The sequence below is a fragment of the Antrihabitans stalactiti genome (assembly GCF_012932915.1).
GTDB lineage: Bacteria > Actinomycetota > Actinomycetes > Mycobacteriales > Mycobacteriaceae > Antrihabitans > Antrihabitans stalactiti.
In genome coordinates this window covers 171,403-227,853 of record NZ_VCQU01000001.1, presented here as the reverse complement: position 1 = coordinate 227,853, position 56,451 = coordinate 171,403, and the positions used below count along the sequence as shown (strand labels likewise).

General features: G+C 64.5%; 57 protein-coding genes (2 of these 57 cut by a window edge). 31 read left to right on the top strand and 26 right to left on the bottom strand.

Features of this window, described 5'->3' with window-relative positions:
* The 3 genes in view from FGL95_RS01115 to FGL95_RS01105 are tightly spaced (at most 55 nt apart) and all read left to right on the top strand, a layout consistent with a single transcriptional unit that may run on beyond the window.
* Window positions 1-990, top strand: the 3' portion of a protein-coding gene (locus FGL95_RS01115) for an ABC transporter substrate-binding protein (protein WP_169584338.1). The gene continues 720 nt to the left of window position 1, outside the view; only the last 990 of its 1,710 coding nucleotides appear in the window; its start codon lies beyond the left edge, outside the window; it ends in the stop codon at window positions 988-990.
* The gene (locus FGL95_RS01110) at window positions 987-1,541 is read left to right on the top strand and encodes an adenine phosphoribosyltransferase (protein WP_169584337.1); all 555 of its coding nucleotides are present in this window, start codon (window positions 987-989) and stop codon (window positions 1,539-1,541) included. Before FGL95_RS01115 ends, FGL95_RS01110 begins: the two co-directional genes overlap by 4 nt.
* A gap of 55 nt (window positions 1,542-1,596) precedes the next feature.
* A complete protein-coding gene (locus tag FGL95_RS01105) occupies window positions 1,597-3,963 on the top strand; it encodes a RelA/SpoT family protein (RefSeq protein WP_169584336.1) in 2,367 nt (788 codons plus the stop codon).
* On the opposite strand, the gene FGL95_RS01100 is transcribed toward FGL95_RS01105, so the two are convergent.
* On the bottom strand, window positions 3,960-4,694 hold the full coding sequence (locus tag FGL95_RS01100; RefSeq protein WP_169584335.1) for a peptidylprolyl isomerase: 735 nt from the start codon (window positions 4,692-4,694) through the stop codon (window positions 3,960-3,962). The genes FGL95_RS01105 and FGL95_RS01100 overlap by 4 nt on opposite strands.
* On the bottom strand, window positions 4,694-5,479 hold the full coding sequence (locus FGL95_RS01095; protein WP_169584334.1) for a peptidylprolyl isomerase: 786 nt from the start codon (window positions 5,477-5,479) through the stop codon (window positions 4,694-4,696). Before FGL95_RS01095 ends, FGL95_RS01100 begins: the two co-directional genes overlap by 1 nt.
* 102 nt (window positions 5,480-5,581) lie before the next feature.
* Here FGL95_RS01095 and hisS point away from each other — a divergent pair, with 102 nt between their 5' ends.
* From hisS to FGL95_RS01065, 6 genes are all read left to right on the top strand, one after another.
* Window positions 5,582-6,856: a histidine--tRNA ligase gene (hisS, locus tag FGL95_RS01090; RefSeq protein ID WP_169584333.1), complete on the top strand. Its 1,275-nt coding sequence runs from the start codon at window positions 5,582-5,584 to the stop codon at window positions 6,854-6,856.
* The gene (locus FGL95_RS01085) at window positions 6,843-7,469 is read left to right on the top strand and encodes a hypothetical protein (protein WP_169584332.1); all 627 of its coding nucleotides are present in this window, start codon (window positions 6,843-6,845) and stop codon (window positions 7,467-7,469) included. The genes hisS and FGL95_RS01085 overlap by 14 nt, the downstream gene beginning before the upstream one ends.
* Window positions 7,470-7,554: 85 nt before the next feature.
* Entirely contained in the window at window positions 7,555-8,676 is a 1,122-nt protein-coding gene (gene sfnG, locus FGL95_RS01080; protein ID WP_169584331.1) for a dimethylsulfone monooxygenase SfnG, read from the top strand.
* Window positions 8,673-9,893 (top strand): SfnB family sulfur acquisition oxidoreductase, encoded by a 1,221-nt coding sequence (locus FGL95_RS01075; protein ID WP_169584330.1) that lies wholly within the window; start codon window positions 8,673-8,675, stop codon window positions 9,891-9,893. The genes sfnG and FGL95_RS01075 overlap by 4 nt, the downstream gene beginning before the upstream one ends.
* Window positions 9,894-9,937: 44 nt before the next feature.
* Window positions 9,938-11,086 carry an LLM class flavin-dependent oxidoreductase gene (locus FGL95_RS01070; protein WP_169584329.1) on the top strand — a complete coding sequence of 383 codons (1,149 nt, stop codon included), beginning with the start codon at window positions 9,938-9,940 and terminating at the stop codon, window positions 11,084-11,086.
* A gap of 86 nt (window positions 11,087-11,172) precedes the next feature.
* Window positions 11,173-12,171, top strand: a complete 999-nt coding sequence (locus FGL95_RS01065) for a malate dehydrogenase (protein ID WP_169584328.1) — start codon at window positions 11,173-11,175, stop codon at window positions 12,169-12,171.
* On the opposite strand, the gene FGL95_RS01060 is transcribed toward FGL95_RS01065, so the two are convergent.
* Both FGL95_RS01060 and FGL95_RS01055 read right to left on the bottom strand, forming a co-directional pair.
* Window positions 12,158-13,393: a hypothetical protein gene (locus tag FGL95_RS01060; RefSeq protein ID WP_169584327.1), complete on the bottom strand. Its 1,236-nt coding sequence runs from the start codon at window positions 13,391-13,393 to the stop codon at window positions 12,158-12,160. The two genes, FGL95_RS01065 and FGL95_RS01060, sit on opposite strands and share 14 nt — an antisense overlap.
* The gene (locus FGL95_RS01055; RefSeq protein WP_169584326.1) at window positions 13,390-13,716 is read right to left on the bottom strand and encodes a type VII secretion target; all 327 of its coding nucleotides are present in this window, start codon (window positions 13,714-13,716) and stop codon (window positions 13,390-13,392) included. Before FGL95_RS01055 ends, FGL95_RS01060 begins: the two co-directional genes overlap by 4 nt.
* 172 nt (window positions 13,717-13,888) lie before the next feature.
* Between FGL95_RS01055 and FGL95_RS01050 the strand changes: the two genes are divergently transcribed.
* The 3 genes from FGL95_RS01050 to FGL95_RS01040 all read left to right on the top strand — a co-directional run bounded on the left by FGL95_RS01050 (window position 13,889) and on the right by FGL95_RS01040 (window position 17,975).
* Window positions 13,889-14,905: an Rv2578c family radical SAM protein gene (locus FGL95_RS01050; RefSeq protein WP_169584325.1), complete on the top strand. Its 1,017-nt coding sequence runs from the start codon at window positions 13,889-13,891 to the stop codon at window positions 14,903-14,905.
* 86 nt (window positions 14,906-14,991) lie between these two features.
* Window positions 14,992-16,917 (top strand): 2-oxoacid:acceptor oxidoreductase subunit alpha, encoded by a 1,926-nt coding sequence (locus FGL95_RS01045; RefSeq protein WP_169584324.1) that lies wholly within the window; start codon window positions 14,992-14,994, stop codon window positions 16,915-16,917.
* Window positions 16,914-17,975, top strand: coding sequence for a 2-oxoacid:ferredoxin oxidoreductase subunit beta (locus FGL95_RS01040; RefSeq protein WP_169584323.1), 1,062 nt, complete (start codon window positions 16,914-16,916; stop codon window positions 17,973-17,975). The genes FGL95_RS01045 and FGL95_RS01040 overlap by 4 nt, the downstream gene beginning before the upstream one ends.
* A gap of 2 nt (window positions 17,976-17,977) precedes the next feature.
* Here FGL95_RS01040 and ypfJ read toward each other — a convergent pair whose 3' ends face one another.
* Complete coding sequence (ypfJ, locus tag FGL95_RS01035) at window positions 17,978-18,877, bottom strand: KPN_02809 family neutral zinc metallopeptidase (protein ID WP_169584322.1); 900 nt, start codon at window positions 18,875-18,877, stop codon at window positions 17,978-17,980.
* A gap of 170 nt (window positions 18,878-19,047) precedes the next feature.
* Here ypfJ and aspS point away from each other — a divergent pair, with 170 nt between their 5' ends.
* From aspS to FGL95_RS01020, 3 genes are all read left to right on the top strand, one after another.
* Complete coding sequence (gene aspS / locus FGL95_RS01030; protein ID WP_169584321.1) at window positions 19,048-20,817, top strand: aspartate--tRNA ligase; 1,770 nt, start codon at window positions 19,048-19,050, stop codon at window positions 20,815-20,817.
* Window positions 20,818-20,832: 15 nt separating this feature from the next.
* Window positions 20,833-21,783: a DUF389 domain-containing protein gene (locus FGL95_RS01025; RefSeq protein ID WP_169584320.1), complete on the top strand. Its 951-nt coding sequence runs from the start codon at window positions 20,833-20,835 to the stop codon at window positions 21,781-21,783.
* Between the two features lie 100 nt (window positions 21,784-21,883).
* A complete protein-coding gene (locus tag FGL95_RS01020; RefSeq protein WP_169584319.1) occupies window positions 21,884-22,948 on the top strand; it encodes a diaminopimelate decarboxylase in 1,065 nt (354 codons plus the stop codon).
* On the opposite strand, the gene FGL95_RS01015 is transcribed toward FGL95_RS01020, so the two are convergent.
* Window positions 22,945-24,885, bottom strand: a complete 1,941-nt coding sequence (locus tag FGL95_RS01015; protein WP_169584318.1) for a potassium transporter Kup — start codon at window positions 24,883-24,885, stop codon at window positions 22,945-22,947. The two genes, FGL95_RS01020 and FGL95_RS01015, sit on opposite strands and share 4 nt — an antisense overlap.
* A gap of 59 nt (window positions 24,886-24,944) precedes the next feature.
* Window positions 24,945-25,637 (bottom strand): DUF7847 domain-containing protein, encoded by a 693-nt coding sequence (locus FGL95_RS01010; RefSeq protein ID WP_169584317.1) that lies wholly within the window; start codon window positions 25,635-25,637, stop codon window positions 24,945-24,947.
* 160 nt (window positions 25,638-25,797) lie between these two features.
* Between FGL95_RS01010 and FGL95_RS01005 the strand changes: the two genes are divergently transcribed.
* Entirely contained in the window at window positions 25,798-26,970 is a 1,173-nt protein-coding gene (locus tag FGL95_RS01005; RefSeq protein WP_169584316.1) for a phosphotransferase family protein, read from the top strand.
* On the opposite strand, the gene FGL95_RS01000 is transcribed toward FGL95_RS01005, so the two are convergent.
* From FGL95_RS01000 to FGL95_RS00990, 3 genes are all read right to left on the bottom strand, one after another.
* Complete coding sequence (locus FGL95_RS01000; RefSeq protein WP_338079669.1) at window positions 26,959-28,212, bottom strand: RNA polymerase sigma factor; 1,254 nt, start codon at window positions 28,210-28,212, stop codon at window positions 26,959-26,961. The genes FGL95_RS01005 and FGL95_RS01000 overlap by 12 nt on opposite strands.
* Before the next feature lie 10 nt (window positions 28,213-28,222).
* The gene (locus FGL95_RS00995; protein ID WP_169584314.1) at window positions 28,223-28,570 is read right to left on the bottom strand and encodes a YciI family protein; all 348 of its coding nucleotides are present in this window, start codon (window positions 28,568-28,570) and stop codon (window positions 28,223-28,225) included.
* A gap of 135 nt (window positions 28,571-28,705) precedes the next feature.
* The gene (locus FGL95_RS00990) at window positions 28,706-29,593 is read right to left on the bottom strand and encodes a LysR family transcriptional regulator (protein ID WP_169584313.1); all 888 of its coding nucleotides are present in this window, start codon (window positions 29,591-29,593) and stop codon (window positions 28,706-28,708) included.
* Window positions 29,594-29,664: 71 nt separating this feature from the next.
* Here FGL95_RS00990 and FGL95_RS00985 point away from each other — a divergent pair, with 71 nt between their 5' ends.
* Window positions 29,665-30,558, top strand: coding sequence for a 4-hydroxy-tetrahydrodipicolinate synthase family protein (locus FGL95_RS00985; RefSeq protein ID WP_169584312.1), 894 nt, complete (start codon window positions 29,665-29,667; stop codon window positions 30,556-30,558).
* On the opposite strand, the gene FGL95_RS00980 is transcribed toward FGL95_RS00985, so the two are convergent.
* The gene (locus FGL95_RS00980) at window positions 30,520-31,785 is read right to left on the bottom strand and encodes a sigma-70 family RNA polymerase sigma factor (protein ID WP_169584311.1); all 1,266 of its coding nucleotides are present in this window, start codon (window positions 31,783-31,785) and stop codon (window positions 30,520-30,522) included. The two genes, FGL95_RS00985 and FGL95_RS00980, sit on opposite strands and share 39 nt — an antisense overlap.
* Before the next feature lie 10 nt (window positions 31,786-31,795).
* Window positions 31,796-32,152: a YciI family protein gene (locus tag FGL95_RS00975; RefSeq protein ID WP_169584310.1), complete on the bottom strand. Its 357-nt coding sequence runs from the start codon at window positions 32,150-32,152 to the stop codon at window positions 31,796-31,798.
* Between the two features lie 105 nt (window positions 32,153-32,257).
* On the opposite strand from FGL95_RS00975, the gene FGL95_RS00970 reads away from it, so the two are divergent.
* The gene (locus FGL95_RS00970; protein ID WP_169584309.1) at window positions 32,258-33,589 is read left to right on the top strand and encodes a replication-associated recombination protein A; all 1,332 of its coding nucleotides are present in this window, start codon (window positions 32,258-32,260) and stop codon (window positions 33,587-33,589) included.
* Window positions 33,590-33,646: 57 nt separating this feature from the next.
* On the opposite strand, the gene FGL95_RS00965 is transcribed toward FGL95_RS00970, so the two are convergent.
* The 4 genes from FGL95_RS00965 to FGL95_RS00950 all read right to left on the bottom strand — a co-directional run bounded on the left by FGL95_RS00965 (window position 33,647) and on the right by FGL95_RS00950 (window position 37,055).
* The gene (locus tag FGL95_RS00965; protein WP_169584308.1) at window positions 33,647-34,447 is read right to left on the bottom strand and encodes an alpha/beta fold hydrolase; all 801 of its coding nucleotides are present in this window, start codon (window positions 34,445-34,447) and stop codon (window positions 33,647-33,649) included.
* A 72-nt stretch (window positions 34,448-34,519) separates the two neighbouring features.
* Complete coding sequence (locus FGL95_RS00960; protein ID WP_169584307.1) at window positions 34,520-35,269, bottom strand: SDR family oxidoreductase; 750 nt, start codon at window positions 35,267-35,269, stop codon at window positions 34,520-34,522.
* Between the two features lie 32 nt (window positions 35,270-35,301).
* Window positions 35,302-36,471 (bottom strand): NADH:flavin oxidoreductase, encoded by a 1,170-nt coding sequence (locus FGL95_RS00955; RefSeq protein WP_169584306.1) that lies wholly within the window; start codon window positions 36,469-36,471, stop codon window positions 35,302-35,304.
* Window positions 36,468-37,055, bottom strand: coding sequence for a TetR/AcrR family transcriptional regulator (locus FGL95_RS00950; RefSeq protein WP_338079668.1), 588 nt, complete (start codon window positions 37,053-37,055; stop codon window positions 36,468-36,470). The genes FGL95_RS00955 and FGL95_RS00950 overlap by 4 nt, the downstream gene beginning before the upstream one ends.
* A gap of 77 nt (window positions 37,056-37,132) precedes the next feature.
* Between FGL95_RS00950 and alaS the strand changes: the two genes are divergently transcribed.
* From alaS to FGL95_RS00925, 5 genes are all read left to right on the top strand, one after another.
* Window positions 37,133-39,802 (top strand): alanine--tRNA ligase, encoded by a 2,670-nt coding sequence (gene alaS / locus FGL95_RS00945; protein WP_169584304.1) that lies wholly within the window; start codon window positions 37,133-37,135, stop codon window positions 39,800-39,802.
* Entirely contained in the window at window positions 39,799-40,302 is a 504-nt protein-coding gene (gene ruvX, locus FGL95_RS00940; RefSeq protein ID WP_169584303.1) for a Holliday junction resolvase RuvX, read from the top strand. The genes alaS and ruvX overlap by 4 nt, the downstream gene beginning before the upstream one ends.
* Window positions 40,299-41,525 (top strand): endolytic transglycosylase MltG, encoded by a 1,227-nt coding sequence (gene mltG, locus FGL95_RS00935; protein ID WP_420838002.1) that lies wholly within the window; start codon window positions 40,299-40,301, stop codon window positions 41,523-41,525. The genes ruvX and mltG overlap by 4 nt, the downstream gene beginning before the upstream one ends.
* On the top strand, window positions 41,497-42,342 hold the full coding sequence (locus FGL95_RS00930) for a shikimate dehydrogenase (protein WP_169585177.1): 846 nt from the start codon (window positions 41,497-41,499) through the stop codon (window positions 42,340-42,342). Before mltG ends, FGL95_RS00930 begins: the two co-directional genes overlap by 29 nt.
* Window positions 42,343-42,412: 70 nt before the next feature.
* On the top strand, window positions 42,413-42,847 hold the full coding sequence (locus FGL95_RS00925) for a prepilin peptidase (RefSeq protein ID WP_169584301.1): 435 nt from the start codon (window positions 42,413-42,415) through the stop codon (window positions 42,845-42,847).
* Here FGL95_RS00925 and FGL95_RS00920 read toward each other — a convergent pair.
* Both FGL95_RS00920 and FGL95_RS00915 read right to left on the bottom strand, forming a co-directional pair.
* Window positions 42,807-43,160: an SCO6045 C-terminal-like domain-containing protein gene (locus FGL95_RS00920; RefSeq protein WP_169584300.1), complete on the bottom strand. Its 354-nt coding sequence runs from the start codon at window positions 43,158-43,160 to the stop codon at window positions 42,807-42,809. The genes FGL95_RS00925 and FGL95_RS00920 overlap by 41 nt on opposite strands.
* Window positions 43,157-43,960, bottom strand: coding sequence for an MbnB/TglH/ChrH family RiPP precursor modification enzyme (locus tag FGL95_RS00915; protein ID WP_169584299.1), 804 nt, complete (start codon window positions 43,958-43,960; stop codon window positions 43,157-43,159). Before FGL95_RS00915 ends, FGL95_RS00920 begins: the two co-directional genes overlap by 4 nt.
* A gap of 79 nt (window positions 43,961-44,039) precedes the next feature.
* On the opposite strand from FGL95_RS00915, the gene aroC reads away from it, so the two are divergent.
* The 3 genes from aroC to aroB are packed head-to-tail and all read left to right on the top strand — an operon-like array spanning window position 44,040 to window position 46,929.
* Entirely contained in the window at window positions 44,040-45,227 is a 1,188-nt protein-coding gene (aroC, locus tag FGL95_RS00910) for a chorismate synthase (protein ID WP_169584298.1), read from the top strand.
* An 11-nt stretch (window positions 45,228-45,238) separates the two neighbouring features.
* Complete coding sequence (locus tag FGL95_RS00905) at window positions 45,239-45,823, top strand: shikimate kinase (protein ID WP_169585176.1); 585 nt, start codon at window positions 45,239-45,241, stop codon at window positions 45,821-45,823.
* Window positions 45,820-46,929, top strand: coding sequence for a 3-dehydroquinate synthase (aroB, locus tag FGL95_RS00900; RefSeq protein ID WP_169584297.1), 1,110 nt, complete (start codon window positions 45,820-45,822; stop codon window positions 46,927-46,929). The genes FGL95_RS00905 and aroB overlap by 4 nt, the downstream gene beginning before the upstream one ends.
* Here the strand turns inward: aroB and FGL95_RS00895 are convergent, their stop codons facing one another.
* From FGL95_RS00895 to FGL95_RS00880, 4 genes are all read right to left on the bottom strand, one after another.
* Window positions 46,930-47,202, bottom strand: coding sequence for a hypothetical protein (locus tag FGL95_RS00895; RefSeq protein ID WP_169584296.1), 273 nt, complete (start codon window positions 47,200-47,202; stop codon window positions 46,930-46,932).
* Window positions 47,203-47,468: 266 nt separating this feature from the next.
* Window positions 47,469-48,251, bottom strand: a complete 783-nt coding sequence (locus FGL95_RS00890; RefSeq protein ID WP_169584295.1) for a hypothetical protein — start codon at window positions 48,249-48,251, stop codon at window positions 47,469-47,471.
* A 13-nt stretch (window positions 48,252-48,264) separates the two neighbouring features.
* Window positions 48,265-48,585: a type VII secretion target gene (locus FGL95_RS00885; RefSeq protein WP_169584294.1), complete on the bottom strand. Its 321-nt coding sequence runs from the start codon at window positions 48,583-48,585 to the stop codon at window positions 48,265-48,267.
* Complete coding sequence (locus FGL95_RS00880) at window positions 48,582-49,130, bottom strand: hypothetical protein (RefSeq protein WP_169584293.1); 549 nt, start codon at window positions 49,128-49,130, stop codon at window positions 48,582-48,584. Before FGL95_RS00880 ends, FGL95_RS00885 begins: the two co-directional genes overlap by 4 nt.
* A 157-nt stretch (window positions 49,131-49,287) precedes the next feature.
* On the opposite strand from FGL95_RS00880, the gene FGL95_RS00875 reads away from it, so the two are divergent.
* Window positions 49,288-50,067, top strand: a complete 780-nt coding sequence (locus tag FGL95_RS00875) for a DUF1353 domain-containing protein (RefSeq protein ID WP_169584292.1) — start codon at window positions 49,288-49,290, stop codon at window positions 50,065-50,067.
* A gap of 8 nt (window positions 50,068-50,075) precedes the next feature.
* Here the strand turns inward: FGL95_RS00875 and FGL95_RS00870 are convergent, their stop codons facing one another.
* The gene (locus FGL95_RS00870; protein ID WP_169584291.1) at window positions 50,076-50,555 is read right to left on the bottom strand and encodes a B-4DMT family transporter; all 480 of its coding nucleotides are present in this window, start codon (window positions 50,553-50,555) and stop codon (window positions 50,076-50,078) included.
* A gap of 49 nt (window positions 50,556-50,604) precedes the next feature.
* Here FGL95_RS00870 and FGL95_RS00865 point away from each other — a divergent pair, with 49 nt between their 5' ends.
* Genes FGL95_RS00865 through nusB form a run of 3 tightly spaced genes read left to right on the top strand, consistent with a single transcriptional unit; the run spans window position 50,605 to window position 52,757 of the window.
* On the top strand, window positions 50,605-51,693 hold the full coding sequence (locus FGL95_RS00865; RefSeq protein WP_169584290.1) for a M24 family metallopeptidase: 1,089 nt from the start codon (window positions 50,605-50,607) through the stop codon (window positions 51,691-51,693).
* Between the two features lie 11 nt (window positions 51,694-51,704).
* Window positions 51,705-52,268 carry an elongation factor P gene (efp, locus tag FGL95_RS00860; protein ID WP_169584289.1) on the top strand — a complete coding sequence of 188 codons (564 nt, stop codon included), beginning with the start codon at window positions 51,705-51,707 and terminating at the stop codon, window positions 52,266-52,268.
* Entirely contained in the window at window positions 52,269-52,757 is a 489-nt protein-coding gene (gene nusB, locus FGL95_RS00855; protein WP_169584288.1) for a transcription antitermination factor NusB, read from the top strand.
* Between the two features lie 126 nt (window positions 52,758-52,883).
* Here the strand turns inward: nusB and FGL95_RS00850 are convergent, their stop codons facing one another.
* From FGL95_RS00850 to FGL95_RS00840, 3 genes are read right to left on the bottom strand one after another with little or no spacing between them, the layout of a single operon-like run.
* Window positions 52,884-53,963 (bottom strand): serpin family protein, encoded by a 1,080-nt coding sequence (locus tag FGL95_RS00850; protein ID WP_169584287.1) that lies wholly within the window; start codon window positions 53,961-53,963, stop codon window positions 52,884-52,886.
* A complete protein-coding gene (locus tag FGL95_RS00845) occupies window positions 53,960-55,429 on the bottom strand; it encodes a flotillin family protein (protein WP_169584286.1) in 1,470 nt (489 codons plus the stop codon). The genes FGL95_RS00850 and FGL95_RS00845 overlap by 4 nt, the downstream gene beginning before the upstream one ends.
* A gap of 20 nt (window positions 55,430-55,449) precedes the next feature.
* Window positions 55,450-55,983, bottom strand: coding sequence for a hypothetical protein (locus tag FGL95_RS00840; protein ID WP_169584285.1), 534 nt, complete (start codon window positions 55,981-55,983; stop codon window positions 55,450-55,452).
* A gap of 164 nt (window positions 55,984-56,147) precedes the next feature.
* Between FGL95_RS00840 and pyrR the strand changes: the two genes are divergently transcribed.
* Window positions 56,148-56,451, top strand: the beginning of a protein-coding gene (gene pyrR, locus FGL95_RS00835) for a bifunctional pyr operon transcriptional regulator/uracil phosphoribosyltransferase PyrR (protein ID WP_169584284.1). 365 nt of this gene lie beyond the right edge of the window; 304 of the gene's 669 nt are visible here — the first part of the coding sequence; its start codon is at window positions 56,148-56,150; its stop codon lies off the right edge, out of view.

Below are 56,451 nucleotides of genomic sequence, written 5' to 3'. Positions count from 1 at the left end.
ATCGAATCCTTCAGCGAGGACGACGGTTTGGTGTTGGTCGCCAACGAACGGTGGTGGGGCGAAAAGCCTGCGACGCCGCGGATTGCGATCTTCGGCAAGCGCGCCGACATGAAGGACAAGATCGATTCCGGTGCGGTCGAGGTGGTCGATCTGGGCGCCAAGTCGGTGCAGGACCTGCAGTTGTCGGGATTCACCGCCGTCAACGATCCGTCCCGCAGTGTCGAGCAACTGGTGCTCTCGACCCAGGGCGTTTTCGCATCCGTCGACGCCCGGCGAGCATTCGCGTCGTGCGTGCCACGGCAGAAGCTGTTCGACGAGGTCGGGCATCCGGATTACAACCGCTCGCAGGGTCCAGGGTCCGGGGTGTCGAACTCGCGCATCGTCCAGTCCGACACGCTGATCTACCCGACGGTCGCTGCGACCGAGGCGGGCAAGTACCCGGGCGGCGACGTCCCAGCCGCGCAGGCAGCACTGACCGCGTCCGGCGTGACCGCGCCGACGATTCGGATCGGCTACATCGCTCCCGACGAGCGAAGGGCGCAGACCGTGCGGCTGATCACCGAGGCGTGCGCGCCCGCTGGGATCACGGTGCAGGACGTCTCGTCGCCGGACTTCAATGCAACGGCGTTGCGGGACGATCAGGTCGACGCAGTTCTCGCAGGCATCGGTTCTGTGAGCGGTCCGGCGGGGTCGGCGCTCAACACCGACGCACTGATCGCGTTGCGCGGCGGTTCCGGCACGAACTACGGCCGGTTCGACAATCCGCGCTTCAACCAGATCGTGGACAACCTGCTGTCCGACGGCAACGACAACACTCAGTTGCGGCTGTCGGTCGACGGGGAGTCGTTGCTGTGGAGTGAAATGCCATCGATCCCGCTCTTCGATCAGCCTCGCACGACCGCCTTCGCCGACGGTCTGGGTGGGGGCATCAAGAATCTCTCGAAGGCTGGGGCGGGCTGGAACATGGACCGTTGGGTCCTGCGGAAATGACGGAATCGCCTGCAGCGTCGGCCGCCGCGGCTGCGGTGAGCCGCCTTACTCGGTGGGCTGACGACTTCCCGGTTGCCGGGGTCAGATTCGCCGACCTCACTCCGGTTTTCGCCGAAGCAACAGGGTTCGCCGCGGTTGTCGATGCCCTCGCCGAAATCGGTCCCGATGCCGACGTTATTGCCGGAATCGACGCCAGAGGCTTTCTGTTGGGCGGGGGAGTGGCGAACGCACGAGGTTGCGGGCTGCTTGCTGTACGTAAGGGCGGCAAATTGCCGCCGCCGGTCCTGTCGCGCGAATACGATCTCGAATACGGCACCGCGCGCCTCGAACTCCCTGCAGACGGTCTGGATCTTCGCGGCCGACGGGTGCTGATAATCGACGACGTTCTGGCGACCGGTGGCACCCTCGCTGCCGCTGCCGAGCTCGTGATTGCCGCAGGCGCCACCGTCGTCGCCACGGCGGTCGTGCTGGAGCTGAGCTTCCTCGGCGGGCGCGGCAAAGTTGCAGAGGCGTCCGGAATGGCACCGCTGACGGCGCTGTTGCAACTCTGAGGATTAGAGTTGAACAAACGGTGTCTACACCGTGGTGGATGAGGAGGTGACTTCCGTGACTCAGCATCTCGACAATGCGCAAGTCGAAGGCTCGAAACTCGAGGCGGACGCCGCTGCCGCGCCAGTTCCCGCCGCCGAGCCGGTCGCGCCTGCGCCCGTTCCTACTTCGGCGTCGCGACGGGTTCGTGCTCGTCTCGCGCGTCGCATCACCGCGCAGCGGCACACCGCGGTCACCCCGGAGCTCGAACCGCTCGTCGCCGTCCACAAGGAGCTGTACCCGAAGGCGAATCTTTCGCTGTTGCAGCGTGCCTACGATGTTGCTGCTGAACGGCACGCGGACCAGATGCGCAAGTCCGGCGATCCGTACATCACGCACCCGCTCGCTGTGGCGTCCATCCTGGCCGAGCTCGGTATGGATACGACCACGTTGGTCGCAGCGTTGCTGCACGACACGGTCGAAGACACCGGATACTCGCTCGCCCAGCTGACAGACGATTTCGGCGACGAGGTCGCCCATCTGGTCGACGGTGTCACCAAGCTGGACAAGGTCAACCTGGGCAACGCGGCCGAGGCCGAGACGATTCGCAAGATGATCATCGCAATGGCGCGTGATCCTCGAGTGCTCGTCATCAAGGTTGCCGACCGGTTGCACAATATGCGAACCATGCGGTTCCTCTCGCCCGAGAAGCAGGCAAAGAAGGCGAAGGAAACCCTCGAAGTCATTGCGCCGCTTGCCCATCGGCTCGGAATGGCGACCGTCAAGTGGGAGCTCGAGGATCTGTCGTTCGCGATCCTGCACCCCAAGAAGTACGAAGAGATCGTGCGCCTCGTCGCCGACCGCGCACCGTCGCGCGACATCTACCTCGCGGCCGTTCGCACCGAGATCAACGCAACGCTCGCCGCGTCGCGGATCAATGCGGTGGTGGAGGGCAGGCCCAAGCACTACTGGTCGATCTATCAGAAGATGATCGTCAAAGGCCGCGACTTCGACGACATACATGACCTGGTCGGCGTGCGGATCCTGTGCGACGAGATCCGCGACTGCTATGCGGCCGTCGGCGTCGTGCACTCGCTGTGGCAGCCGATGGCGCAGCGGTTCAAGGATTACATTGCGCAGCCTCGCTACGGCGTCTACCAGTCGTTGCACACCACGGTCGTCGGGCCCGAGGGTAAGCCGCTCGAGGTCCAGATCCGGACCACCGACATGCACCGGACCGCCGAGTTCGGCATCGCCGCGCACTGGCGGTACAAGGAGCTGCGTGGCAAGGATGCTGCCAAGCACGCTGATATCGCCGAAGTCGACGACATGGCGTGGATGCGGCAGCTGCTCGACTGGCAGCGGGAGGCCGCCGATCCGGGTGAGTTCCTCGAGTCGTTGCGCTACGACCTCGCGGTCAAGGAAATCTTCGTGTTCACCCCGAAGGGCGATGTCATCACGCTGCCCGCGGGGTCGACGCCCGTCGATTTCGCCTACGCGGTCCACACCGAGGTGGGGCACCGATGTATCGGTGCCCGGGTGAACGGTCGATTGGTCGCACTCGAACGTGAGCTGGAGAACGGCGAAGCAGTCGAGGTGTTCACCTCGAAGGCAGCCAATGCAGGCCCGAGCCGGGACTGGCAGACGTTCGTCGTCTCGCCGCGGGCAAAGGCCAAGATTCGGCAGTGGTTCGCGAAGGAACGCCGCGAAGAAGCACTCGAGGCAGGCAAGGATGCGATCGGCAAGGAGGTCCGCCGCGTCGGACTTCCGCTGCAGCGCTTGATGAATGCCGAATCCATGGCTGCCATCGCGCACGAACTTCGCTATGCCGACGTCTCGGCTCTCTACACCGCGATCGGCGAGCGCAACGTCTCCGCCCAGCATGTTGTCCAGCGGCTCGTCGCCCAGCTCGGCGGCGAGGGTGACGTCGAGGAAGAGCTTGCCGAGCGGTCGACGCCGTCGAATCCGCCTGTTCGTTCACGTCCCACCGGTGACGCGGGCATCCTGATCCCCGGAGCGCCTGGCACAGTCGCGAAACTCGCGAAGTGTTGTACGCCCGTCCCCGGCGACGAAATTCTCGGCTTCGTCACTCGCGGCGGCGCGGTCAGCGTGCACCGCACAGACTGTACGAACGCGGGCTCGCTTCGTGAACAGGAAGAACGGATCATCGAGGTCGAGTGGGCGCCGTCGCCGTCCTCGGTATTCCTCGTTGCCATCCAGATCGAAGCGCTCGATCGGCATAGGTTGCTGTCCGACGTCACCAAGGTCCTCGCCGACGAGCGCGTCAACATCCTGTCGGCGTCGGTGACGACGTCAGGTGATCGAGTCGCCATCTCCAAGTTCACCTTCGAGATGGGCGACCCGAAACACCTCGGTCACGTGCTGAACGTCGTCCGCAACGTCGAAGGCGTCTACGACGTCTACCGCGTGACCTCCGCTGCTTAGGCGATCGTTACGGTCTTGATCTCGACGCCTGACTTGGGCTTGCCGTCGGTCGGACCGCGCTGGCCGGCAACGATTCCTTCAGCCGCGATCTTGTCGAGCGTTTGCAGGCCTTCGTCGTCGATGGTGCCGAAGATCGTGTAGTCCGGCGGCAACGTCGAATTGGCGTACACGAGGAAGAACTGGCTTCCGTTGGTGTCGGGTCCGGCGTTGGCCATCGCCAGGGTGCCGCGCTTGTAGTTGGCGGTGACGGTTGCCGTCGGGTCCTTCGGGATCGGGTATTCGTCGCCGAACGAGTAGCCCGGACCGCCGCTACCGGTGCCCGACGGATCGCCGCACTGCAGGACCGAGAGAGACTCGGCCGCGGTTAGGCGGTGGCACGGCGTCGAGTTGTAGTAGCCCTGTTTTGCGAGGCTGATGAAGCTGTGGACCGTGCAAGGCGCCTTGGCAGCGTCGAAGGTGAGGCCGATGTTGCCTTGGCTCGTCTCGATCGTCGCGGTCGCGGTCTTTTCGCTCGCATCAGGGTTGGCCGACGGCGGTTGCACCGGCTTCGACGCCTTTTCGGAATCTGCCGGGTACTCGCATTCGCCCTTTTCAGCGGCGGCGCTGGTGGTGGCGCTCGTCGGGGCCTTCGTGGACGTCTTGTCGGCGACGCTGGACGACTTGTCGTCGTCGCCGCAGGCCGCGGTGGCGAGCACGCCGAGACACGCCAGTGCAATCACAAGTTTGCGCATCAGTTCTTCACCACGGTCTTCACGTCCACCGGCAGCACAGGCTTGCCGTCTTCTGGTCCACGGTCACCGGGAGTGATGCCGCCTGCTGCGATCTTGTCCAAGGTCTGCAAGCCCGCTTCGTCGATGGTGCCGAATTTCGTGTAGTCCGGCGGCAGATCGGTATCGCCGAAGACGAGGAAGAACTGGCTCCCATTCGTGTCGGGACCGGCGTTCGCCATCGCGAGGGTGCCGCGCTTGTAGTCACCGACAACCATCGCGGTCGGATCCTTCGAGATCGGGTATTCGTCCGCGAAGCTGTAGCCGGGGCCGCCTGCGCCGGTGCCGCTCGGATCGCCGCATTGCAGGACCTTCAATTGCGCGGAGTTGGTCAGGCGGTGGCACGTCGTGCCGTCGAAGTAGTTCTGCTTCACCAAGCTGAGGAAGCTGTTCACCGTGCAGGGCGACTTGGAGTTGTCCAGGACGAGGCCGATGGGCCCTTGACTGGTATCCATCGTCACGTCATAGGTGTCGTCACTCTTCTTCACACCATCGGTGCTGGGCGGGTCGACCTTCTTCGCGGCGGGCTGGCTGGGCGGGCTCGCGGGGTATTCACACTTGACCGCGACACTGCCATCGCTCTTGGTCAACACGTACACGAGGGCGCCACCGGCTACGACAGCGACGACCGCCAGAATCGAACCTGCAATCGTGAGCTGCTTCCGCTTACGCGCTCGTTGGGCGCGTCGCGTGAGCTGGCGCTCCAACTTGCGCTTCGCCGCTTCACGTCGCTGTTCATTCGTGGGCACTCTTGTTGTCCTCCAATGCGCAGAATATGTCCAGACCGAGGTTAGAGTCTGCCATCCGTACCTGAGACGAGGCTTACTGGCTGCTCGCCGTACCCTGTCAACGTGAACAAGCCGAGCACCTTTGCGGCCCCGAAGGGGGTACCCGACTACGTGCCACCGGCGTCGGCGGAGTTCGTCGCAGTCCGGGACGGCCTGACGAAGGCCGCGCGGCTCGCCGGTTACTCGCACATCGAACTGCCCGTCTTCGAGGACACATCGCTGTTCGCGCGCGGCGTCGGCGAATCGACGGACGTGGTCAGCAAGGAGATGTACACCTTCGCCGACCGTGGCGATCGCAGCGTCACGTTGCGCCCCGAAGGCACCGCCGGTGTGATGCGCGCGGTCATCGAGCACGGTCTCGACCGCGGTCAGCTTCCGGTGAAGTTGAGCTACTCGGGTCCGTTCTTTCGCTACGAGCGGCCGCAGGCCGGGCGTTACCGGCAGTTGCAGCAGGTGGGTGTCGAGGCCATCGGCGTCGACGATCCGGCGCTGGACGCCGAGGTCATCGCGGTGGCCGACGCCGGATTTCGCGGGCTCGGACTCGACGGATTCCGGCTGGAAATCACCTCCCTCGGCGACGACACGTGTCGTCCGCAGTATCGGGAGTTGTTGCAGGAGTTTCTGTTCGGACTGCCGTTGGACGACGAAACGAGGCGCCGCGCGGAGATCAATCCGTTGCGTGTTCTCGACGACAAGCGTCCCGAGGTCAAGGCGCTGACCGCCGATGCGCCGCTGATGATCGACCACCTGTCCGAGTCGGCGAAGGCGCACTTCGACGAGGTACTCGGGCACCTGGACGCGCTTGGCGTCGCCTACACGGTCAATCCTCGGATGGTCCGTGGCCTCGACTACTACACGAAGACCACGTTCGAATTCGTCCACGACGGTCTGGGTGCACAGTCGGGAATCGGCGGCGGCGGCCGCTACGACGGTCTGATGGCTCAGCTTGGCGGGCAGCCCCTTTCGGGCATCGGGTTCGGCCTCGGCATCGACCGAACGATTCTGGCGCTGACCGCGGAAGGCAAGACAGCCGGGGAAGTTGCCCGGTGCGAGGTATTCGGTGTGCCGTTGGGCGATCAGGCGAAGGCCAAGCTCTTCGTCGTCATTTCGCAATTGCGCGCCAAGGGAATTCGAGCCGACATTTCCTACGGCGGTCGCGGGGTGAAGGGTGCGATGAAGGCTGCCGATCGCTCGGGCGCGCGGATCGCGTTGGTGCTCGGCGAACGCGACCTCGCCGACGGCACGATCGGGCTGAAAGATCTCGGCACCGGAGAGCAGCAACAAGTTTCGCTGGACACGATCGTCGAGACCGTAGGAGCCCTCGTTGGCAAGCGCTGACACGATCCCGCTGAATCTGCTTTCACCAGCTCAAATAGCGCCGCGGCTGCTCCGGACCGCGGCGCTGTTCGCGCTCGGTGGTGTCGTTGCCGGATTCGTGGCGTATCTGTTCGTACCGGCAATGATCGCGATCATCATCGGTCTGGTGGTCGGCCTGCCCGTCGTCATCGTGATCCTGCTCACGCTGCGTGCTCGAATAATGTTGTCCGGAACTGTGATTCATGAGCGCCGGGCCTTCTTCTCGCACAAGGTCGACGTCGCCGAGGCCGTCACCGTCGAACTGTCGGTCCGTGCGGCACGAGTGAATCTGGTCATTCTCCGGATCGGTGACGGTCGCAACTTCGTGACGATCCCGCTCGCCATGTATCTCGACGACGCGGGTCGCGAGCTGCCGGTTCGGGCGCTGCGCGGCGTGGCCGACGCGCTCGATGCCAGCGAACTGGTCCCTGCCGCGGCGATGGCTTCCGTTCTGGTGCAACAGCTTCGTGCCGAGGCTCGGGACGCGGTACTGGGGGAGCGTCCGCTCTATCGCGCCATGCGTCTCGCCCTCGACGCCGCCCGCAGCTCTGAGACGACGCTCACCGACGCCGAGGTTGCCGGGCTGGTCGACTGACTCGACCGTCTGTGCTGTCAAGGGTTTCACTCGTGCAACGCGCATGGGTTGGGTGATTCGCTTCCGGTCGCGAGACTCGTCGACTATGAGTACCGAACGCATCGCAGACGAGATCAAGTTCGCCTACTGGGTGCCGAATGTCAGTGGCGGCCTCGTCACGTCGACCATCGAGCAGCGCACCAGCTGGGATTACGAATACAACAAGAAGCTCGCGCAGACGGCCGAGAACAACGGCTTCGAGTACGCGCTGAGCCAGGTCCGCTACGAGGCGAGCTACGGCGCCGAGTACCAGCACGAATCGACGAGCTTCAGCCTTGCTCTGCTGCTCGCGACAGAGCGGCTCAAGGTCATCGCCGCCGTACACCCCGGCCTGTGGCAGCCGGCCGTCCTCGCGAAGCTCGGTGCGACCGCAGATCACCTGTCCAACGGGCGATTTGCCGTGAACGTCGTCAGCGGCTGGTTCAAGGACGAGTTCACCCACCTCGGCGAGCCGTGGCTCGAGCACGACGAGCGCTACCGGCGCAGCGCCGAGTTCTTGCAGGTCCTGCGCAAGATCTGGACCGAGGACGAGGTCGACTTCCGTGGCGATTTCTACCGAATCCACGACTTCACCTTGAAGCCGAAGCCGCTCAACACACCTGAGCGACCGAATCCGGAACTGTTCCAGGGCGGCAACTCTGCGGCCGCCCGCCAGAATGCGGGCAAGTACTCGGACTGGTACTTCAGCAACGGCAAGGACTTCGACGGCGTCACCGAGCAACTCATCGACGTGCGGGATGTCGCTCGCGCGCACAAGCGTGAAGTGAAATTCGGGCTCAACGGCTTCATCATCGCTCGCGACACCGAGGCCGAGGCGCGTGACACGTTGCGCGAGATCATCGAGAAGGCGAACAAGCCTGCGGTGGAGGGCTTCCGCGGAGCCGTGCAGCAAGCAGGCGCATCGACGGCCGACAAGAAGGGGATGTGGGCCGACTCCACGTTCGAAGATCTCGTCCAATACAACGACGGATTCCGTAGTCAGCTCATCGGCACGCCCGAGCAGATCGCCGAGCGCATCGTCGAATACCGCCGTCGTGGCGTCGACCTGATCCTCGGCGGGTTCCTGCACTTCCAGGAGGAGATCGAGTACTTCGGTGCGCGAGTGCTGCCGTTGGTTCGTGAACTGGAAGCCGACCAAGAGCGCGAGCTGGAGCCGTTGCTCGCATGACCGCATTCCTCGACGCCGCACTGGTTTCCAGTGCGGCAGAGGCGGTCTCGGTTGCGCGGACGCTTGCGCAACGGTTCGCGATAGACGCTGCGGACCGGGATCGAGAGCGTCGACTGCCTGCGGCCGAGATCGACGAACTGTCACGGTCCGGGATTTACGGCGCCACCGTGCCTGCCGAGTTCGGCGGCGCGGATATTTCGCCGTCGGCGCTTGCCGAGGTGCTGCGGACTCTGGCGACGGCAGACCCGAACATTGCGCAGATCCCGCAGAGTCACTTCGTGTACGTCCAGCTGTTGAAGGTCGCGGCGACCACGGAACAGCAGCGTTTCTTCTTTGCGGAAGTTCTGCGCGGCAGGCGGTTTGCCAATGCGCAATCCGAGCGTGGCGGCAAGACGCTCACCGACATCGCCACGACGTTCACGCCGGACGGGTCGGGCGGATTTCGGCTCGATGGCGAGAAGTATTACTGCACTGGAACGCTGTTCGCGCATTGGATTCCGGTGTTGGCGCGGTTGCACGATCCGCGACGCCTCTCTGCTCTACCGGCAGGGGACTACATCCTCTACGTCCCGGCAGACGCTGCCGGCCTCACCGTGGTCGACGACTGGAACGGGCTCGGTCAGCGACTGACCGGCAGCGGGACGGTGACGTTGAACGATGTTGCGGTGCAACCGGAATGGGTCGTTCGACGCTCGCCGGCATTCGACGGTCCGACAAGTTACGGTGCGTTCGCTCAATTGCTGCACACGGCAATCGATGTCGGCATCGCGCGCGCAGCGCTCGACGACGCCGCCGAGTTTGCGCGGACGAAAAGCCGACCGTGGTTCGAGGCGAAAGTCGATCGGGCCATCGAGGACCCACTGCTGGTCCAGCGATTCGGCGAATTGGCCGTCGCAGTTGCCAGCGCGGAGGCGACACTCGAGACCGCCGGTCGCGCGGTCGATCTCGCGTTCGCTGAACCGGACGAGCAGCACGCCTCAGCTGCGTCGGTCGCTGTGGCAGTGGCGAAGATCGTCGCCGAGAAGAGCGCCATGGTGGTGTCGGCGGCGTTGTTCGAGGTCTCCGGTACCCGTTCGGCCGCGGCGGATCTCGATCTGGATCGGCACTGGCGCAATGCCCGCACGCACACCTTGCACGACCCGGTGCGCTGGAAGTACCAGCACATCGGCCGGGTCGTGCTCCACAACGAGCCGCCGCCTCGGCACGGCTTGATCTGACAGGACTGAACAGACATGTGTTGTACCAACATTGGAGTGCTCCGATGACCCTGAAGTTTCACTGGTTCCTGCCGACCTACGGCGATTCACGCAACCTCGTTGCCGGCGGGCACGGGACGTCGATGTCGGGCGACCGAATTGCGGACCTGCGTTACCTGAACCAAATCGGTTCTGCCGCAGAAGACAACGGTTTCGAGGCCGTGCTGACGCCTACCGGCGCATGGTGCGAAGACGCGTGGCTCACCACGGCGATGATGGTCGAGACGACCGAGACGCTGAAGTTTCTCGTAGCATTCCGGCCTGGTTTGCTCAGTCCGACGCTGGCCGCGCAGATGGCGACGACCTTCCAGTGGCAGTCACGCGGGCGGTTGCTGCTCAACGTCGTCACCGGCGGCGAGAAGCACGAGCAGGAGGCCTACGGCGACTTCCTGAGCAAGGACGAGCGCTACGAACGTTGCGGCGAGTTCCTCGATGTCGTGCGCCAGTTGTGGACATCGCCGACACCGGTCACGTTCAAGGGCAACCACATCCACATCGAGCAAGCCGCACTCGGCAGGCAACCCGATCCGGTGCCGCCGGTGTTCTTCGGTGGGTCCTCGGGGCCGGCAGGTCCGGTCGCGGCGCGCTACGCCGACACCTACCTGACGTGGGGCGAACCGCCCGCCGCGGTGGCGAAGAAACTCGAATGGATTCGCGGGCTCGCCGTCGACCACGGTCGAATGCTGGACTACGGCTTGCGAATTCATGTGATCAGCCGCGATACGTCCGAGCAGGCGTGGGCCGAGGCGGACCGACTGCTTGCCGCGATCGACCCCGCAGCAGTCGAACGGGTGCAAGCAAGTCTCGCTCGGAGCGAATCCGAGGGTCAGCGGCGGATGCGCGAGTTGCACGGCGGCAGCACGGACCGGCTCGAGATCGGCCCGAACCTCTGGGCAGGCGTCGGACTGGTCCGCGGTGGCGCGGGAACGGCGTTGGTCGGCTCGCACGAGGAGGTTGCGGACCGCCTCGCCGAGTACGCGAGCCTCGGCATCTCACATTTCATCCTGTCCGGGTACCCGCACCTGGAGGAGGCGTACTGGTTCGGCGAGGGAGTGCTCCCGATTCTCGAGCGACGCGGCCTGTGGCGGCACCCGACTCGACCGGCGCAGGTCTCCCACTCGTCGGTCCCGTTTGCGGCGGCGTCGACGAGCTGAGAGCACTCTCACAGGCAATCTGGCTGCCAGACTGGTCGGCCGACTTAATACAGTTGGGGGAGTCGGCTAGCAGGGAGGGCATCGCTGTGGGTACTACGCCAGTCACCGTGACCGTTACCGGAGCATCCGGTCAGATTGCGTACGGGCTCCTGTTTCGGATCGCGGGTGGGGCGATGCTCGGTCGGGATGCACCGATTCGGCTGCGGCTCCTCGAGATTCCGGCTGCCGTCGCGTCGCTCGAAGGTGTGGCCATGGAGCTCGAAGACGGGGCGTATCCACTACTTTCGTCGATCGACATCACCGACGACCCCAAGGTTGCCTTCGAAGGCGCGAACATCGCGCTCCTCGTTGGCGCACGTCCGCGAACGAAGGGCATGGAGCGGTCGGACCTGCTTGCGGCGAACGGTGCCATCTTCACCGACCACGGTTCGGCGATCAACGCGGTCTCCGACGACGACGTCAAGGTTCTCGTCGTCGGCAACCCCGCCAACACGAACGCGCTCATCGCGATGAACAACGCTCCCGATGTGCCACGGTCCAGGTTCACTGCGCTCACTCGGCTCGACCACAACCGTGCGATCGCGCAGCTGGCGAAGAAGACCGGCGCCGCAGCGGCCGACATCGAACGGGTCGCGATCTGGGGCAACCACTCGAACACCCAGTACCCGGACCTGTTTCACGCCACGGTCGCTGGGCGGCCGGCGTTGGAGGTCGTGGACGACCCGGACTGGCTCGAGCACGATTTCATCCCGACCGTGCAGGAACGTGGCACCGCGATCATCAAGGCCCGCGGTGCGTCGTCCGCCGCAAGTGCGGCCAACGGCGCGATCAATCACGTCCGTGATTGGGTCCGGGGAACGGACGGCTCAAACTGGGTGTCGATGGCTGTCTGCTCCGACGGTTCCTACTCGGTGCCGGAGGGCTTGATCTCGTCGTTCCCTGTGACGTGTACCGACGGCGAATACACGATCGTTCCGGGCCTCGACATCGCTGAGTTCTCCCAACAACGCATCTCCGCGTCGGTCGCCGAACTCGAACACGAGCGGGCGGCAGTCGAAGAGTTGGGCTTCGTCAAGCCTCGGTGACGCCGTTGTTCTCCTCGGAGATGTCGGCTCCGATGACGGGGGAGACGACCGTGCCGAGATCACCGACCACGTCGGTCCGGTTGACGGCGTCGACGAAATAGCTCTGGTTCGATCGGTGCTCGTCGTTGCCTGCGCGCGCGCCGGCCATCGGCATCATGCCTGCGCCGGTGCCGAGTCCAGTCGAGCTGACGTTCGGCGCGGCCGCCGTGGAGGCATGCGTGTTGGCAACCGACGCGGCGTGCGTTTCCGTGGTTCCCGGCTGACTGATCGTTCCCGGCTGCAGATTTTTCTGCGTAGTGGCTGACGGGTCGGATGATTTTAGGCTCGACGAGTTCTGGGTCGGACTGACACCGGCTTGAACCGTCGTCGCCAGCTGAGGGGCGGTGGTGGTCGCCTTGGACAGGTCGGCCGTCGCCTTGGACGGGTCCGTAGTGGTGGATTTGTTCGCCCCCGGGACGAAATCGAGCACCACCTTGGAACCGGCATTCGCAGTCGTGATCAGTGGCTTTCCGACGTTCGTCAGAATCGACTTGACCAGCGTGAAGGGCGTTCTGGTCGATGACGCCGCGTTCGTGGGCGTTCCGTTGGTCGCGACCGGCGCTGGAGTCTCGACCTTTTGACCGGCTTCTGTCATCTGCGCTGTCTGTGTCGTCATGCTGGCACGAGTGCCCTGCACGACTTCCAGTGCTGCGGAGATGTGTTCGGCCGCGGCGGCCATGATCATCGCCTGGCCGGGAGGAGTCCAGATCACCGGCGCGGCGGCGGCCGCAGTCGCGACGAACGACTCGGCGATGGTTGCGAGATTGGCATTGCCCGCGGCAACGGTCGCCGTCGCATTCGTCGTCAATCCCGAGATCTGGGTGGCCTGCGCGTTCACCTTGTCGCCTGACGCGACCGCCGTCTTCGAGGTTTCTGTCGCGTTGGTCCCCGCATTGCTCGACCATTCGGAATCGAGCACGGTTGTTGCGCCGGTTGCCAATTCGAGCGCGGCGTTCATGAATGCGGTCGAGTCGGTCAGAATCGTGGACGGATTCAGGTTCGCGAGATACCCGGTGCCGAAGCTGCTCCACGCGTCGTTTATCGGCTTCAACAGCTGATCGACAGTAGGGATTGTCGGCAACGGGAAGCCCAGGAGATTCTCGAGCTGCTGCTGAGGAGTCAGCGCCGGCGTGGTTGGAGCTGTGACAGTGGATGCCGTCGATGCATTGCCCTGGGTGCTCATGCCGTCACCGTGCCCTGCGCAGCAGAGTTGAGTGCAGCCGTCGTGGCATCGTCGGTGCCTTGGTAATTCGCGGCCGTCTCGTACGCCGCTACCGCGGTAGAGCTGAAGTGGGTCGCGAGCTCGGCTACCGACTGGGCGTGATTGGTCTGGGCTTGGGCGAAGGCGGCCAGAAAGTCGGCGCCTATCAGTCCGAGTGCGGGCGTCAAGGCCGCAACGTTGGCGGCCAGGTCGTACGCACCCGCGGTAGCGACCTGGGCGGCTGCCTTCGCCGCCGAGTCGCCGAATTGCTGAATACCGGCTAGGTGCACGGTCAGATCTGTCATTTGTGTTGCCCCCCAATTTTCGTCAGCGCGACGACAATCCGCCCCGCATATGTGCTTGACGCCCCCGCGCCCCCTCGGGTCAATATAGCGGACGGCGCAGTGATGATGGTGATGAACTGCACTTCGGCGGCGTCGCCTTGACACAGGATAGAACGCATGTTCGACTTTAGCCATGCGGTGGCAAGGCCAGCTCTTGGGTGCGGACGAGGGTGCGTTGCCCGGTCTGGAGCGGTCCGGCCTCGTCCGTAGTGTGCAAACGCCAGAGTTCGAGGGGATCACGTTTCATGAGGTGCTGTGCAAGAGCGCCCTCAACAAGATGCCCGTCGAGTCGGAGCTGCCGTTCGGTTGGACGATAAATCCGATGCGAGGCTGCTCGCACGCGTGCCGGTACTGCTTTGCCAGACCGACGCACGAGTATTTGGAGCTCGATTCCGGTCGCGATTTCGATACACAGCTAGTGGTGAAGACCAACATCGCGGCGGTGCTTCGCCGCGAACTCGCCCGCCGATCCTGGCGTCAGGAAACGGTCGCGCTCGGTACGAACACCGATCCGTACCAACGCGCCGAGGGGCGATATCGGTTGATGCCGGGCATCATTCGTGCGCTCACTGAATCGCGGACGCCCTTCTCGATCCTCACCAAAGGCACCTTGTTGCGGCGCGACCTGCCGCTGCTCACGTTGGCGGCGCAGCATGTCGACGTACGTATCGGCGTCTCGTTGGCCATTCACGACCACGCGTTGCAGAAGGAGATAGAGCCGGGTACGCCGTCGCCGAAGGCACGGCTGGAGCTCATCCGGTCGGTGACCGACGCGGGGTTCGCTGTCAACGTCATGGTCGCACCGGTAATTCCGTACCTGACCGACTCGACAAGTCACCTCGACGGATTGCTCGCCGCGATCGCCGATTCGGGCGCGGTCCGCGTGACGGCATTTCCGATGCACCTGCGCGGCAGCACGCGCGGATGGTTCATGTCATGGCTGGGTGCCGAGCACCCTGCTTTGGTGCGAAAGTACCGCCAGCTCTACGACCGTGGCGCGTACGTCACACCCGAATACCGGACGTGGCTGGCCGCTCGCCTCGAACCGCTGTTACGCAAACACGGTCTCGCCGAACGGTCTTCGAGTGCCTCGATGCCTGCGCCCGACATCGTCGTTGCGAAGCCCGACCCGGCCTTGACCCTGTTCTGAGTGTTCGGCGGTGTTGCTTGGCAGCGTGTGTCGACCGTCACGTAGCGTGGATTCAAGTGGGTTGATTCCCGAAAGGCGGAAAGCCGATGACCCTGGAGGTCGGCGCTACGAAGCTGGAGCGGGTCGTCATCAGGTTCGCAGGCGACTCGGGCGATGGCATGCAGCTCACGGGCGACCGTTTCACGCACGAAGCTGCCGCATTCGGCAACGACCTGGCGACGCAGCCGAACTTTCCGGCCGAGATCCGCGCACCGCAAGGGACGTTGCCGGGTGTCTCGTCGTTCCAGATCCAGATCGCCGACTACGACATCCTGACCGCGGGCGACCGCCCCGATGTTCTTGTCGCCATGAATCCGGCGGCGCTGAAAGCCAACATCGGTGATCTGCCTCGCGGAGCGACGATCGTCGTCAACATCGACGAGTTCACCAAGCGGAATCTCACCAAGGTCGGCTATGGGACGAATCCCCTCGACGACGGATCGCTGGACGAGTACGTGCTGCACAAGGTCTCGATGACCACTCTCACCCTCGGCGCCGTCGAGGCTGCGGGCTTGAGCAAGAAAGACGGGCAGCGCGCGAAGAACATGTTTGCGCTCGGTCTGCTCTCGTGGATGTATCACCGTCCGATCGGTGGGACCGAGCGGTTCATGCGCGAGAAATTCGCCTCGAAGCCCGACATCGCCGAAGGCAACATCCTCGCTTTCAAAGCCGGCTGGAACTACGGCGAGACCACCGAGAGCTTTGCCACCACATACGAAATCGCTCCCGCGGCATTGCCGACCGGCACCTACCGGCAGGTCACAGGCAACACTGCGCTGGCGTACGGAGTCATCACCGCCGGCCAGCTCTCCGGGCTGCCGGTTTTCGTCGGCACCTACCCGATCACTCCCGCGTCGGACATCCTGCACGAACTGAGCAAGCACAAGAACTTCGATGTCACGACGTTTCAGGCCGAGGACGAGATCGCGGGAATCGGTGCGGCACTGGGTGCTTCGCTCGGCGGCGCGCTCGGTGTGACGAGCACGTCCGGTCCGGGGTTAGCGCTGAAGAGCGAGACGATCGGCCTCGCGGTGATGACGGAGCTGCCGCTGCTGATCATCGATGTGCAGCGCGGCGGACCGTCGACGGGCCTCCCGACGAAGACCGAACAGGCGGACCTGCTGCAAGCGCTGTTCGGGCGCAACGGCGAGTCACCGGTCGCTGTTCTGGCCCCGCGGTCGCCGGCGGACTGCTTCGACGTCGCTGTAGAAGCCGCGCGAATCGCGCTGGTCTACCGCACACCGGTGCTCCTGTTGTCCGATGGTGCGATTGCAAACGGCTCCGAGCCGTGGGCAATCCCGTCGACCGCTGACCTGGCACCGATCGACCCCGGGTTCGAGCCGGCCCCGGATGCAGACTCGGCGCCGTTCGAGCCCTACGCACGCGATCCCGAGACCTTGGCTCGGCCGCTCGCGGTGCCGGGGACGAAGGGTCTGGAGCATCGGATCGGTGGATTGGAGAAGGCGGACGGCAGCGGCAACATCTCCTACGATCCAGCGAACCACGAGCTCATGACGCGCCTGCGGCAAGCGAAGGTCGACGGGATTGCGGTGCCGGACGTGGTTGTCGACGATCCGAACGCTGACGCAGACCTGCTCGTCGTCGGGTGGGGGAGCAGCTACGGACCGATCGGCGAAGCATGTAGGCGGATCCGACGTACGGGCCGTTCGGTCGCACATGTGCACCTGCGGCACCTCAACCCGTTCCCGGCGAACCTCGGCGAGGTACTCCGCAACTACCCGAAAGTGATTGCGCCCGAGATGAACTTGGGCCAACTCACCTTGTTGTTGCGAGCGCGCTACCTCGTCGACGTGCAACCGTGGACGAAGGTGGCCGGCCTGGCGTTCTCGGCAGAAGAGCTGACCGAAGTGATCGACGCAGCGCTCGACGGGTCGCTGGGCGATCTCGAGGCCGCCAAGTCCAGGTCCACGCGAGCGCACGCGACCTATCGCAATGGAGCTGCACAGGGATGACGACGAGTGATCTGGAGCTGACGTCCTACACCGGAGTACCGACGACGGACCTTCCGCTCAAGGCGAAAGACTTCACGTCCGACCAGGAGGTCCGTTGGTGCCCGGGCTGCGGCGACTACGTCATCCTGGCGACGGTCCGTAGTTTCCTGCCCGAACTCGGCTTGCGCCGCGAGAACCTGATGTTCGTCTCCGGGATCGGGTGCGCGGCCCGCTTCCCGTATTACCTCGACGCCTACGGCCTCCACTCGATTCACGGTCGCGCACCGGCCATCGCGACCGGACTTGCGGTGACGCGCCCGGACCTGTCGGTCTGGGTGGTGACCGGCGACGGCGATGCGTTGTCGATCGGCGGCAACCACCTGATCCACGCTCTGCGGCGCAACATCAACGTGACGATCCTGCTGTTCAACAACCGCATCTACGGCCTGACGAAAGGTCAATATTCCCCGACGTCGGAGGTCGGCAAGGTCACCAAGTCGACGCCGATGGGCTCAGTGGACCACCCGTTCAACACGCTGTCGCTCGCGTTGGGTGCCGAGGCGACGTTCGCCGCCCGAGCATTGGACTCCGATCGCAAGGGCCTGACCGAGGTGCTGCGCGCGGCAGCGGCACACCGCGGTGCATCGTTCGTCGAGATTCTGCAGGACTGCCCTATCTTCAACGACGGCTCGTTCGACTTATTGCGCAAAGAAGGTGCGGAGCAGCGGCTGATCCACCTGGTCCACGGTCAGCCCATCATTTTCGGCAATGATGGCCAATTCTGTGTTGTGCGAAAAGGTTTCGGGCTCGCGATCGCCGCGACAGCCGACGTCGCGGCGGACGACATCGTGGTCCACGACGCCTACACCGACGATCCCGAATACGCCTACGCGCTCTCGCGGTTGTCGGATCAGGACCTCAACCACGTCGTCAGCGGCATCTTCCGCAGCGTCAACCGCACCACCTACGACGATGCGGTCCGCGCCCAACTTGACCTCGCCCGCGAACGCAAACCCGTTGGGCCGGATTCGTTGCAGCAGTTGCTCAACGGCCGCGAAACCTGGACCGTCGGGCCCTGACCCTAGGGGTTGTTCAGATCCCGTGCGTCGTAGGTGTTGCAGGCGGCGACGTCACCAGTTTTGTAGCCCGAGAGGAACCACGCTTGGCGCTGGTTCGATGCGCCGTGCGTCCATTTCTCCGGATTGACTCGACCGGTAGCGGCCTTCTGAATGCGGTCGTCACCGACCGCGGAGGCGGCGGAGAGTGCGGCGTTGATGTCCTCGTTCGTGAGCTTCTTCAAGAACGGCTTGTCCTTGCCCGGCGCGTTCATCGTATCGGCGAAATGTGCCCAGATGCCGGCATAGCAGTCGGCCTGCAGTTCCGTGCGGACCGCGCCGGACTGTGGACCCCGGGGGTCGTCCTGGGCGCGGCCGATGTCACCGAGCAGGTTCTGGATGTGGTGGCCGATCTCGTGCGCGAGCACGTACTCCTGTGCGAGCGGACCGCCGCTGGAACCGAACTGTGTAACCAGCACGTCGAAGAAGCTCGTGTCGATATACGCGACCGAGTCGGCCGGGCAATAGAACGGGCCGACCTCGCTGGTCGCCTGGCCGCAACCGGTGTTGACCGCGCCGGAAAACAGCTCGACCTGCGGCTTCACATATTTCGTCCCAGTTTGCTTCGGCAATTCGACTGCCCAGATTGCATTCAGGCTGTCGCGTGTGAACAGCATGCGGCAGCCGACGTCGCGGTTGGCGTCGGCGCCGGTCTGGCACGTGGGGTCACTGGTCGAGCCGTTGTCGCTCGAGCTACTGGAATCGGTGCCGAGCAGCGCTCCTGGATCGCCGCCCAGAAGGAGCGTCACCACAAGGATCAGCAGGCCGCCGACACCACCGCCCAACGCGATCTTCGGGCCCCGTCCACGGCCTCCTGTGGAGTTCGACTGACTCGAGTCGATCTGCATGTCCTCGTTGAAGGTCATCGTCTTTACTCCCTGCAAACAGCCCGGTCTGTGAGCGTAGCGAGCCATGTCATCGTCGCTGCCGCGCTACAGCTTTGCATGTCCGGACCGATATCGGTTTCGGGTCGGGGCAATTGGCTCCGTAGGATCTTCTTCGCCGAAGAGAATCCCTGGCCGTCGGAAGGAAGATCGTGCTGCGCACCCACCTGGCAGGCTCGCTACGCACCGAGCACGCAGGACAGACCGTCACCCTCACTGGTTGGGTGGCCCGTCGGCGCGACCACGGCGGCGTGATCTTCATCGATCTCCGCGACGCGTCCGGCGTTTCGCAGGCAGTGTTCCGTGAGGGCGAGCCTGCGACGCAGGCCCATCGCCTGCGCGCCGAGTACTGCGTCCGCGTGACCGGCGTCGTCGAAAACCGTCCGGCAGGCAACGAGAACACCGAGATCCCGACCGGCGCGATCGAGGTCAACGTGACCGAGCTCGAAGTACTCAACGAGAGCGCGCCGTTGCCGTTCCAGTTGGACGAGCACCCAGGCGACGAGGCTCGGCTCAAATACCGCTACCTGGACCTGCGCCGCGAAGGACCAGGCAGCGCGATCCGACTGCGGTCGAAGGTGAACGCGGCCGCGCGGTCGGTGTTGGCCGAACACGAGTTCGTCGAGGTCGAGACGCCGACGCTGACGCGGTCCACGCCGGAAGGCGCACGCGACTTCCTGGTGCCCGCGCGTTTGCAGCCTGGCACGTTCTACGCGTTGCCGCAGAGCCCGCAGCTGTTCAAGCAGCTGCTGATGGTCGGCGGGATCGAGCGGTACTACCAGATCGCCCGGTGCTACCGCGACGAAGACTTCCGCGCCGACCGTCAGCCCGAGTTCACTCAGCTCGACATCGAGATGAGCTTCGTGACCGAGGACGACGTCATCCTCCTCGCCGAGGAGATTCTCGCTGCGCTGTGGAAGCTCGTCGGCCACACGATCGACACTCCGATCGCCCGCATGACGTATGCGGAGGCCATGCGGCGCTTCGGCAGCGACAAGCCGGACCTACGTTTCGGCGTCGAAATCGTCGAGTGCACGGACTATTTCAAAGACACCCCGTTCCGCGTGTTCCAGGCGCCGTACGTCGGCGCGGTCGTCATGCCGGGCGGCGCGAGCCAGCCGCGGCGCCAGCTCGATGCCTGGCAGGAGTGGGCAAAGCAACGTGGCGCGCGTGGTCTGGCGTACGTGCTGGTTGCCGAGGACGGGACCCTCGGCGGACCCGTGGCGAAGAACCTGTCCGATGCCGAACGTGACGGCCTCGCCGAGCACGTCGGCGCACAGCCCGGCGACTGCGTCTTCTTCGCAGCCGGACCGGTCAAGGCGCAGCGGGCGTTGCTCGGCGCGGCGCGCGGCGAGATTGCACGCAAGCAGGGACTGATCGACGAAAAGGCGTGGTCGTTCGTCTGGATCGTCGATGCGCCGATGTTCGAGCCCACGTCGGAGGCGGTCGCCGGTGGCGACGTCGCACTCGGACACAGCGCCTGGACCGCCGTGCACCACGCTTTCACCTCGCCGAAGCCGGACTCGTTGGAGACGTTCGACACCGATCCTGGTTCGGCACTGGCGTACGCGTACGACATCGTCTGCAACGGCAACGAGATCGGCGGCGGCAGCATTCGTATCCATCGTCGTGACATTCAGGAACGCGTCTTCAAGGTCATGGGGATCAGCCACGACGAGGCGCAGGAAAAGTTCGGCTTCCTGCTCGACGCGTTCGCCTACGGCGCACCACCGCACGGCGGCATCGCGTTCGGCTGGGACCGCGTCACGGCGCTGCTGGCAGGGGTGGAGTCGATCCGCGAGGTCATCGCGTTCCCGAAATCCGGCGGCGGCGTCGACCCACTGACCGATGCGCCCGCAGCGATCACCCCGCAGCAGCGCAAGGAATCCGGCATCGATTTCAAGCCCGAGCCGCGCACCTGAGCTGCGGAGATCGCCATGCTGCACTTGCGAGTTATAACTCCGACCCGGCACACGGATGCGGTACTGAAGATCCTGCTGGACCACTGCGGCGTCACGCATGTCGTGATCTCTCGCGGGGCGGCACTCGAACCCGAGGGCGATTCGGTGACCGCCGATGTGGCGCGAGAATCCGCCAACGAGATCCTGGACCAGATCGAAGCGATCGGCATCAAAGAGTTCGGCGGAATCACCTTGCATCCGCTTGAAACGGTGCTGTCCGACGCTGCCTTTCGCGCCGAGGAAGAGGCTCCAGGGGATCCGGGCGACGCTGTCGTGTGGGAGGAGTTGCTCTCGCGAACGCGCCAGGACTCCACGCTGACGCTGACGTTTCTCGCGTTCCTGACGATTGCGTGTCTGCTTGCCGCGGTCGGCGTTGTGACCGACTCGCCCGTCACGGTCGTCGGCGCGATGGTGGTCGGTCCCGAGTTCGGACCGCTCGCCGCGTTGGCCGTCGCACTGTTTCGTCGCAAGTTCAGCTTGGCGAGGCGATCGTTGATCGCTTTGCTCGTCGCTTTTCCTGTTGCGATGGCAGTCACGGCCGCAGGCGCATGGATCTGCGAATGGATCGGCTGGATAACGTTGGATTCCATCAAGAACGTCCAGCAGGTCGATTTCATTTACGACGTCGGCCCGTTTTCGTTCGTGGTGGCATTGTTGGCCGGTGCAGCGGGAATGCTATCGGTGGTCACGTCGAAATCTGCTGCACTGGTCGGCGTATTCATCTCTGTGACAACAGTTCCCGCAGCGGGATTTGCGGTCGTAGCTGCGACGGTGGGTGAGTGGCGCCTCGCCGCTGAGTCGTCGTTTCAGCTCGCCGTCAATCTCGTGGGCATCGTGATCGCCGGCGTGTTCGTCCTCATGCTGCGACCCGCGCAGGGCGACGAAGAACCCGTGTATCGCAGACTGTTTCGCCACCCGCTGAAGTAGCGACACGCGCCCGTTAGGGGGCAGTCAATTTGCTGCGCGAGAAGGTCAGGATTGCGTCAAGGAACCGGCCGGCGGCATCCGGGCGTTCGAGACTGGCCATGTGACACTTCTCGAAATTCTTCCTTCGCTGCGCGGGGCAACGACGCCGCGGCTCGATCCGGCCGTATGGCCGGCGACGACGCATTGTCGGCACGGACGCATCACCGTCGGCGGCATTTCGCTGGACGAAATCGCGGATCGTTTCGGTTCGCCGACCTACGTCATCGACGAATGGAGCCTGCGCGCCGCGCGAACACTGCGTGGCGGCCCTCGCGACGCAGAGGTCCTCCGTAGCACCAGTTCGCTGCTGTCGACCACCGCCGCGCGCTTGGTGGCACGGCACGGACTGTCGCTCGTGGTGCACTCGGCGCACGAATCCGCGGTCGCACGCAGAGCAGGCGTGGACCCCGCCCGACTGGTCCTCGTTGCCGATTCCGCGGACTGTGTATCCGCCGGACCGGTCGGCCGCATTGTCGTGGAAGCCACCATGTCGCTGGAAGCCATCGCTGTAGTCGCAACGACGCTCGATGTAGTCGGGGTGCGCTGCGATGCCTGGCCGGTTCCGGACGACATCTACGAACAGGTGCTGACGGCGGTCGCAGTGATGTGCGACGCGCAACGCGAACACCAGGTCCAGATGGCGGAACTACATGTCGGCATCGCTACCCGGGGAGTTCCGCCCGGCGCCGACCTCGGGATTGCGCTGGAGAACGCGATCGATGATGCGTGTATTCGCAACCGCATTGGGCGACCACACATTTCGGTGGATTTCGGCGAATCGATGACGGCACGAGCCGCGGTCACGGTGAGTCGTGTGCACTCCGTCGGCCGCGGCATCGACGGTCGCCCGGCGGTCGTCCTCGCGGGCAGTGCTGAGATGCTGCCCCGACCCGTAAGAGGTGAGTTGGCGGCTGCGGCAGTCGTCAATCGGCACCCGCTCGGCATGACCGATACCTTCTCGATCATCGGTGTCAACGGCGCAACTGAGTTCTCCGAAGTCGCTCTGCCGCAGAATATTCGGCCTGGTGATGTGCTCGCGCTGGTCAGCCGCGACGGAAGCGACCTACTTGCATCGTCGAACGCGGTCGCCGTCAACGGCGGTGACGTGCGGCGAATGCATCGTTAGACGTCGATTTGCGATCCCATGATCACGGTGCGTTCGCGTGGCAGGCCGAAGTACTCGGCGGCGTCCGCCGTGATGTAGGACGTGGCGATGAACAGATGCTTGCGCCATGCCGCCATCGTCGGTTCCGGCCCCATCTTCAGTTCGATCTTCGACAGGAAGTACGAGGCATCGTCGATCGAGATCGCGCCTTCGGTTTGGGCGGGGTCGAGTAGTCGCAGCGCGGCGGGGATGTTCGGAGTCTCCATGTAGCCGTACCTCGCCGCCACATGGATGATCCCGTCGTGCACATAGCCGAGGCTGTCGACGTTGGTTCGGTCCGCGTCGAGAACACGAGGCACCGGCTGCGTCTCGATCGACAGGATCACGACGTGTTCGTGCCTGACGCGGTTGTGCTCGACATTGGCCCGCATTGCCAGTGGCGCTGTTTGATCCCCACGGTTGAGGAACACCGCAGTGCCCGGGATTCGCAACAGCGGCGGCTCGTACGAGTTGACGTCGTCGATGAATTCGCGCAGCGATCCCTCGGCGTTCTCCCGTGCGCGAGTGACGATGTCGCGACCACGACGCCACGTCGTCATCACCGTGAACGCGGTGAGACCGATCAGCAGCGGCAGCCATGCCCCGTGAACCAGCTTCGTCATGTTCGCGGCGAGGAACATCAAGTCGACGGTCAGCAAGAAGCCGCCGCCGATGACGATCAGCCACAGCGATGTGTGCCACTTGGTTCGAGCGAAGTAGAGAAACAGCAGTGTTGTGATGGTGATCGTGCCGGTCACGGCCATACCGAACGCGAACGCCAAGGCCGCCGAGCTGCGGAACGCGAAAACCAGGGTCAGCACCGACACCATGAGCACCCAGTTGATCCACGGCACGTAGATCTGGCCGATCGTAGATTCCGACGTGTGTGCGATCCGCAGCCTCGGCAGATAGCCGAGTTGAGCAGCCTGCGACGCAACCGAGAATGCGCCCGTGATGACGGCCTGTGAGGCGATGACGGTGGCAGCGGTCGCCAGCAGAACCATCGGCCAGCGTGCCCACTCCGGGGTGAGCAGGAAGAACGGCGCGCTCACTTTGCTTTCATCGCCGAGCACGAGCGCCCCTTGACCGAGGTAGCTCAATACGCACGCGGGCAGAACCAACCCCAGCCAGCCATAGGTGATCGCCTTACGACCGAAATGGCCCATGTCGGCATACAGCGCCTCGGCGCCGGTCACCGACAATACGATCGCCGCCAGCGCGAAGAAGGCGATGCCCAGGTGCCCGAACATGAAGGTCAGCGCGTAGGTCGGGGAGAGTGCTTTCAGGATTTCCGGGTGATCGACGATGCCGCGAACCCCGCACGCGCCGATGGCAAGGAACCAGGTAATCATCACAGGTCCGAACAGGCGACCGACCGCTGCAGTACCGCGCCGCTGGACCGTGAAGAGCACCACGATGATGACGACGGTGATCGGGATGATCAGCTCTTCCAGCCCAGGCTCGACCACCTTCAGCCCTTCGACCGCGGACAGCACGGAAATAGCGGGCGTGATCATGCTGTCGCCGAAAAACAATGCGGCGCCAAAGATTCCGAGGCCGGCCAAAAAGGCTGTCGCGCGCCGCCCACGTGTTCCACCGAGCCGTCGTAGCAGCGTGATCAGAGCCATGATCCCGCCCTCGCCGTCGTTGTCGGCGCGCATCACCAGCGACACATAGGTGAACGTGACGATCGTCATCACCGACCAGAAGATCAGTGACACGACGCCGTATACGTTGTCGGCGTTGATCGGCACCGGGTGCGGGTCGGAGGGGCTGAACACCGTCTGGATCGTGTAGATCGGGCTGGTACCGATGTCGCCGAAGACGACGCCGAGCGCGCCGACAACGACCGCGGCACGTACCGCTTCTCGTCTACCGCCTGCTTCCACTATGGCTCCTTGTTCGGGGTCGCGAACCATCGTGCCGCGCCATCGACTGCGTCGACGGTTCTTTACGCGATCCTTATGGGTGCTGCTTGTCAGGCCGGCGATACCGGCCCACGCACGAGCACGCGGTAGGCGTACGTGGAAGCAATCAGCGTGACCGGCGCGGTCACGAGCAAGCCGAGGAGACACGGGATTGCGGCCAGAAGGTTGATCCCGATGCAGGTCAGTGCGAGCAGCAGCAGCTGGCCGACGTTGCGCGACGTGAGCTGGTAGCTCGATTTGATTGCGGTGACCGCATCTTGGTCACGGTCGATGACGAACTGCAGCGTGAAGTAGGTGAGAAAACTGATGACGATCCCCGGGATGATGCACAGCACGAGGCCGATGACGATCACGACACCGACGATGATGGCGGCGAGCACGACGATCCCGAGGTTGCGGACCATCAGGAACGAGGCGAAATCGGGTTTGCGGCCGTCGACCTCGTTGATCGAGCCCTGCACGAACGCTGCCTGAAGCAAGACCCCGAGCAGGAAGCTGACCAGGGTGGTCACCGCGCTGAGTAACAGCGATGGCCTTGTCGGTCCCACCGAGGCGTCGACGAAGTCGAGGTAGGGGTTCAATCCGCCGGTCGGGAGTTGAATCGCGATGTTGACGATGATCGCGCCGAGTGTCACCGCAATCCAGAGGCCGGCATTGTTCTTGAACTTGTTCCAGCCGTACCTGAGAGCATCACCAACAGCGAAGGTCGGCGCCGGCGCTACGTATCCGCTGTAGTCGGACATGCAGGTCCTTAACACTCGGGATCGGTTGCGCCGATCGTTCGTAACTCACATCGGCGGCCGATGTCGTTCGTTAACGTTGCGCCTGCTCTGGCGGAATTCGACTTGAAGGGTGTTCTCTGCGAACGGCCATAGTGAACCGGTGCAGGTAGGTTGGACGGTGATGAGCGCACTAGTGGCAGATCGCGTCGCAGCGGTCGTAGCGGCAGCGCAGACCTTGCTTGCCAAAAGAATGGGCGGCCGGGTCAAGCTGGTCGATCCCGTGGAATTGGGCGGCAGCGGGCGCACCACCGTCTTACGGGTTCGCGTTGCAGACAATTCGTACTCGCTGCCTCGCACACTGATCGTCAAGCAATCGCGGATATCGGCAGGTGAACAGTCCGCCGCCGGTTCCGAGCCAGGTGTAGCCAGCATCGATTCCGCATTCCTGCGCGAGGCAGTGTCCTACCAGTTCGCCACCGCGCTTGCCCGCGATCACCGCCCAGGTCCGGACCTGTTGGCCCACGATCTGGATGAACGACTGCTGATTCTCACCGACCTCGGTGCAGGTGTCCGCATGACCTCGGTCCTTCGCGGCAACGACGAATCGATTGCCGAGAATTCGTTGATGGCATTTGCGCAGGCACTGGGCCGAATGCATGCTGCGACGGTCGGTCGTGAATCGGATTTCGTCGCGCTGCTTCGGCGCGCCGAGCTTGCCCATCACACCGACGCCGTCGCCGCTCAGGCGAAGGTGGCGGTCGCGCGCGTGCCGAAGCTGCTGGAGCAGAACCTCGGCATTGCGGTGCCGGACGAGGTATTGGAGGCGTCGCGGCGCTGCGAGTTGCTGTTCACGAATGGGCGGCTGCGCGCGTTCAGTCCGTCGGATCTGTGCCCTGACAACGTGATCGTCAACGACGACGGGGTGCGCTTCCTCGACTACGAGTGGGGTGGGTTCCGTGATGCTTCGCTCGACATCGCCTATGCCCTCGTGTCGTTCCCCGGCTGCCTGTGCCACGTGGAGCTGCCGGCCGATCGCGCTCAAGCGATGATCGAGGCGTGGCGGTCCGAAGTTGTGGGTGTGTGGCCATTCCTTGCCGACGATGCGACCCTGCAGCGCAAGATGCTCAATGCCCAACTGGCGTGGGTGTGGCTCACAACCGATTGGTTTCTGCCTGACGACCACGCCCGGATCGCGGCGGTGCGCGAGCACGGAATGTCGGTTCCACGTTCGGTCGCGCTGCTGTCGAGGTGGGCGGCCCTCGCCGAAACAGCTGCAGCTGCGGAGAATTCCGCGATCGCGGACTTCGCCGAGAGTGTCACCTCCGCGCTGGAGACGAGGTGGTCACTCAGCTAGTGATTCCAGTTTGGTGAGCAGAAACTGGCGCTCGACCTCGTTCTCGGTGAGCAGGAGTGCGGACTCGTACGCGTCGTAGGCTTCCGAGGTCCGACCGAGCTCGCTCAAAAAATGCGCGCGGGACGCCTCGAAATACCCGTAGGCGGCGAGAGCAGGTTCGCCTGCGAGCGCGTCGAGCAACGCGAGTCCCTTGGCGGGCCCGTCCGCAAGTCCCGCCGCTACAGCGTGATTGAGGTACACAACCGGCGTCGGCCAGATGCGCAGCAAGTTGTTGTACATCGCGGTGATCGCACGCCAATCGGTCTGTTCATAACTCGGCGCGTTGGCATGCATCGCGGCGATCGCGGCCTGCAGGGTGTAGCGGTCGGCGCAGACGACGCCCCGCAACAGCGCAGTGCCTTCAGCGATCGCCGCACTGTCCCACAACGAGCGGTCCTGTTCTTCGAGGGTCAACATCCGGCCGTCCGGAGCGGTCCGCGTGGCGCGACGGGAATCGGTGAGCAGTATCAGCGACAGCAGGCCCGTGACCTTCGAATCGGACGGCACCAGCACATGCATCATCCGAGCCAACTGCACCGAGCGGTCGACGAGGTCGTCGCGCACCAACGCCGAACCCGACGGCGCGGTGTGTCCGGTCGTGAACAGCAGATGGATAACGGCGCAGATGGCGTCGAGACGTTCCGGTAGTTCCTGCGCGGACGGCACGCGGTACGGAATTCGTGCGATCGCAATCTTTTTCTTGGCGCGGGTGATTCGGGCCGCCATCGTCGACTCGCTGGTCAGAAATGCCCGAGCGACTTCCGCTGTCGTCACGCCGCACATCAGCCGCAGCGTCAGCGCGACCTGCGCATCTTTCGACAACGCGGGGTGACAGCACGTACAGATGAGCCGGAGGCGGTCGTCGGGAATGGCGTGCGCGGCATCGAGTCCGGCCAAGGCCAGGTCAGCGGTGTCGGCGGGCGAATCGTCGTCGACCAGCAGCGGCAGCCTTCGCTGCAAGGCCGTCTCGCGGCGAAGCAGATCGAGGCCGCGCCGGTGCGCGACCGTCGTCAACCACGCACTCGGGTTGTCGGGAATGCCCTGTTTCGCCCAGTCGATCAGGGCGCGTGCGTAGGCGTCCTGCACGCATTCTTCGGCGAGGTCCAGGATGCGCGTGAGACGCACCGTCGCGGCGAGCACGAATGCCCACTCACGACGATGCGCCTCCGCGACAGCCGCCGCGACGTCCGGTCGACTCGGCACCGACGTTCGGCTATTCGAAGACCATGATCGGTCGAACTTCGACGCCGCCGAACCGAGCCGGTACCTGCTTGGCAAGTGCGATCGCGGCATCGAGATCGGGCGCTTCGAGCAGGTAGTAGCCGCCCAAGGCTTCCTTGGCCTCGGCGAAGGGTGCGTCTGTTACTTCGATATCGCCTGAGCTGTTCTTCCGGATCGACGTCGCGGTTGCCGTTGGCTGGAGCGCGTTGCCGCCCACGATCGCCGCGCCCGCGTTTTCGGCGAAGATGGTGTGCTCTTTGCCGATCTCTGCCCAGATATCCGCGCCGCCGTTCGCGTAGCCGGACTCGTCTTCGTAAATGAGAACCAGGTATTGCGCCATGTCGAGCTCCTTGGTCTTGTGAATCTGATTCGGGTGAATTCGATCGCGTGGTTCCAGATATCGGGCCTCGCTACCAATCCCGACGAACGAGGTTGCGCGGGATCGACAGGCGACGGAAATAATCTTTCCAGTTCTTCAGGCGTGTGTTCCCAGCTCGGCGGGAACCGCTCTGCGGAGCGCCGCGGTGACAGTGGATACGGCGGGGTGCGCATCGGCTCCAGCGCGGTACGCGATCATGGTGCGCCGCCGAATCTGTAACCGAGTGAGCACCACGTCGGCAGGCGGATCCACCGCGCCGAGCTGGGGAATCAGTGCAACACCCTGCCCTGCGGCGACCATCGCCAGGACGGTCGCGAACTCGTCGATGTGGTGGCGTTCTCGGGGTGTGAAGCCGTTGGCCTGACAGGCCCGGACCGTCATGGCATGGCACGCGGTGCCGACGATCGACGTGATCCAGGGGAGGTCCTTGCATTCGCTGATGGCTTCTTTGCCGGAAGTGCTTGCCAGATAAACGGACTCGCTGCACAGCGGCAGGGTCGTCAGTCCCGGCTCGGTCGGCAGCGGTACGAAGTCGTAGTCGTGAATGAGCGCAAGGTCGAGGTCGCCGGCCCGCAGCGCATCTGCGACATCGGCGGGGTCGATCTCCGACACCATCGGTTCGAGACCGGGATGCTCGCGGCCGAGCGTCAGCAACGCGGTCGGAAGAATTGCGCGTGCCGCGGTCGGGAACGTGCCGATTCGTAGCGAACCTGCAAGGCCCTGGCGGGCGTCGATCAGCTCGCCCGCCGCCTGCTCGAGCCGTTGCAGCACCACCTCGGCATGTCCGGCAAGGTTGCGGCCCGCGGGGGTGAGGCGCACTCGTCGCCCGGTCCGTTCCAGTAGCGGCACTCCGGCTTCGCGTTCGAGGACGGCCAATTGCTGGGACACAGCGGACGGGCTGAAAGACAGGGCTTCGGCGACCGACGCGATGGTGCCACGGAGGGCGAGTTCACGGAGAAGCCGAAGACGGCGAACGTCGAGCATCGGATTAGCTTACGCTTTAGTGCATAAATGCGAACTAGACCTGCATGATCGTCCAAGGCAGGCTAGGAGCCATGAGCGCCTTGCATGGAATTTTCGTTCCCCTGATCACGCCGTTCGCCACTGACGGATCGGTCGCGTTTGACGCGTTGGAGCAGCTCGCGCGCGACGTGCTGGCCGACGGTGCGACCGGGATCGTCGCCCTCGGGACGACGGCAGAGTCTGCCGCGCTCGATAATGACGAGCGGCGAGCGGTCGTCGACGTGTGCACTCGGGTGTGTCGCGAGCATCGTTCGACGTTGATTGTCGGCGCCGGTGCCAATGACACTCGGGGGAGCGCGGCTGCGCTGGCCGCTCTCGGTCCTGAAGTGAGCGCCGCGATGGTTCCGGTGCCCTATTTCACGAGGCCGACACCTGCCGGTGTGGTCGCGCATTTCAGTGCCTTGGCCGCGGTCAGTCCGGTGCCACTGATCGTCTACCACGTTCCCTACCGGACCGGCCTGGACCTCGACGCGGACTGTCTGCGGGCCTTGGGTGGACTGCCCGGCGTTGTCGGAGTGAAGTACTCGGCCGGCGGCATCGACGGGGACGCAATCGATTTGCTGAGCGACCCGCCACGCGACTTTGCGGTGTTGGCCGGCGACGACGCATTCGTGTCGCCATTCCTGGCGCTCGGCGCGTCCGGCGGCATCCTCGCCTCAGCGGTTCTCGCTACCAGGCAGTTCGTCGAGTTGGCCGACGCGTGGTCCGCCGGTGACGTCGCCCGCGCCCGCGAGCTCGGTCACCGCTTGACCCCACTCTCCGCCGCGGCCTTCGCCGAACCCAATCCCACGGTGATCAAGGGCGTTCTGCACGCGCAAGGCCGCATTCCCACCCCCGACGTTCGGCTGCCTCTTCTGCCTGCTCGGCAAGCCAGCGTCGACGCTGCCCTAATGCTGCTCCCGCGATTGGCGGGCGCGGTCCAGTAGGAACGCTCGTTCGCGTTCGTTGCGGGTCAGCTCGGCCGCCTTTTCGAACTCGGTGCAGGCGTCGTCGTAGCGGCCAAGCTTGAAGAGCAGATCACCGCGGACGCTCGGCAGCAGGTGGTAGCTCTTCATCGACGGCAGGTCGACCAGCTGGTCCACGACCGCGAGCCCCGCAGCCGGACCGTGCGCCATCGACAGCGCGACCGCGCGGTTCAGCTCGATGATCGGAGATGGTTCGAGGGCGGCGAGCTCTTCGTAAAGGCCGGCGATGCGCTCCCAGTCCGTGTCGTCCGCCGTCCGGGCGCGGGCGTGGCAGGCCGCGAGCGCCGCTTGCAGCGTGTATTTCCGGCGTGGTCCGAACGACTCGGCACGGTCCAGCGCGGTGAGCCCGCGTCTGATCAGAATGTGGTCCCACTGCGCGCGGTTCTGTTCGAGCAACAGCACGGGTTCGCCTGCCGCGTTCGTTCGGGCAGCGGTCCGCGAGGCCTGGATTTCCATCAACGCGACCAAGCCGTGGACTTCCGATTCGTCGGGCATCAATCCCGCAAGAATGCGACCGAGTCGCAAGGCCTCGGCACACAGCTCGGGACGCATCCAGTCGTCGCCGGCGGTCGCGGAGTAACCCTCGTTGAAGACGAGGTAGATCGCTTCGAGGACCGAATCGAGCCTGGCAGGCAGTTCGGCGCGTTCGGGCACTTCGAAAGGCACTTTCGCGTCGGCGAGCGCGCGTTTCGCCCGGACGATGCGCTGAGCGACGGTCGCTTCCGAGATCAGGAATGCTCGCGCGATCTCACCGGTCTTCAGTCCGCCGAGCAGCTTGAGGGTCAGCGCTACACGCGCTTCCGTCGAGAGAACCGGATGGCACGAGATGAACATCAACCGCAGCAGGTCGTCCTCGATGTGATCCTCGAGAGCCGCATCGAATTCGGTTGCACTCGGCTGCGTTTCGAGGTCACGAGCGATTTCGGTGTGCTTGCGTTCCAGCACCTCTTGCCTGCGGAAGCGGTCGATCGCGCGTCGCTTGGAGATCGCCATCAACCATGCCCCGGGGTTGCGCGGAACGCCGGACTCGGGCCACTGCTCCAACGCGGCGACGAGCGCATCCTGCGCCAATTCCTCCGCGAGCCCGACGTCGTGCACCATCCGCGTCAGGCCGGCGATCAGTCTGGCGGATTCGATCCGCCAGACCGCGTCGATCGACCGATGTGTCTCGTCAACGGTTGCCGTCACCCCATGCAGGTTAGGCGAAGTCGGACGCCTCCGTGACTGGCCGGACCTCTACTTCGATCTCGTCGAAGCAGGCGCCGAAGCGGTGCGACCATTCGAGCGCTTCGTCCATGGACCGCACATCGAGCATGACGAACCCGGCAATGACCTCTTTGGCCTCGGCGTACGGTCCGTCGGTGACGGTCCGTCCGCCGTCTTTGTAGACGACCTTGACCCCATGCTTCGGGTGGCGCAGACCCTCACCGGCCAGTAGCACTCCGGCGTTGTTCATCTCCGTCAGCAAGCCATCCATCTTCGCCATGAACTCGGGCGGCGGCGGGTTGGTCTTGTCGTAGTAGTTGTCGGTCTTGTGCACGATCATGAATCGCATCGGATTCTCCTGTCTCGGTTGGGTCCTTCACCGAAGCGTCGAACAAGCACCGACGATATCGACACGTGGTGAGCCGTTTGTCGGGCGCGCGGTAGCGTCGAACCTGTGCGCGAAGAGGCTGGGCTGTTCGACGAGCCGTCCGAACCTGCCGACGACCTGTATCGAGCCCAACCGGGCGCGCCCCTTGCTGTCCGGATGCGGCCGGCGAGCTTGGACGAGGTGGTCGGGCAGGAACACCTGCTCGGCGAGGGAAGTCCGTTGCGACGCCTCGTCGAAGGGTCCGGCGCGGCGTCGGTCTTGCTCTACGGACCGCCCGGCACCGGCAAAACCACTCTTGCGTCGCTGATTTCGCAGACCACCGGTCGAAGGTTCGAAGCGTTGTCCGCGTTGTCGGCCGGGGTGAAGGAGGTCCGGGCGGTCATCGACCTTGCCCGACGACGCCTGACCGCCGGCGAGCAGACCGTTCTGTTCATCGACGAGGTCCATCGGTTCTCGAAGACGCAGCAGGATGCGCTGCTCGCGGCGGTCGAGAATCGGATCGTGCTGCTGGTCGGTGCGACGACGGAGAACCCGTCGTTCTCGGTGGTGTCGCCGCTGTTGTCACGGTCGCTGGTGCTGCAGCTCCAACCGCTGACGGAAGCAAATCTGCGCACCCTGCTCGATCGCGCCGTCGCGGATCCGCGGGGTTTCGGTGGCTCGGTGACGGTGTCCGACGATGCAGCCGAGCACCTGCTGCGCGTGGCTGCCGGTGACGCGCGCCGACTGCTGACCGCGCTGGAAGCAGCTGCGGAGGCAGCCCCGAACGGTGCGATCACGCTCGAGCTCGTCGAAGCCAGCGTCGACAAGGCTGCGGTCCGCTACGACCGTGCCGGCGACCAGCACTACGACGTGATCAGCGCGTTCATCAAGTCGATGCGCGGGTCCGATGTGGACAGCGCGTTGCATTACCTGGCGCGCATGTTGACCGCGGGGGAGGACCCACGGTTCATCGCCCGGCGGTTGGTGATCCTCGCCAGCGAGGACATCGGCATGGCCGACCCGACGGCGCTGCAGACGGCGGTCGCTGCGGCGCAGGTCGTCGCGTTGATCGGCATGCCCGAGGGGCAACTTACGTTGGCGCACGCCACGATTCACCTTGCGACGGCACCCAAGTCGAACGCAGTGACCACTGCGCTCGGCGCTGCGATGGCCGACGTCTCCGCAGGCAAAGCCGGCTCGGTCCCGCCGCATTTGCGCGACGGTCACTATGCGGGAGCAGCGAAGCTCGGCAACGCCGTCGGCTACCGATACCCACACGACGACCCGGACGGTGTTCTGGCGCAGCAGTATCCGCCCAACGAGATCGTCGGTGTCGACTATTACAAGCCCACCGACCACGGCCTCGAACGCGAAATCGGCCGGCGGGTCGAGAAGCTGCGACGGATCATCCGCGGCTGACACTCCATAACCGTGCGCGAGTTTCACCCCTGGGAGGGTGAGACTCGCGCACGGGGTTCAGGCTTTGAAGAAGCTCACCAATGTCTCAGTCATCGGCTTCGGCTTGATCATGTGCGTCTGCTTCGGAACTTCGATCACGACAGAGCCGGGAATGACGGCAGCCGTTCCGCGCACGGCCTTTTTGAGCTTGGCGGGACTCGCGCCGCCGCCGATGACCGCACACGGCATCGTGATCGACTTTCCGGCATCGGCGGGCGCCTTCCACGCGGACCGCTCGGCGAACGAAATGTCGTATGGCAGCGTGTGCGCAACCGTGCGAGTGCTGTTCCAGCCTTTGCGCATCACCGTCTTCATCAAAAGCATGAAGATGGATGGCACGCCGATCAGGTCGACCATGAAATACCGCACCATGTCGCCGCGACGGTCCTGGGCTAGCAGTTCCTGCAAATGCGCGACCGCGTCGGCGGGCGGCTTCGCGTCGGTATCGTCGACGACGGTCAGCGGCGCTTCGAACAACGCGACCTTCGCTGGGCGCAGCCCGTTCTGGATGGCGTACATGATCACGATTGCGCCCGAGGAGAATCCGCAGATGTAGGGCGACCCACCGGCCGCTTCGACGACGGCTTCGAGATCCTCGAGCTCGCGCTCGTTGGCGTAGGGCTGGGTGTCGGTGCTCTCGCCGCGACCGCGGCGGTCGTAGGCGTAGACCGTGAAATGTTTCGCTAGCTCGGGCAGCAGCGTTGGCGTGACGCCGGCCGCGCGCCAGCAGAGGGCGCCGTCGACGAGCACGAGTGCGGGGCCGCTACCGGCCGATTCATAGGCAATGGTGGTGCCGTCCTTGGACGTGACTGTCGGCATTGTGGCTCCTGTAGCTGATCGGTATCGGATTCACCTACGCGTCGACCGAGACAGCGCGGTTTCGACAGTCGGTCAGAACTTTGTTGGCCGGGTCAGTGCGTCGACGCCGCCGTCGATCATGAATTGCGCTCCGTGCACGAAACCCGCCTGCGGACCGAGCAGGTACAGAATCAGGCTGGCGATCTCGTCGGGCGTGCCTCGACGGGGGATCGGGGCCGTGAAGTTGCGGATCGCTTCGCCGAAGCGTGGATCGTCCAGACCGCCTTGTAGCAGCGGCGTGTCGATGGAGCCTGGCGCGACGGTGTTGAGGCGAACTCCTGCTCCGGCCCACTCCGCCGCCCGCTTGCGGACGTTTACTGTCACCGCATTCTTCGACCACGCATACGCGAGCGCACCGCCGTACTCGCCGGCTGCTGCGAGCGCGGCGTCCTCACCGCCGGCCGCAATCGGGTTTTCGTCCCAGGTCACGTGCGTAGATGCCACCGAAGAGACCACTACTGCAGCCGGGTTCGCGCCCTTTTGCAATGCCGGGAAGAGCCCGTCGAGCAGCGCGACGGTGCCGTGATAGTTCACTGCGATGATCAGACGTGGGTCGGGGACGTGCGGTCCGAGGCCGGCGCACAACACCACTCCATCGAGCACGCCGCCACAACGGTCCAACACCGCGTCGACCGCGCTCTGTGCACCTTCGCTCGAGCTCAGATCGGCGATTATGTCGGCGTCACGTAAGTCGACGCCGACGACCTCACTTCCGGCTGCTCGCAACGCGTTCGATGTGGCCGCGCCGATCCCCGACGCAGATCCCGTAACGACAACAGTCATTCGTCCTTCGTAGCAGGGCTCGATCATCCGACTCACGAGGGCCCGTCGACGAGGACGCAGCGAGTTCCCGAATAGATCGTCGGCATGCATTTGTTGCAGTGCGTGCAGAGGGACAGCCGATCGGGTTCGGCTTGGATCCGATGCAGCAGGTCCGGCTCCCGGAGGAGTGCGCGAGCCATCGCGACGAAGTCGAAGCCCTCGGCCATCGCGAGCTGCATGGTCTCCAATTTGGTGATACCGCCGAGCAGGATGAGCGGCAGGTCGACGGCCGCTCGAAATTGCTTGGCCTTGTCGAGCAGGTATGCCTCGCGATACGGATAGCTGCGCATGAATGCAGGTCCGCCGACGCGAAGCCCCCAGCGGAGTGGGCGTGGGAAAGCGTTCGCGAACTCCTTGACCGGCGCATCGCCGGTGAAGATGTACATCGGGTTGAGCAGCGAGCTACCGGCCGTCAGCTCGAGTGCATCGACCGTGCCGTCAGCTTCCAACCACTGACCGACCTGGATCGCCTCGTCCAACTTGAAGCCGCCGGGCACGCCGTCGTCCATGCTGAGTTTCGCGGTGATCGCAATCCGGTCGCCGACTTCGTCGCGGACCGCCCGGGCGATGTCCAACGCCAGGCGGGCGCGGTAGCGCAGCGAGCCGCCGTAATTGTCCTTGCGTCGGTTGAGCCGCGGGCTTAGGAACGCACTGACCAGGTAGTTGTGACCGAAGTGGAGTTCGACGGCATCGAATCCGGAGGACTCGGCGATCCGGGCAGCCGAGGCATGCGCGGCGACCACGCGGGTCAGGTCGGCCGGTCTGGCTTTGCGCGTGACGCGGAAGCCGAGCGGATTCGGAAAATGCCCAGGGGCGAGCGCGGCCGCGCCGTTCGATGCAGCGTTCGCGACCGGTCCGGCGTGACCGAGTTGCGCGCTCACAGCGGCGCCTTCTGCATGGACCGCATCGGTCAGACGGCGAAGTCCGGGACGAGCGTCGTCGCGCATCCAGATCTGGTGTCGATCGGTGCGGCCTTCGGGGGAGACCGCGCAGAACGCGACAGTCGTCATGCCGACACCGCCTTGGGCGTAGCCGCGATGGAAATCGATCAACTTGTCGGTGACCAGCGCGTCGGGAACCGCACCCTCGAAGGTCGCCGACTTGATCACTCGGTTGCGCAACGTGACCGGACCGAGCCGGGCGGGACCGAATACGTCGGTCATGAGCTCAGCCCAGCTACAAGGAAGGTCCGCAATACCTCGACCGGCATTCTGGGGGGCGACGGCCGATCCGAGTAGGGATCTCCGAAGAATTGCAAGACGAGCGTGAAGGCCAATGTCCAGCGCTCGGCGGCAGCCGTGCGCGACAGTTCCGGCCGAGCCGTGCGCAGTAGGTCGACCCACGGATCGATGCGGAACCACTGCCCGGTGAACTGCATTTCCTGATGGCACAACACCATTCGTGCGAGCAAGTTGAGCCGTAGTTGGCCGACCGGATCGTGCGTCAGCTCGGCGAGTGGACCCACGACGATGTCGACGAGCTCCTCGACAGTGGGATTCGCATCGATGCTCGCCAATTGTGCCTGCCAAATCGGCGCCAGGCGTTCCTCGAGCAGTGCCCCAACAAGCCCCTCTTTGGATCCGAAGTGATAGTGAACGGCCGCGGGATTCATTCCGGCCGCACTGTTGATCGCGCGCACCGACACCGCGTCGTAGCCGGATCCGAGCAGCAGCGTCTCGGCGACGGTGAGGAGTCGGTCTCGGGTCGTCTGGTCGTCGGTTTGCTTCGTCACCACATCAGTAGACACCAGTTCAATCATCGAATCAATCACTGATTGAAAACCCGGTCGAAATCGGACATACCAGCGCGGTAACCTGATCTCTTGTGCAGACTCATGAGATCAGGCGCCGTTTCCTGGAGCATTTCGTTCGGGCGGGTCATACCGAGGTGCCGAGCGCCTCGCTGATTCTCAACGACCCCAACCTGCTGTTCGTGAACGCGGGCATGGTCCAGTTCGTGCCGTACTTCCTGGGTCAGCAGACGCCGCCGTTTGCGCGCGCCACCAGTGTGCAGAAATGCGTCCGCACGCTCGACATCGAGAACGTCGGCATCACAACTCGCCACAACACATTTTTCCAAATGGCGGGCAACTTCTCGTTCGGCGATTACTTCAAGCGCGAAGCGATCGAGTTCGCATGGACGCTGCTCACCAACAGCATCGAAGACGGCGGCTACGGGTTCGACCCCGAAAGGCTGTGGGCGACGGCGTATCTCGACGACGACGAGGCGATCGCGCTGTGGAAGGAAGTCGCTGGGATGCCCGACGGGCGCATCCAGCGTCGCGGCATGGCCGACAACTACTGGTCGATGGGCATACCTGGACCATGCGGTCCGTGTTCGGAGATCTACTACGACCGCGGACCTGAGTACGGCGCCGAAGGTGGTCCGGAGGCCGACGAAGACCGCTATATCGAGATCTGGAATCTCGTCTTCATGCAGAACGAGCGCGGCCAGGGGACCGGTAAGGACAACTTCGAAATCCTCGGACCGCTCCCGAAGCAGAACATCGACACCGGCATGGGCGTCGAGCGAGTCGCGTTCCTGCTGCAAGGTGTCGACAACGTCTACGAAACCGATCTCGTCCGGCCGGTGATCACGAAGGCCGAGGAGGTGACTGGGCGGTCATACGGCGTGTCGCACGAAGACGACATCCGCTTCCGCGTCATCGCAGACCACGCACGGACCGCGGCGATGTTGATTGCCGACGGCGTCAACCCGGGCAACGACGGTCGCGGCTATGTGCTGCGACGGTTGCTGCGCCGCATCGTCCGGTCGGCGAAATTGCTCGGCGCGGACCAGCCGACGATGGCCGACTTCATGGCGGTCGTCCGTGATGAGATGTCGCCGTCGTACCCGAACCTCGGGACGGACTTCAAACGCATCGAGACCGTTGCAGTCGGTGAAGAGGTTGCGTTCCGCAAGACGCTCACATCGGGCACGAAGTTGTTCACAGATGCCGTCGACACCGTGAAGAACAAGGGCGGCAAGACGATCGGCGGGACCGAAGCTTTCGCGCTGCACGACACCTACGGCTTCCCGATCGATCTGACCCTGGAGATGGCGGCGGAGGCTGGCCTGTCCGTCGACGAAGACGGCTTCCGGTCGCTCATGGCCGAGCAGCGCAAGCGAGCCAAGGACGACGCGCAGGCACGCAAGCACGCCCACGCCGACCTCACGGTCTACAAGGAACTTGTCGACCGCGGCCCGACGGAGTTCACCGGGTTCACCGAACTGACGTCCGAGGCGCAGGTCCTCGCTCTCATCTCGGGCGGCGTCCGTACGCCGACCGCGGTCACGGGCGACACGGTCGAGGTGATCCTCAACCGCAGCCCGCTCTATGCGGAGTCAGGCGGCCAGATCGCGGACAAGGGCATGATCACGGCCACCGGCGTTCGCGCGCGCGTGGATGACGTCCAGAAGATCGCGAAGAAACTCTGGGTCCACAAGGTGACGGTCGAGGAAGGTCAGCTCACCGAGGGCGACATCGTGCTCGCGTCGGCCGACCCGCTGTGGCGAAAAGGTTCGACGCAGGGCCACTCCGGCACGCACATGGTGCACGCTGCGCTTCGTCAGGTGCTCGGACCGAACGCGGTCCAGGCAGGCTCGCTGAACAAGCCGGGCTACCTGCGATTCGACTTCAACTGGCAAGGGGCCTTGTCGGAAAATCAGCGCGACCAGATCGAAGCGGTCACCAACGACGCGGTGAGTGCCGACTATGCGGTCAACACCTTCGTCACCGATCTGCCGAAGGCCAAAGAGATGGGTGCCCTCGCGCTGTTCGGGGAGAACTATGGCGACGAGGTCCGCGTTGTCGAGATCGGCGGACCGTTCTCCATGGAACTGTGCGGCGGAACGCACGTGGAGCATTCGTCGCAGATCGGGCCGGTCACGTTGTTGGGTGAGTCGTCGGTCGGGTCCGGGGTGCGGCGAGTCGAAGCATTCGTCGGGCTCGACTCGTACAAGTACCTGGCCAAAGAACGGGCGTTGCTCGCCGGCGTCGCTGCGTCGTTGAAGGTGCCCTCGGACGAGGTACCCGCGCGCGTCGAGCAGCTCGTCGAGCGGCTGCGCGTCGCCGAAAAGGAATTGGAAAAGACGAAGGCGGCGGCCGTGCTGTCGAACGCTGGCGCCTTCGTCGAGAAGGCCGAGCGCGTCGGCGGTTTGTTGCTCGTGGCCGAAGCCGCACCGGAGGGTGTCGGAGGCAACGACCTACGGACCCTTGCGATGGACATCCGCGGCAGGTTGGGTGCGCTCGCGGGTGTCGTCGTGCTGCTGGGCAACGCCGACGGCAAGGTCCCGTTCGTCGTCTCGGTCAACAAGCCAGCGCAAGAGCTCGGCCTGAAAGCGGGCGAGCTGGTCGCGAGCTTCGGCCCCGCCATCGCGGGACGCGGCGGTGGCAAGGCCGATATGGCGCAAGGTGCGGGGTCGGACGCGTCGGGAATCCCCGCAGGACTGGCTGCCGTGCGGGCTCGAGTCGCGGAGTTGGCAGGCAATTGAGGGTCGACCCGGACCGCCCCGGAACCGACGATCCCGGCCGCGGGCGACGGATCGGAATCGATGTCGGGAGCGTCCGGATCGGCGTCGCGTCGTGCGATCCTGACGGCATTCTCGCCACTCCAGTGGAAACAGTTCAGCGTTCCAAGGACGAGACCGGAAATGCCCCCGATCTGCGCCGTATCGAAGCGATCGTTTGCGAGTATGAGGCCGTCGAGGTAGTCGTCGGTTTGCCACGAACACTTCGGGGCGCGCATGGTGCCGCGGCCGAAACGGCGGTGCAGTTCGCCGAACGGCTTCGCGAGCGGTTGGCACCGATACCGGTGCGACTGACCGATGAACGGTTGACTACGGTGTCTGCAGCGCGCGCCCTGCGCGAGAGCGGAGTGCGCTCGAAGGGCCAGCGGCACGTCATCGATCAGGCTGCCGCGGTGTCGATTTTGCAAGGTTGGCTCGACGAACGGAGCAATGTGAAGGCACAGGATTCCGGGGGCGACAAGTGAGCTATCCGCCATCTACATCGAGGCCTGGACCGACGCGCATCCATGCGCGCGCCGCGCAGGACGCCGAAAAACGGCGCAAACGCGGCCGCATCGTCCTCGCGCTGTCAGCGATCATCGTGTTGGTTCTCGGTGCGGGTTTCGTCGCGAAACTGCTCGACCTGCCGCCGTTCTTCGACAAGCAGGCCGTGGCGGCCGACTACCCGGGTCCGGGCGGAAAACTCGTCATCGTGCAGGTGCATCCCGGTGATACGGCCGAGAAGATCGCCCAGACGATGGCTGCCAAGGATGTCGTGGCGAGCTGGGAGGCCTTCTACGAGGCCGCAGTGCAGAGCCCGGCGATGAGTGTCATCGAGCCCGGCTTCTACTCGTTGAAAGAAAAGATGTCTGCCGACGAGGCGGTCACGACCATGGTCGACCCCACCTCGCGGGTCGGCAAGTTGGTGATCTCCGAGGGCCGTCAGCTGCACGATTCGCGCGACGTGAACACCGACGCCATCAAAGAAGGCATTTACACCAAGATCGCGAAGGCGAGCTGCTACGGCACGCAACCGCAGAAATGCGTCAACTATCAAGATCTCGATGCGGCGGGGTCCAGCTCGGATCTAGCCGCTCTCGGCGTCCCGGATTGGGCCCTGGCCAGCGTGAAATCGGTGCCGGATCCGAAACGCCAGCTCGAAGGACTCATCGCCGCGGGTAGCTGGGATTTCGACCCGACCGCGTCGCCTATCGACATTCTGAAATACCTCGTGAGCCAGAGCGCCGAGCTCTACGACGAGACCGGAATCAAGACCGCCGGTAAGAACTCCGGCCTCGACCCGTACCAGATGCTCATCGCGGCGTCGTTGACCGAACGTGAATCGCTGCCGGCCGACTTCCCGAAGGTGGCGCGAGTGATCGTCAACCGCCTCAAGGTGAATCAGCCGCTGCAGTTCGACTCGACGGTCAACTACTCGCTGGACACGACGGAAGTCGCGACGACCGACGCCGACCGCGAACGCAAGACGCCGTGGAACACCTACGCAATGGCGGGCTTGCCGGCGACGCCGATCGCCTCGCCGAGCGTCGAGGCTTTGAAGGCGGTGGAGAGTCCGGCGCCAGGCGATTGGCTGTACTTCGTGACGATCGACAAGCAGGGAACCACCTTGTTCACCGCCGACTACAACGAGCACCTGCGCAACATCCAGAAGGCGCTGGATAGCGGGATCCTCGACAGCGGTCGTTAGCGTGGGGCGAAAGGCGGCTGTTCTCGGAAGTCCGATTTCGCATTCGCGATCACCGGACCTGCACCTGGCCGCGTACCGCGCGCTCGGACTCGACGACTGGACCTACGAGCGCATCGAATGCCCAGCGGGTTCGTTGCCTCTGGTCGTGACTGGGTTGAGCGACGACTATGTGGGCCTGTCGGTCACGATGCCCGGCAAGGTCGAAGCGTTGGAGTTCGCCATCGAGCGGACCGAACGTGCCGTGCTCGTCGGGTCTGCGAACACGTTGGTGCGGATCGACGGCGGCTGGCGGGCGGACTGCACCGACGTCGACGGCGTTCGCGGCGCATTGCTCGACGGTGGTGTACCGGATTTGCAGGATGCCTCGGTCGTCGTGATCGGTGCGGGCGGGACTGCGCGCCCTGCGTTGCTGGCTCTTGCCGAACTCGGTGCAACGCGCGTGACGATCGTCGCCCGTGACGCCGAGCGCGCCAAAGGTGCATTGGCGCTGGCAGGCGCGTTGAAGATGACCGGCAACGTCATCGATTTCGCACCCGATCTGCTTGCCGACGCGTGCGCCGACGCCCGTTGCGTGGTGAGTACCGTGCCGTCCGCTGCCGTCGAGAAAGTAGTCGAGTCGGTCGCCACGGCACGGTTCGTGCTCGACGCTATCTACAACCCGTGGCCGACGCCCCTGGCCACCAGCGTGTGTGCCGCCGGCGGCACGGTCGTGAGCGGGTTGTCGATGTTGCTGAACCAGGCATACGGCCAGGTCGAGCAGTTCACCGGCCAGCCCGCCCCACGCGAGGCGATGGCCGCGGCGTTGCCCACTCTCTGATCGCCGAAAGTTATCCACAGACTGATTTTCGCCGCAGATTTGTGCTCGCCGATCCGGCAGGCTGACAACCATGATTTCGTGGCTCGCGATCATGGCGCTGTGTGCGTGGTGTGCCGCTCTGTCGTTCGTCGACATTGCCGAGCGCCGATTACCGAATGTGCTCACTGTCTGCGGCGGTATCGCGGTGTTGGGTTACGGCTTCGCAGTGGGACGAGGGGGCGTCGCGCTCATCGGCGGTCTGCTGCTGGCGCTGCTCTACTTGGCGGTCCACGTGATCGCGCCGACCGCGATGGGAGCTGGGGACGTCAAGCTCGCCCTGGGTCTCGGCGCTGCCGCGGCACTCGGCGGACCCGAAGTGTGGGTCTGGGCGGCATTGCTCGCGCCGCTGGGCACCGCGTTGGCTGGCGTGTTCCTGATGATGCGGCGGGGGACTGTGGGCCGCACGGTCGTTCCGCACGGACCGTTCATGTGCGCTTCGACCTTGATCGCGCTCGCCGCAAGGTAAACCTGCGCGCCCGCTTCAGTTCGCCACGTGCGGCGAGCCAGCCTGCGAAGGCGGCAGCGTCGTCTCGCCACCGCTGGCCGGTGATTCGGGGGAACGCGGCTGCATATTCGTCGAAGAGTGCGTTGTAGCGATCGCCCATCGCCTCGCGGACATCGGGCCGCAGCTGCGCGATGACGCGTCTTCGCTTGGACAGCAGGGCTTTTGCCTCGATCGCGACCTTGTCGGCGTCGAACCCTGGCGGCACCTCACCGCCGGCGAGCACGGCACGCAGCAGGTCGGCTTGTTGCGCAGCGAGTTCTTCGCGCGTTCTCACAAGCGCTCCCGAATGGCCGTGAGTTCTGCGGCGAGTTCGGCGTCGGTCGGATAGTTGTCGTCACGTTCCAGCAGAACTCCGGGCGGATCGAGACGACGGCGCAATTCGCTGAGCAGGTCGAGCACGGCTGGGCGAATCGGATGCGCATGGGTGTCGTGGTAGGTCCCGTTGCGCTCGACACCACCCGCCACGTGCACGTACGCGATCTGTTCGAGGGGGATCTCGTCGAGAAAGCTCTGCGGATCGGTGCCGATGTTGTGGGCGTTCGCGTACAGATTCGCGACGTCGATTATGAGCAGGCAGCCGGTCCGATCGACCAGTTCGACGAGGAACTGCGCCTCGGACAGTTCGGCGTCCGGCCATTCGATCAGGGCCGCAATGTTTTCCAGCGCAAATGGCACGCCGACGATCGACTGCGTCACGCGAACGTTGTCGGCCAGGACGTCGAGCGCGTCCCGAGTGCGGGGCAGTGGCATCAGGTGACCGGAGTCGAGCCCGCCCGCGCGCACGAAGCAGATGTGGTCGCTGCACAGGGGCGCGTCGAATGCTGCGGTCAGCTCGGCGAGCGATTCGATCCGAGTCGTATCCAGGGGCTCGGCGCCACCCAACGAGAGCGAAACTGCATGGGGGAGAACAGGAATGCCTCGTTCGCGCAATTCCAGCAGGGCTGGCGGTAAATGCGCGGCGTGCAGGTTCTCGGCGACCACTTCGACCCACTCGACGCCTGGCAAGCGCGCGACTGTGGCGTCGATCTCCGGCCGCCACCCGATGCCGAGGCCCAATCGGTCAACCACAGCCATCGGCCCACGATACCCAGAAACGCCGATCGAACCGATCGCGGCGTCCATCCGTATCGCAGGGCATGGAAGGATATTGATCGTGTTGCGCTGGATAACTGCAGGAGAATCGCACGGCCCCGCTCTGGTCGCCATGCTGGATGGGATGGTGGCCGGAGTCGCGGTCACGTCCGACGACATCGCCACCGAGCTGGCCCGCCGCCGGCTCGGCTACGGCCGTGGCGCCCGGATGAAGTTCGAGGCCGACAAGGTCACGATCATCGGTGGCGTACGGCACGGCAGGACGATGGGCGGTCCGATCGCCATCGAGGTCGGCAACACCGAATGGCCCAAATGGCAGACCGTCATGTCGGCGGACCCGGTCGACGAGGCCGAACTCGCCGACCTCGCCCGCAACGCGCCGCTCACCCGGCCACGGCCTGGGCATGCCGACTACTCCGGCATGCTGAAATACGGCTTCGACGACGCCCGCAACGTGTTGGAGCGGGCGAGCGCACGTGAAACGGCGGCACGGGTTGCCGCGGGAACCGTCGCGCGCGCGTTCCTGCGGCAGGCGTTCGGTGCCGAGGTGATCTCGCACGTCGTGTCTATCGGCAGTGCGAAGGCGCCCGACGGCGTCGTCCCGGCACCTTCAGACCTCGCCGCGATCGACGCCAGCCCGGTTCGCGCGTTCGACAAAGACGCCGAAGCGGCGATGATCGCCGAGATCGAAGCAGCGAAGAAGGACGGCGACACGCTCGGCGGCATCGTCGAGGTCGTCGTCGAAGGCTTGCCGGTCGGCCTGGGCTCGTTCACCAGCGGCGAGAACCGGCTCGACTCGAAGCTTGCCGCTGCGCTGATGGGCATCCAGGCGATCAAAGGCGTCGAGGTCGGCGACGGCTTCGAAACGGCCCGCCGCCGCGGTAGCGCCGCGCACGACGAGATGCGGCCCGGTCCGGACGGAGTGCTGCGTTCGACGAACCGCGCGGGCGGACTCGAAGGCGGCATGACCAACGGTGAGCCTTTGCGCGTACGCGCGGCGATGAAGCCGATTTCGACTGTGCCGCGCGCACTTGCGACCGTCGACATGACGACCGGCGAGGAAGCGGTCGCCATCCATCAGCGCTCCGATGTCTGTGCCGTGCCTGCAGCAGGCGTTGTCGCCGAGACCATGGTCGCGCTCGTCGTCGCCCAGGCAGCACTGGAGAAGTTCGGCGGAGACTCGCTGGTCGAAACGACGGCGAACATCAAGACCTATCTCGAGCGCGTCGCTTCCCGCATTCCCCGGTGATACGCGGTTCGATGTTCCCGGCCGCGCGAAGCAACCGACCGGTGTCGAAGACGCCGCGAGCGGTGCTGGTCGGGCCGCCGGGCGCGGGGAAGTCGACGATCGGTCGGCGTCTTGCACGAGCCCTCGACGTCCCGATGTTCGATACCGACGTCGCGATCGAGCTGGAAACCGGTCGGACAATCGCCGAGATCTTTGCGACCGACGGCGAACCCGAGTTCCGAAAGATCGAAGAGGCGGTCGTGCGTCGGGCGGTCCTGGAGCAGCAGGGGATCGTCTCTCTGGGTGGCGGGGCAATCCTGTCGCGAGCGACGCGACGGCTGCTGAAAGGCCGGACCGTCGTCTACCTGGAAATCAGTGTCGCCGAAGGGCTTCGGCGAACCGGTGCGAACAAGTCGCGACCACTGCTCAACGGCCCGGATCCCGGTGCGAAGTACCGGGAATTGATGCGCCGCCGTCGGCCGCTCTACCGCGAGGTCGCGACGATTCGGGTGCGTACCGACGGACGCAGCCCGGGCCGAGTCGTCAAGCAAATCCTCGCCAAGATGAACGTTCCCGATAATTCGGATCCGCACACAGAATCGGAGCAGAACACGTGACCGAACCCGTACGCGTAGAGGTCCGCACCGCAAGTCCGTACCCGGTCGTCATCGGCCGCGGCTTGCTCGGCGACATCGTCGACGAGCTGAGCAAGGTACGGACCGTCGCCATCTTTCACCAACCGACACTCGTCGAGACAGCCGAAGTGGTGCGGGCTGCGTTGGCCGAGAAGGGAATCGATGCCCATCGGATCGAAATCCCGGACGCTGAATCGGGAAAGGATCTTGCGGTCGCAGGGTTCTGCTGGGAAGTTCTCGGACGCATCGGCCTGACTCGAAGCGACGCGATCATGAGCCTCGGTGGGGGAGCAGCGACCGATCTGACCGGCTTTGTCGCTGCGACCTGGATGCGCGGGGTCAAGGTCGTGCACGTCCCGACCACCTTGCTCGCGATGGTCGACGCAGCGGTTGGTGGCAAGACCGGCATCAACACCGAGGCAGGCAAGAACCTGGTCGGCTCGTTCCACGAGCCGACGGCGGTCTTCGTCGATCTCGCGACTCTGGAGACGTTGCCGCGCAACGAGATCGTCGCTGGGATGGCGGAGATCATCAAGACCGGATTCATCGCCGACCCGGTCATTCTCGAACTGATCGAACGTGATCCGGAAGCTGCTCTCGACCCGACCGGCGAGGTCCTTCCCGAGCTGATCCGACGTTCGATCGAGGTCAAGGCCAAGGTCGTTGCCGCAGATCTCAAGGAGTCGAACCTCCGCGAGATCCTGAACTACGGCCACACTCTCGCGCACGCGATCGAGCGCCGCGAGTTGTATCGCTGGCGCCACGGCGCAGCGGTGTCGGTCGGGCTGGTGTTCGCCGCCGAGCTGGGTCGCCTGGCAGGGCGCCTCGACGATGCCACGGCGGATCGGCACCGCGCAGTCCTCGAAAGTGTCGGCTTGCCAACGACATACGACGAGGGTGCGCTGTCACAGCTCATCGAATCGATGTACGGCGACAAGAAAACCCGCGCAGGCGTCCTACGGTTCGTGGTGCTGGACGGACTCGCCAAGCCTGGTCGTCTGGAAGGTCCCGACCCATCGCTGCTCGCCGCTGCGTACTCGACAATCGCGCGGGCCGCGAGCCCCGGTGGCTCGGCGGTGTTGTTGTAGTCAGGACTTGCGGTCCGGGCCTTTGAGATCGCGGACCAAGTCGACAAGCATCTGTGCAGCCGCGTGGATCTGACCATCTGACAAATGCTCGTCGAATCTCGCGCCGGGCTTGTGTGGGAGTTTGAGCTTCAGTTCAGCGGTCCAGGTTGTGCCGGTGGTGACGAAGAACGGGCTCCATTCGTAGCTGGAGAGCCACACGGTGTCGTCCCCAACTTTGACGGCGGTCGAATCGGTGGCGTCGGCCGCGTCCGAGCCGAGTCCTCCGATTGCCACACGCGCCCAGAAGGAGTCGGGCCCGCGAAGAAAGCACGACGCGTAGCTGTCGATTTCTCGGTCGGGACTGGTCGTAAATGGTTCTGTGTAAAAGTCGCCAACTACAGCCAGATCGTTCCGGAAGAAATTCTGCGGATAGTCGCATAATTCCTCGATCGTGTGATCGGAGCGGATTGGCGTTGCATGCGAACCGAACGGATGCGTGACAGCACACGATGTGAGAACAATGGTTGACAGGGCAAGTACTACAACGGTGAAGAGTTGTCTCACGCTGGTACCGCCCAATCCGATTCGTCGCCGTCTTTCACCGACGCATCGGCGTACTGCGAGGTCGTCGCCTTCGGCCAGCGATTTCCCTTCAAGCCGACCGGTGAATCGATGGAATTCTCGATCTCGTTGGCGAACACCAGTTGCTTCGTGATCACGAGCGCCGTCGCGGTGAACAATTCCGTGAACAACGGGACCGCAAGGACGATCTGCTTGATCGCGTCCGCGGCTCCCCAAGGCGCCAACACTCCCGTCGAGATATCTACCAAGGCGGCACCGAATGGTGCGAGCCAACCGGCAATGAGGTTCGCGCACTTGAAGTAGAAAGTCTGTCCGGTGTCCGATAGCGCGAGAAGATTTGCGTGCATGTCGTCGCACAGCTTGTCGGCTGCACCGAATGCTCTGTCTTGCTTCCCTTTTGCTGCTGAGTATTTGTCTGCGGCAACGCCTTCCCAGTGGCCTTCGAGTCCGGTTCCATCGAGCACTTCGTTTCGTGCAGCGCGCACTCTGCCGCCCACGTCCTGCCAGTCGGCTGCGCGATCGATGAAGTAGAAGGGGGCAAGAATGCCCTCGGCAGCTTCCTGGATTTTCTCGAGAAGCACGTCCAACTTTTGTTGAATCATCGTCTCGGCAGCGTTCATCGCATGGCGGAGTGCCGGATCGCTCGCAGTGAGTGCTCGCAGCGCAACGCTGTCGAAAGCGTCACGGACTTTGTCCTGCTGGCCGAGCGCTTCCTCTTGTCTTCTTGTGAACTCGTCGATCACGTCCTGAATGGATTGCATTGTGGGCGCCATCTCACCGTTCCCCTGCGTCGATGTGTGTGAAGTCGTGGGCGCCTTCTTGGTCTTCGCGTTCGTAGTTCGACGCCGCGAGGAATAGCGCAAACGAAATGTTCGCGGTTTCGGTGACACCTTCTTGAAGTCGATCGGAGATGTAGTTCGTGGCCTTCACGTAGTCGTCACACGCCAACTGAAAGATGCCCGCCTGCAGGCCGGACAATTGGAGCGGCGCAGTTTTGTTCACGGCGTCGACCAGGTAGTGCGATGCCTGCGTCCAGCCCTTCGATGCAGACCGCATCTCCTCGATCGACGCCACGACGCGTTGCGGATTGGTCATCGAATTCGGCTCCTGGACAAGAGGTTCGCGAAATGGTCCAGTGACAGTTCCTGAATTTCGGCGTCGGACATCCCTGGATAGGGGTCGTACGTCGTTCCCTTCGGCCATTGCCTGCGAATTTGATCGGCGCAGTCGAGAATGTCGTATTCCAGCGTGGATGGATTCGCCGCTGCTGCCCACTCCGCGGCGATCGTGACACCTGTGATCAGTGAGCGGTCCGCCGTCATGGTCAGCGCCGGTCCGTCGTCTCGATCCAGCCCGCGACCGAAAGCTCGATACTCCACGGCTCCAATGAGTGACCGTCGAACATCTCGATACTCGTCGAGGGTGAGTGTGGTGAGCAGTCGGACGGCGATCTCGCGAGCGGACGGACGCGACTGCAACGCGTCGAAATCGGCTGCTTCGATGGCTGGTCGATCGTGCTCCCACACGGCCTCGCGGTAGCTGCCCATGATCGCGTCGCCGAAGTCCGATGGCAGCAGTAAGTCGTGGATCCGAGCATCGATCCGCACTTCGATCGGTAGACGCGCGTCATCGAGTCGCATTCGCACCAGACTGGTCGCCAGGCCAAATCTCATCTCGCTCAACCATTCCCCCCGGAATCTCGAAACGTTCCCTATTGCCTGGTTTGACGCCGCGGAGCGCCGATCGGTTCCATCGGAGTTGAATGCGCTGTCGGACTCGGCCCATAGACTCCCGCTCGTGTTTCTCACCACGCTGCACGTCGCCCACGTCGACTCGAACACCTGGAAGCTCACCTCGCCTTTGGTGTGGCAGGGCAAGGTCGACTACTTCGTCATCCGCAAAGACTTCTTGACCGACTTCGCGTCGATCCCGAAGCCGATCCGTTGGCTGCTCGACAGCGCGGGTGGCAACTCGGAGGCAGCCGTGCTGCACGACGCGGTCTGGCGTGAATCGAAGAAGAAGTCAGACCGTCGTGTCGATCCCTGGGATGCCGACGGCATGTTCCGTCGCGCATTGCGAGAAACAGGCACCCCGGCGCTTACCCGCGGAATCATGTGGTTCGGCGTGCGCGTCGGTGCAGTGTTCGGCGGGCGGTTCGGCGTCAGCGGCCCACCGATCGCAGTGAAGCTGCTGCAGCTGATCGGGATGTTTGTGGTGGGGATCGTCGCCGTGCTCGCGCCGACCTTGGTCGCTGCCCTTGGACTTGTCGTCTACTGGGTGATCAACTGGCTGATCAGCGCAATCTGGATCGTCTACGAGCGTCGACGCCATTTCCCGACGAATCTGCCGTGGCCGTTGGGCAGTCCACGGACGGGCAGAAACAAGTCGACGCACGACGAGCCGCCGCACGAATACCTCAACATCGTCGATGTCGCAGATCCGCGCGCGCAGGGGCTACTCGACCTCATCACCGTTGGCAACGGCGTCATCGACGACACAGACGTCGAACACCTGCTCGGTATCGTGACGCCACCGCCATCGGCTGAGTCCGCCGATCGACCGTGGGACTTGGGCTGAGCGAGTTGTTACTTCTCCAGGCTGACGGTGTCGCGGGCGGGCTCGGAGGCACTCTCGGCCTTCCGCCGCCGCCGTCCGACGACGTACCAACCGATGGCAATGCCGATCATTGCAGGCACGAAGATCAGCAGGGTTGTCCAGGCGGCGCCGGACGTCAGCTCGAAGAAGATGCCTTGATCACCGAGATCGAAGTGCGGCAACTTGCCGACCACCCATGCGACCGCGCCCGCGACGACTGCACCGAGCAGCCCAGCCTTCAGCCACAACATGGTCAGGTCGTCGCCGTCGTCCGGGTCCGGGTGGGCTTCGCGGTCGGAGCGGCCGTCGACGAAACCCCACGCGAGGGCGGCGATGACGACAAGAAGGAACATGCCCCACCGGAGGAACGAGCCCTGCAGCGGCCACTGCGCAATGGCGAAGCCGAGCAGCGTGCGGATAACTACATGCACCGCGGCCAGGACGAGGCCACGCAGCACCCATGCATTCATAAACACAGCGTAGTCATGACCTGGTGACGGTAGTTGTAAGTTGGCGTTCATGAGCAGCAACCATGGTGCGCGACGGCAATCGCTACGAGGCCGAATGGCGGCGAGCGGTGTCGAAGCGCTGCTGGTGACCGACCTGATCAACATCCGCTACCTCACGGGTTTCACCGGGTCGAACGCCGCGCTGCTCGTCCACGCAGACGAGGCCCACACCGTCGTCTGCACGGACGGTCGCTATCTCACCCAAGTCGCGAAACAGGTGCCCGACCTGCGCGCGGAGATCGCCAGGTCGAGCGGGCGGCGACTGATCGAGCTCGCACACGAAACAGGCGTTGGCCGCATCGGTTACGAAAGCCACGTCGTCACCGTCGACGAACATCGGGCGTGGCTCGAGTTGTCGCCTGCACTCGAACTGGTTCGGACGCCGGGACTCGTCGAAAAGCTGCGCCAGGTTAAAGACGATGGCGAGGTCGAGCTCCTTCGATCTGCTTGTGCTGCAGCAGATTCCGCTCTGGCCGAACTGATCGCGCGCGGCGGTCTCAGCGTCGGGCGCACGGAGCGGCAAGTAGCCCGGCAGCTGGAGTTCCTGATGTTCGAGCATGGTGCCGAGGGCATCGCATTCGAAACGATCGTTGCGGCCGGACCCAATTCGGCCGTACCGCATCACCGTCCTACCGAAGCGGTTTTGGCGTCGGGAGATTTCGTCAAGATCGACTTCGGTGCGATCGTGGGCGGCTATCACTCGGACATGACGCGCACCTTCGCGCTGCGGAGCGTCGCGGGGTGGCAATTGGACCTCTACGACCTGGTTGCGCGCGCACAGGCTGCGGGCCGGGAAGCGCTTGTGCCCGGTACGCCGGTCGCCGATGTCGACGCCGCATCACGGAAAGTCATCGAAGATGCAGGCTATGGGGAGCTGTTCCTGCACGGACTCGGCCACGGCGTGGGGCTGCAGATCCACGAAGCGCCGGGAATCGGCAAAGCAGGCACCGGTACACTATTGTCCGGCGAGGCAGTGACAGTCGAACCAGGGGTTTACTTCTCCGGTCGCGGGGGCGTCCGGATCGAGGACACGCTCGTGGTGCGTGACGACCGTCCGGAGCTGCTCACCCTCACCACCAAAGACCTGACAGTTGTATAGGAGAGACGCGAGTGGCTTCGACAAGTGATTTCAAGAACGGCCTTGTGCTGCAGATCGACAACCAGCTGTGGACGATCATCGAGTTCCAGCACGTCAAGCCGGGCAAGGGTCCCGCGTTCGTGCGGACGAAACTGAAGAACGTGCTGTCCGGCAAGGTCGTCGACAAGACGTTCAACGCGGGCGTCAAGGTCGAAACCGCCACCGTCGACCGTCGCGACATGACCTACCTGTACCACGACGGTAGCGACTACATATTCATGGACGGCGACACCTACGACCAGATCTCCATCACCGCGGAGACGATCGGCGACGGCGCGCGCTTCCTGCTCGAGAACATGAGCGTGCAGGTCGCGACACACGAAGGCGCACCGCTTTTCGTCGAACTTCCCGTCACAGTCGAGCTCGTCGTGCAGCACACCGATCCGGGCCTGCAGGGCGACCGGTCCACCGGCGGGACGAAGCCGGCCACGCTCGAAACCGGTGCCGAAGTGAACGTCCCGCTGTTCATCAACACGGGCGACAAGCTGAAGATCGATTCGCGTGACGGCAACTACCTCGGGCGTGTGAACAGCTAAGTGTCTTCCGACAGGCCAGCGCCCAAAAAGCTTGGCGCCCGGCACAAAGCCCGTCGCCGGGCCGTCGACCTGCTCTTCGAGGCCGAAGCGCGCGACCTCGATCCCGTAGACCTCGCAGCGGAGCGGTCGGAGTTGGCGATTGCCGACGACCAGGTCGCGCCCGTGCATGCCTACACGATCGAGATCGTGCGCGGCGTGGCCGAGAATCTCGACCGCGTCGACGAAACGGTTGCTTCCTACCTGCAGGAATGGACCCTCGACCGCCTACCAGCAGTCGACCGCGCCATCCTCCGCATCGCGGTCTGGGAATTGTTCTACGCCCCTGACGTCCCGCCTGTCGTCGTGGTCGACGAGGCGGTCGAGTTGGCGAAGCAACTGTCCACCGACGATTCGCCAGGCTTCATCAACGGCGTCCTCGGCCAGGTCGTGGTCGTCGCCCCGCAGGTCCGCGCCGCCGCGGCTGCCCAGCTTCAGCCCCCGAGCGCATAGTTTTGGTGGCAAATTCGGCCCGATCTGCCACCATTTCTATGCGCTCGAGGCGGCCGTCCGCCGAGAGTGCAGTTGTTCAGCCTGTTTCGGCCGATTTGTCCTGAATAAGTGCACGCTCGATGAGGTTTACGCCGGTTTAGCCACCCACCCAGCGACGATGGCGAGACCGCTGGGGCGGTGGACGGCGATGAAGCCGAAGGGTCGGTCGAGGGTTATCCGCACAACTCGGGCCCGGTGGCGCAGTAGCGGCGCGCTCGCGCGGGCGAAGCCGAACGCCGTGACCGCCGCGGCTTCGAAGCCTTCGGCAGAGAATGTGGCGAGCACCGCTTGTGTGCCGCTGGATAGCACGAGGTCGTCCGGGCTGAGGCCTGGAAACTGTGCCGAGGAACTTGTTGCCGACCGTAGACCGAACAGCTCGGCGTGCTGCAGCAAATCGTGGGAGCTGTGAATGTCGAAGGGCGGCACGGCAAGCCGTAGCTGATCGTCCGATGAGCCGGCACGCTCTTCAGCTACGACGAGACCCGGCGCGGTAGCGCCAACGGGCAGTTCGCTCGCCGGCAGCACGGTCGAGCCCGACAAAGCAGCCAAGCCGGCGGCAATCACGGCACCCGGACCGCCGTCGCCCACGACGAGGTGCACATCGACGTCGTCGCGACCTTCCACGATCACCCGAGTGACGCCGTCGACGATTCCGGCGATGCCGAGGTCGGCTGATGTTCGATAGAGCATCGACCCACTCGGGTTGAACTTGTGCCGCCACAACGTCTTTGCCGCGAGGGCGGTCGCGAGAATCAAGACGTCCTCAGGTCTGACGGTAAGCGGAAACCGTTCGATCAGGCCTATGGTGTGCTTCGAAGCCCAGGCATCCAACGCCGCCTGACCGCTCAACCGCGCGACCGTGCCAGCGGGCAGACCCCGGACCCATGCGTCGTTGAGCGGCACCCCGTCTCGGACCCACAGACCCAACGCGGCAGAGGCCGCATCAGCACTGTGCAGAGCCCCCAGCACCTCGAGAGCGTCGCGTTGCGAATCCGTCCCCGCGGCTGCCGCGAGTTCGTCCCGAGTCGGCCCAGCTGCCGCGGAGGCGAGAAGGGCGAGCAACGGCCAGAGCCCCGCGCCGGACAGGACGAAATCGTCGTCTCCGGCTGCCGCGCACCAACGGCCCGTCAGACCGTTGGCCGCGTCGATCGCCGGGGCGATGTTCACGCGGTCGGTTCCTCCGCCACCGGATCCGGGACTGCGACGAGATCGGGCTCGGTGTCGTTTCGGCCAAGGCTGTTCAGAATCCCGGTGATGTCGACGCCCGAGTTCTCCAGCGTCGCAATGACACTCGCGATCACCTGCGGGGAGACTCCGAGGATCGATCCGATCGATCCGGATGCGCCGTCCGAGCCGCCGACGATCGAGATTCGGTCGATATTGCCGACCGGCGCAGCCGCAGCGGTGGTTGCCTCGACCAAGGTGCGCAAGATATCGGGCAGCGTCTGCAATCGCGCTGCCTGAGCGCCGAATGCGTTGAGCGCTTCGGCGACCTGCTTCTTACCGGCTGCTTCGGCTTCGAGTCGCGCACGCAGACCGTCGGCCTCGGCTTGACGCTCGGCGCGGAGCGCTTCGGCGGCGAACTTGCGGGCGTCGGCTTCGGCGGCGCCGGTCTGCCGTGAGGTCTCGGCGGCGGCCTCGGCGCGCAGAATCGAGGCGCGCCGCTCGCCTTCGGCTCGTGCGATCGCGGCTTGACGTTCTGCTTCGGCCGGTGCGATGACGTCGGCTTGCAGCGCGGCCTGTGCCTGCTGGGCTCGCTTCTGCTCCACGATCGTGCGGGCCTCGACGCGTGCCGCCTCGGATTGCTCGCGGGCGATGCCGACTGCCTTCTCGGCGGTGGCCTGGGCGAGCGGTCCGGCCTGGTCGGCCTCTGCGTTCTCGGCTTCGGTCCGCGCACGCAGCCGCGCCAGCTCGACGTCTCGTTGCTGATTTGCCGTGGCGATCGCTGTATCGGCGACTGCCTGGGCGACCGAACCAGCCTGCCGAGCCTTGGCGGATTGAATTTGTGCGTCGCGTTCCGCTTCGGCGGTACCGACGATGGCGTCGCGTCTGACCTCGGCGATTCGGCGCTCACCGAGCGACTCGAGGTAGCCGTTCTTGTCGGAGATCCCCGCGATCTTGAGGACGTCGACCTCCATGCCGATGCGTGCGAGGTCGCTGCCCGCCTCCTCGACGACGCTGCGCGCGAGGGTGTCGCGGTTGGAGTTGAGGTCTTCGACGGTCATCTGTGCGGTGATGCCGCGCAGGCTGCCGGACAGGATCTCGTTGATCTGGCGTTGTAGTTCGTGCAGGTCAGCGGTCAAGAAGCGCTGGACCGCGGTCTGCACTGCCTCGTCGTTGGACCCGATCCGGACCAGCCCGACGGCCTCGACACTGACCGGGACCCCGTTGTTCGACAACGCATTCTGCAGGTTGATGTTGACGTTGAACGGTTCGAGCGACATTTTGTCGACGCGTTCGATGCCGGGAATCCGGAATCTGGCCCCACCTCGGACCACCTTGGGGGTGCCACGGCCGGTGAACACCGCGACTTCGTTCGGCGGCACCTTGATGTAGTTCTTGACGTAGATCAGTGGCAGCGCGATGAACACGATAAGCGCAGCTAGGGCGGCCACGATGATGGTCACCAGCATGTCGTTGTGCTCCTTGCTTCTTAATCGAGCTCGGGTACGGCGATCACGTGCACGAACTCGTCGTCGACGTCTGTGATGTAGATCTGGCTGGCGGCCGGAAGCGCAACAGGTTCGGCGCTTTTCGCTTTGGCGCGCACTCTGCTGCCGCCTGGGTCGGTGAACACGATCTCGCCCCAGCCGTCCAGCGGAATCGCCAGTTCCACGCGACCGAGCAGACCGACGAACGATCGACGGCTGAAGTGCGAATTCGCTTGCTGGCGAAGCAAGTAGGGGAGCAGGAGCCCACGGAAGATCAACATCAACGCGACTGCCGTCACCGCACCCGCGATCACCGGACCAGGTTCGTCGAGACCTAGCAGGTCCGTGCCCCAGCCACCTGCGCCGAAGCCGAAGATTCCGGTGGCGATCGTGGTCAGGCTCAGAATGGGCACGCCGTCGCCGGTGTGTCCGCCGACGCCACCGTGATGGTCGGCACCACCGAATTCGCCGAGCACGGCGCTTCCGACCAGCGCAACGACGCCGATGGTGAAGCACACGACGTAGATCGCGGTCATCGGCCCCCCTTTGTCCGTAATTTGCGTGCTCACCGCAAGAATATCGACGGTCGACCGATTGCGCCGCGAGAATTCTTTCCCCGAGGCCCCGCGCTGCTAGGCTAGCTGCCGATAAGACATCCTTTAACGATCCGTCCAGAGAGGCGGAGAAGGAGGTCGGAGGTATGCGCATGCCCGACAAACGGGTCTCCGAGCACGCTGGCGCTGTCGATTCTTCGACACGACACAGTCCTGAATGGGCCGCTTCGGCACGAGAGTTGCTGTCGTCGGCGGACGTTGCTCGAACTATCGCCAGAATCGCGCACCAAATCATCGAGAAGACCGCCCTGGATGCCGACGACGTGGCGGCCCCGCGGGTCGTGCTGATCGGAATCCCCACGCGCGGTACGACTCTCGCGCATCGGCTGGCCGACAAGATCGAAGAGTTCGCCGGGATCAGGCCCGCAGTCGGCTCACTCGACATCACCC

Excerpts from the sequence above, each read along its gene's own strand:
- FGL95_RS01110 (WP_169584337.1), top strand. The coding sequence starts at position 987 with ATGACGGAATCGCCTGCAGCGTCGGCCGCCGCGGCTGCGGTGAGCCGC.
- FGL95_RS01100 (WP_169584335.1), bottom strand. The coding sequence starts at position 4,694 with ATGCGCAAACTTGTGATTGCACTGGCGTGTCTCGGCGTGCTCGCCACC.
- sfnG (WP_169584331.1), top strand. The coding sequence starts at position 7,555 with ATGAGTACCGAACGCATCGCAGACGAGATCAAGTTCGCCTACTGGGTG.
- FGL95_RS01075 (WP_169584330.1), top strand. The coding sequence starts at position 8,673 with ATGACCGCATTCCTCGACGCCGCACTGGTTTCCAGTGCGGCAGAGGCG.
- FGL95_RS01070 (WP_169584329.1), top strand. The coding sequence starts at position 9,938 with ATGACCCTGAAGTTTCACTGGTTCCTGCCGACCTACGGCGATTCACGC.
- FGL95_RS01060 (WP_169584327.1), bottom strand. The coding sequence starts at position 13,393 with ATGAGCACCCAGGGCAATGCATCGACGGCATCCACTGTCACAGCTCCA.
- FGL95_RS01055 (WP_169584326.1), bottom strand. The coding sequence starts at position 13,716 with ATGACAGATCTGACCGTGCACCTAGCCGGTATTCAGCAATTCGGCGAC.
- FGL95_RS01050 (WP_169584325.1), top strand. The coding sequence starts at position 13,889 with ATGCGGTGGCAAGGCCAGCTCTTGGGTGCGGACGAGGGTGCGTTGCCC.
- FGL95_RS01045 (WP_169584324.1), top strand. The coding sequence starts at position 14,992 with ATGACCCTGGAGGTCGGCGCTACGAAGCTGGAGCGGGTCGTCATCAGG.
- FGL95_RS01040 (WP_169584323.1), top strand. The coding sequence starts at position 16,914 with ATGACGACGAGTGATCTGGAGCTGACGTCCTACACCGGAGTACCGACG.
- ypfJ (WP_169584322.1), bottom strand. The coding sequence starts at position 18,877 with ATGACCTTCAACGAGGACATGCAGATCGACTCGAGTCAGTCGAACTCC.
- FGL95_RS01025 (WP_169584320.1), top strand. The coding sequence starts at position 20,833 with ATGCTGCACTTGCGAGTTATAACTCCGACCCGGCACACGGATGCGGTA.
- FGL95_RS01015 (WP_169584318.1), bottom strand. The coding sequence starts at position 24,885 with ATGGTTCGCGACCCCGAACAAGGAGCCATAGTGGAAGCAGGCGGTAGA.
- FGL95_RS01010 (WP_169584317.1), bottom strand. The coding sequence starts at position 25,637 with ATGTCCGACTACAGCGGATACGTAGCGCCGGCGCCGACCTTCGCTGTT.
- FGL95_RS01005 (WP_169584316.1), top strand. The coding sequence starts at position 25,798 with ATGAGCGCACTAGTGGCAGATCGCGTCGCAGCGGTCGTAGCGGCAGCG.
- FGL95_RS00995 (WP_169584314.1), bottom strand. The coding sequence starts at position 28,570 with ATGGCGCAATACCTGGTTCTCATTTACGAAGACGAGTCCGGCTACGCG.
- FGL95_RS00990 (WP_169584313.1), bottom strand. The coding sequence starts at position 29,593 with ATGCTCGACGTTCGCCGTCTTCGGCTTCTCCGTGAACTCGCCCTCCGT.
- FGL95_RS00985 (WP_169584312.1), top strand. The coding sequence starts at position 29,665 with ATGAGCGCCTTGCATGGAATTTTCGTTCCCCTGATCACGCCGTTCGCC.
- FGL95_RS00975 (WP_169584310.1), bottom strand. The coding sequence starts at position 32,152 with ATGCGATTCATGATCGTGCACAAGACCGACAACTACTACGACAAGACC.
- FGL95_RS00965 (WP_169584308.1), bottom strand. The coding sequence starts at position 34,447 with ATGCCGACAGTCACGTCCAAGGACGGCACCACCATTGCCTATGAATCG.
- FGL95_RS00960 (WP_169584307.1), bottom strand. The coding sequence starts at position 35,269 with ATGACTGTTGTCGTTACGGGATCTGCGTCGGGGATCGGCGCGGCCACA.
- FGL95_RS00955 (WP_169584306.1), bottom strand. The coding sequence starts at position 36,471 with ATGACCGACGTATTCGGTCCCGCCCGGCTCGGTCCGGTCACGTTGCGC.
- FGL95_RS00925 (WP_169584301.1), top strand. The coding sequence starts at position 42,413 with ATGATTTCGTGGCTCGCGATCATGGCGCTGTGTGCGTGGTGTGCCGCT.
- FGL95_RS00915 (WP_169584299.1), bottom strand. The coding sequence starts at position 43,960 with ATGGCTGTGGTTGACCGATTGGGCCTCGGCATCGGGTGGCGGCCGGAG.
- FGL95_RS00905 (WP_169585176.1), top strand. The coding sequence starts at position 45,239 with ATGTTCCCGGCCGCGCGAAGCAACCGACCGGTGTCGAAGACGCCGCGA.
- FGL95_RS00890 (WP_169584295.1), bottom strand. The coding sequence starts at position 48,251 with ATGCAATCCATTCAGGACGTGATCGACGAGTTCACAAGAAGACAAGAG.
- FGL95_RS00885 (WP_169584294.1), bottom strand. The coding sequence starts at position 48,585 with ATGACCAATCCGCAACGCGTCGTGGCGTCGATCGAGGAGATGCGGTCT.
- FGL95_RS00880 (WP_169584293.1), bottom strand. The coding sequence starts at position 49,130 with ATGCGACTCGATGACGCGCGTCTACCGATCGAAGTGCGGATCGATGCT.
- FGL95_RS00870 (WP_169584291.1), bottom strand. The coding sequence starts at position 50,555 with ATGAATGCATGGGTGCTGCGTGGCCTCGTCCTGGCCGCGGTGCATGTA.
- FGL95_RS00865 (WP_169584290.1), top strand. The coding sequence starts at position 50,605 with ATGAGCAGCAACCATGGTGCGCGACGGCAATCGCTACGAGGCCGAATG.
- FGL95_RS00845 (WP_169584286.1), bottom strand. The coding sequence starts at position 55,429 with ATGCTGGTGACCATCATCGTGGCCGCCCTAGCTGCGCTTATCGTGTTC.
- FGL95_RS00840 (WP_169584285.1), bottom strand. The coding sequence starts at position 55,983 with ATGACCGCGATCTACGTCGTGTGCTTCACCATCGGCGTCGTTGCGCTG.